At 62.4% G+C, this 56,101-nt stretch carries 52 protein-coding genes, 2 tRNA genes and 1 pseudogene (1 of these 55 only partly in view); 25 read left to right on the top strand and 30 right to left on the bottom strand.

Annotated features, from left to right (window positions below; all coding sequences use genetic code 11):
* The 3 genes from FJ972_RS19900 to FJ972_RS19890 all read right to left on the bottom strand — a co-directional run.
* A protein-coding gene (locus FJ972_RS19900) for an undecaprenyl-phosphate glucose phosphotransferase (protein ID WP_140493986.1) crosses the window boundary here: on the bottom strand, window positions 1-10 show its beginning. 1,526 nt of this gene lie to the left of the window's left edge; 10 of the gene's 1,536 nt are visible here — the first part of the coding sequence; its start codon is at window positions 8-10; its stop codon lies off the left edge, out of view.
* A gap of 93 nt (window positions 11-103) precedes the next feature.
* Window positions 104-1,234 carry a glycosyltransferase family 4 protein gene (locus FJ972_RS19895; protein WP_140521809.1) on the bottom strand — a complete coding sequence of 377 codons (1,131 nt, stop codon included), beginning with the start codon at window positions 1,232-1,234 and terminating at the stop codon, window positions 104-106.
* A 9-nt stretch (window positions 1,235-1,243) separates the two neighbouring features.
* Window positions 1,244-1,807 (bottom strand): polysaccharide biosynthesis/export family protein, encoded by a 564-nt coding sequence (locus FJ972_RS19890; protein WP_140493982.1) that lies wholly within the window; start codon window positions 1,805-1,807, stop codon window positions 1,244-1,246.
* A 253-nt stretch (window positions 1,808-2,060) separates the two neighbouring features.
* Between FJ972_RS19890 and FJ972_RS19885 the strand changes: the two genes are divergently transcribed.
* Window positions 2,061-4,310 carry a GumC family protein gene (locus FJ972_RS19885; protein ID WP_140521811.1) on the top strand — a complete coding sequence of 750 codons (2,250 nt, stop codon included), beginning with the start codon at window positions 2,061-2,063 and terminating at the stop codon, window positions 4,308-4,310.
* A 46-nt stretch (window positions 4,311-4,356) separates the two neighbouring features.
* On the opposite strand, the gene FJ972_RS19880 is transcribed toward FJ972_RS19885, so the two are convergent.
* Window positions 4,357-5,583 (bottom strand): GNAT family N-acetyltransferase, encoded by a 1,227-nt coding sequence (locus tag FJ972_RS19880; protein WP_140521813.1) that lies wholly within the window; start codon window positions 5,581-5,583, stop codon window positions 4,357-4,359.
* Between the two features lie 88 nt (window positions 5,584-5,671).
* Here FJ972_RS19880 and FJ972_RS19875 point away from each other — a divergent pair, with 88 nt between their 5' ends.
* A complete protein-coding gene (locus tag FJ972_RS19875; RefSeq protein WP_140521815.1) occupies window positions 5,672-6,730 on the top strand; it encodes a polysaccharide deacetylase family protein in 1,059 nt (352 codons plus the stop codon).
* A gap of 17 nt (window positions 6,731-6,747) precedes the next feature.
* Here the strand turns inward: FJ972_RS19875 and FJ972_RS19870 are convergent, their stop codons facing one another.
* Window positions 6,748-6,963 (bottom strand): DUF2842 domain-containing protein, encoded by a 216-nt coding sequence (locus FJ972_RS19870; RefSeq protein ID WP_140522178.1) that lies wholly within the window; start codon window positions 6,961-6,963, stop codon window positions 6,748-6,750.
* Between the two features lie 183 nt (window positions 6,964-7,146).
* Between FJ972_RS19870 and FJ972_RS19865 the strand changes: the two genes are divergently transcribed.
* On the top strand, window positions 7,147-8,235 hold the full coding sequence (locus tag FJ972_RS19865; protein ID WP_140521817.1) for a COX15/CtaA family protein: 1,089 nt from the start codon (window positions 7,147-7,149) through the stop codon (window positions 8,233-8,235).
* 82 nt (window positions 8,236-8,317) lie between these two features.
* Here the strand turns inward: FJ972_RS19865 and FJ972_RS19860 are convergent, their stop codons facing one another.
* Genes FJ972_RS19860 through speB form a run of 3 tightly spaced genes read right to left on the bottom strand, consistent with a single transcriptional unit; the run spans window position 8,318 to window position 11,121 of the window.
* A complete protein-coding gene (locus tag FJ972_RS19860) occupies window positions 8,318-9,160 on the bottom strand; it encodes an aminoglycoside phosphotransferase family protein (RefSeq protein ID WP_210239843.1) in 843 nt (280 codons plus the stop codon).
* Window positions 9,157-10,083 carry an N-acetyl-gamma-glutamyl-phosphate reductase gene (argC, locus tag FJ972_RS19855; protein ID WP_140493968.1) on the bottom strand — a complete coding sequence of 309 codons (927 nt, stop codon included), beginning with the start codon at window positions 10,081-10,083 and terminating at the stop codon, window positions 9,157-9,159. The genes FJ972_RS19860 and argC overlap by 4 nt, the downstream gene beginning before the upstream one ends.
* A gap of 30 nt (window positions 10,084-10,113) precedes the next feature.
* Window positions 10,114-11,121, bottom strand: a complete 1,008-nt coding sequence (gene speB, locus FJ972_RS19850; protein ID WP_140521821.1) for an agmatinase — start codon at window positions 11,119-11,121, stop codon at window positions 10,114-10,116.
* A 123-nt stretch (window positions 11,122-11,244) separates the two neighbouring features.
* Here speB and FJ972_RS19845 point away from each other — a divergent pair, with 123 nt between their 5' ends.
* The 3 genes from FJ972_RS19845 (at window position 11,245) to FJ972_RS19835 (ending at window position 15,076) form a co-directional block, all read left to right on the top strand.
* The gene (locus FJ972_RS19845) at window positions 11,245-12,453 is read left to right on the top strand and encodes an acyltransferase family protein (protein ID WP_140521823.1); all 1,209 of its coding nucleotides are present in this window, start codon (window positions 11,245-11,247) and stop codon (window positions 12,451-12,453) included.
* Between the two features lie 95 nt (window positions 12,454-12,548).
* Window positions 12,549-13,607, top strand: a complete 1,059-nt coding sequence (locus tag FJ972_RS19840; RefSeq protein WP_140521825.1) for a glycerophosphodiester phosphodiesterase family protein — start codon at window positions 12,549-12,551, stop codon at window positions 13,605-13,607.
* A gap of 80 nt (window positions 13,608-13,687) precedes the next feature.
* Window positions 13,688-15,076, top strand: a complete 1,389-nt coding sequence (locus tag FJ972_RS19835; protein ID WP_224646253.1) for an MFS transporter — start codon at window positions 13,688-13,690, stop codon at window positions 15,074-15,076.
* Window positions 15,077-15,137: 61 nt separating this feature from the next.
* Here FJ972_RS19835 and rpsI read toward each other — a convergent pair whose 3' ends face one another.
* The 4 genes and pseudogenes from rpsI to FJ972_RS19815 form a co-directional block, all read right to left on the bottom strand.
* Complete coding sequence (gene rpsI / locus FJ972_RS19830) at window positions 15,138-15,620, bottom strand: 30S ribosomal protein S9 (RefSeq protein ID WP_140493960.1); 483 nt, start codon at window positions 15,618-15,620, stop codon at window positions 15,138-15,140.
* A gap of 1 nt (window position 15,621) precedes the next feature.
* Entirely contained in the window at window positions 15,622-16,086 is a 465-nt protein-coding gene (gene rplM / locus FJ972_RS19825; RefSeq protein ID WP_010915638.1) for a 50S ribosomal protein L13, read from the bottom strand.
* Window positions 16,087-16,360: 274 nt separating this feature from the next.
* A complete protein-coding gene (locus FJ972_RS19820) occupies window positions 16,361-17,008 on the bottom strand; it encodes a LysE family translocator (protein WP_140521827.1) in 648 nt (215 codons plus the stop codon).
* 62 nt (window positions 17,009-17,070) lie between these two features.
* Window positions 17,071-17,516, bottom strand: a pseudogene (locus FJ972_RS19815) (PaaI family thioesterase).
* Between the two features lie 152 nt (window positions 17,517-17,668).
* Between FJ972_RS19815 and FJ972_RS19810 the strand changes: the two are divergent.
* The 6 genes from FJ972_RS19810 (at window position 17,669) to FJ972_RS19785 (ending at window position 22,096) form a co-directional block, all read left to right on the top strand.
* Window positions 17,669-18,490 carry an enoyl-CoA hydratase gene (locus FJ972_RS19810; protein WP_140521829.1) on the top strand — a complete coding sequence of 274 codons (822 nt, stop codon included), beginning with the start codon at window positions 17,669-17,671 and terminating at the stop codon, window positions 18,488-18,490.
* Window positions 18,491-18,501: 11 nt separating this feature from the next.
* Window positions 18,502-18,924, top strand: coding sequence for a VOC family protein (locus FJ972_RS19805; protein WP_140521831.1), 423 nt, complete (start codon window positions 18,502-18,504; stop codon window positions 18,922-18,924).
* Entirely contained in the window at window positions 18,924-19,706 is a 783-nt protein-coding gene (locus FJ972_RS19800; protein ID WP_140521833.1) for an AAA family ATPase, read from the top strand. Before FJ972_RS19805 ends, FJ972_RS19800 begins: the two co-directional genes overlap by 1 nt.
* A complete protein-coding gene (locus FJ972_RS19795) occupies window positions 19,703-20,224 on the top strand; it encodes a CoA-binding protein (protein ID WP_140521835.1) in 522 nt (173 codons plus the stop codon). Before FJ972_RS19800 ends, FJ972_RS19795 begins: the two co-directional genes overlap by 4 nt.
* Window positions 20,225-20,382: 158 nt before the next feature.
* Entirely contained in the window at window positions 20,383-21,663 is a 1,281-nt protein-coding gene (locus FJ972_RS19790; protein WP_140521837.1) for an O-acetylhomoserine aminocarboxypropyltransferase, read from the top strand.
* An 85-nt stretch (window positions 21,664-21,748) separates the two neighbouring features.
* Window positions 21,749-22,096: a cupin domain-containing protein gene (locus FJ972_RS19785; RefSeq protein WP_140515748.1), complete on the top strand. Its 348-nt coding sequence runs from the start codon at window positions 21,749-21,751 to the stop codon at window positions 22,094-22,096.
* Window positions 22,097-22,131: 35 nt separating this feature from the next.
* On the opposite strand, the gene FJ972_RS19780 is transcribed toward FJ972_RS19785, so the two are convergent.
* Window positions 22,132-23,382, bottom strand: coding sequence for a cytochrome P450 (locus tag FJ972_RS19780; RefSeq protein WP_140521839.1), 1,251 nt, complete (start codon window positions 23,380-23,382; stop codon window positions 22,132-22,134).
* A gap of 104 nt (window positions 23,383-23,486) precedes the next feature.
* Here FJ972_RS19780 and FJ972_RS19775 point away from each other — a divergent pair, with 104 nt between their 5' ends.
* Window positions 23,487-24,590: an NAD(P)/FAD-dependent oxidoreductase gene (locus FJ972_RS19775; RefSeq protein ID WP_140521841.1), complete on the top strand. Its 1,104-nt coding sequence runs from the start codon at window positions 23,487-23,489 to the stop codon at window positions 24,588-24,590.
* A 2-nt stretch (window positions 24,591-24,592) separates the two neighbouring features.
* Here the strand turns inward: FJ972_RS19775 and FJ972_RS19770 are convergent, their stop codons facing one another.
* Window positions 24,593-25,183 carry a hypothetical protein gene (locus tag FJ972_RS19770; RefSeq protein WP_140521843.1) on the bottom strand — a complete coding sequence of 197 codons (591 nt, stop codon included), beginning with the start codon at window positions 25,181-25,183 and terminating at the stop codon, window positions 24,593-24,595.
* A 337-nt stretch (window positions 25,184-25,520) separates the two neighbouring features.
* Here FJ972_RS19770 and clpP point away from each other — a divergent pair, with 337 nt between their 5' ends.
* From clpP to FJ972_RS19750, 4 genes are all read left to right on the top strand, one after another.
* Window positions 25,521-26,150, top strand: a complete 630-nt coding sequence (clpP, locus tag FJ972_RS19765; protein ID WP_027028064.1) for an ATP-dependent Clp endopeptidase proteolytic subunit ClpP — start codon at window positions 25,521-25,523, stop codon at window positions 26,148-26,150.
* Between the two features lie 295 nt (window positions 26,151-26,445).
* A complete protein-coding gene (gene clpX, locus FJ972_RS19760; RefSeq protein WP_140493939.1) occupies window positions 26,446-27,720 on the top strand; it encodes an ATP-dependent Clp protease ATP-binding subunit ClpX in 1,275 nt (424 codons plus the stop codon).
* 272 nt (window positions 27,721-27,992) lie between these two features.
* Window positions 27,993-30,404, top strand: a complete 2,412-nt coding sequence (gene lon / locus FJ972_RS19755) for an endopeptidase La (RefSeq protein ID WP_140493937.1) — start codon at window positions 27,993-27,995, stop codon at window positions 30,402-30,404.
* A gap of 196 nt (window positions 30,405-30,600) precedes the next feature.
* Window positions 30,601-30,873, top strand: a complete 273-nt coding sequence (locus tag FJ972_RS19750) for an HU family DNA-binding protein (protein ID WP_006201846.1) — start codon at window positions 30,601-30,603, stop codon at window positions 30,871-30,873.
* A gap of 90 nt (window positions 30,874-30,963) precedes the next feature.
* On the opposite strand, the gene FJ972_RS19745 is transcribed toward FJ972_RS19750, so the two are convergent.
* On the bottom strand, window positions 30,964-31,986 hold the full coding sequence (locus tag FJ972_RS19745) for an aldo/keto reductase (RefSeq protein WP_140521845.1): 1,023 nt from the start codon (window positions 31,984-31,986) through the stop codon (window positions 30,964-30,966).
* 208 nt (window positions 31,987-32,194) lie between these two features.
* On the opposite strand from FJ972_RS19745, the gene FJ972_RS19740 reads away from it, so the two are divergent.
* Together FJ972_RS19740 and FJ972_RS19735 are read left to right on the top strand one after the other, a co-directional pair.
* Window positions 32,195-32,740 carry an SIS domain-containing protein gene (locus FJ972_RS19740; protein ID WP_140522180.1) on the top strand — a complete coding sequence of 182 codons (546 nt, stop codon included), beginning with the start codon at window positions 32,195-32,197 and terminating at the stop codon, window positions 32,738-32,740.
* A gap of 4 nt (window positions 32,741-32,744) precedes the next feature.
* On the top strand, window positions 32,745-33,488 hold the full coding sequence (locus tag FJ972_RS19735; RefSeq protein WP_140521847.1) for a creatininase family protein: 744 nt from the start codon (window positions 32,745-32,747) through the stop codon (window positions 33,486-33,488).
* 45 nt (window positions 33,489-33,533) lie between these two features.
* Here FJ972_RS19735 and FJ972_RS19730 read toward each other — a convergent pair whose 3' ends face one another.
* From FJ972_RS19730 to FJ972_RS19720, 3 genes are all read right to left on the bottom strand, one after another.
* Window positions 33,534-34,451, bottom strand: a complete 918-nt coding sequence (locus FJ972_RS19730; RefSeq protein WP_140515758.1) for a carbohydrate ABC transporter permease — start codon at window positions 34,449-34,451, stop codon at window positions 33,534-33,536.
* Window positions 34,452-34,464: 13 nt separating this feature from the next.
* Complete coding sequence (locus FJ972_RS19725) at window positions 34,465-35,586, bottom strand: carbohydrate ABC transporter permease (RefSeq protein WP_140521848.1); 1,122 nt, start codon at window positions 35,584-35,586, stop codon at window positions 34,465-34,467.
* A gap of 87 nt (window positions 35,587-35,673) precedes the next feature.
* Window positions 35,674-37,338, bottom strand: coding sequence for an ABC transporter substrate-binding protein (locus FJ972_RS19720; protein WP_140493924.1), 1,665 nt, complete (start codon window positions 37,336-37,338; stop codon window positions 35,674-35,676).
* 289 nt (window positions 37,339-37,627) lie between these two features.
* On the opposite strand from FJ972_RS19720, the gene FJ972_RS19715 reads away from it, so the two are divergent.
* The 3 genes from FJ972_RS19715 to rbsK are packed head-to-tail and all read left to right on the top strand — an operon-like array spanning window position 37,628 to window position 40,091.
* On the top strand, window positions 37,628-38,677 hold the full coding sequence (locus FJ972_RS19715) for an ABC transporter ATP-binding protein (protein WP_140521850.1): 1,050 nt from the start codon (window positions 37,628-37,630) through the stop codon (window positions 38,675-38,677).
* Between the two features lie 27 nt (window positions 38,678-38,704).
* Window positions 38,705-39,157 carry an RbsD/FucU family protein gene (locus FJ972_RS19710; protein WP_140493920.1) on the top strand — a complete coding sequence of 151 codons (453 nt, stop codon included), beginning with the start codon at window positions 38,705-38,707 and terminating at the stop codon, window positions 39,155-39,157.
* A 4-nt stretch (window positions 39,158-39,161) separates the two neighbouring features.
* A complete protein-coding gene (gene rbsK, locus FJ972_RS19705; RefSeq protein ID WP_140493918.1) occupies window positions 39,162-40,091 on the top strand; it encodes a ribokinase in 930 nt (309 codons plus the stop codon).
* A gap of 25 nt (window positions 40,092-40,116) precedes the next feature.
* Here rbsK and FJ972_RS19700 read toward each other — a convergent pair.
* Window positions 40,117-40,192, bottom strand: a tRNA-Val gene (locus FJ972_RS19700).
* A 216-nt stretch (window positions 40,193-40,408) separates the two neighbouring features.
* Here FJ972_RS19700 and FJ972_RS19695 point away from each other — a divergent pair.
* Window positions 40,409-40,485 (top strand) — tRNA-Asp (locus tag FJ972_RS19695).
* A gap of 325 nt (window positions 40,486-40,810) precedes the next feature.
* Here FJ972_RS19695 and FJ972_RS19690 read toward each other — a convergent pair.
* The 9 genes from FJ972_RS19690 to FJ972_RS19650 form a co-directional block, all read right to left on the bottom strand.
* On the bottom strand, window positions 40,811-42,562 hold the full coding sequence (locus FJ972_RS19690; RefSeq protein WP_140522016.1) for a sulfatase-like hydrolase/transferase: 1,752 nt from the start codon (window positions 42,560-42,562) through the stop codon (window positions 40,811-40,813).
* A gap of 36 nt (window positions 42,563-42,598) precedes the next feature.
* Window positions 42,599-44,005: a 50S ribosomal protein L11 methyltransferase gene (locus FJ972_RS19685; protein WP_140522018.1), complete on the bottom strand. Its 1,407-nt coding sequence runs from the start codon at window positions 44,003-44,005 to the stop codon at window positions 42,599-42,601.
* Window positions 44,002-44,220, bottom strand: coding sequence for a hypothetical protein (locus FJ972_RS19680; RefSeq protein WP_404927179.1), 219 nt, complete (start codon window positions 44,218-44,220; stop codon window positions 44,002-44,004). Before FJ972_RS19680 ends, FJ972_RS19685 begins: the two co-directional genes overlap by 4 nt.
* A gap of 860 nt (window positions 44,221-45,080) precedes the next feature.
* On the bottom strand, window positions 45,081-45,284 hold the full coding sequence (locus FJ972_RS19675) for a CsbD family protein (protein WP_140493912.1): 204 nt from the start codon (window positions 45,282-45,284) through the stop codon (window positions 45,081-45,083).
* Window positions 45,285-45,441: 157 nt separating this feature from the next.
* The gene (locus FJ972_RS19670) at window positions 45,442-46,227 is read right to left on the bottom strand and encodes an SDR family NAD(P)-dependent oxidoreductase (RefSeq protein ID WP_140522020.1); all 786 of its coding nucleotides are present in this window, start codon (window positions 46,225-46,227) and stop codon (window positions 45,442-45,444) included.
* Window positions 46,224-47,219 carry an ABC transporter permease gene (locus FJ972_RS19665; protein ID WP_140493908.1) on the bottom strand — a complete coding sequence of 332 codons (996 nt, stop codon included), beginning with the start codon at window positions 47,217-47,219 and terminating at the stop codon, window positions 46,224-46,226. The genes FJ972_RS19670 and FJ972_RS19665 overlap by 4 nt, the downstream gene beginning before the upstream one ends.
* Window positions 47,220-47,324: 105 nt before the next feature.
* A complete protein-coding gene (locus FJ972_RS19660; RefSeq protein ID WP_140515774.1) occupies window positions 47,325-48,365 on the bottom strand; it encodes a sugar ABC transporter substrate-binding protein in 1,041 nt (346 codons plus the stop codon).
* A gap of 39 nt (window positions 48,366-48,404) precedes the next feature.
* Window positions 48,405-49,169 (bottom strand): ATP-binding cassette domain-containing protein, encoded by a 765-nt coding sequence (locus FJ972_RS19655; protein WP_140493903.1) that lies wholly within the window; start codon window positions 49,167-49,169, stop codon window positions 48,405-48,407.
* Window positions 49,169-50,332 (bottom strand): ROK family transcriptional regulator, encoded by a 1,164-nt coding sequence (locus FJ972_RS19650; RefSeq protein ID WP_140515776.1) that lies wholly within the window; start codon window positions 50,330-50,332, stop codon window positions 49,169-49,171. The genes FJ972_RS19655 and FJ972_RS19650 overlap by 1 nt, the downstream gene beginning before the upstream one ends.
* A 148-nt stretch (window positions 50,333-50,480) precedes the next feature.
* Here FJ972_RS19650 and FJ972_RS19645 point away from each other — a divergent pair, with 148 nt between their 5' ends.
* Complete coding sequence (locus tag FJ972_RS19645) at window positions 50,481-50,648, top strand: hypothetical protein (RefSeq protein WP_181168489.1); 168 nt, start codon at window positions 50,481-50,483, stop codon at window positions 50,646-50,648.
* Window positions 50,649-50,684: 36 nt separating this feature from the next.
* Here the strand turns inward: FJ972_RS19645 and FJ972_RS19640 are convergent, their stop codons facing one another.
* Window positions 50,685-51,989, bottom strand: a complete 1,305-nt coding sequence (locus FJ972_RS19640; RefSeq protein WP_140522022.1) for a M23 family metallopeptidase — start codon at window positions 51,987-51,989, stop codon at window positions 50,685-50,687.
* A 159-nt stretch (window positions 51,990-52,148) separates the two neighbouring features.
* Window positions 52,149-52,616 (bottom strand): peroxiredoxin, encoded by a 468-nt coding sequence (locus tag FJ972_RS19635; RefSeq protein ID WP_140493897.1) that lies wholly within the window; start codon window positions 52,614-52,616, stop codon window positions 52,149-52,151.
* Between the two features lie 95 nt (window positions 52,617-52,711).
* On the opposite strand from FJ972_RS19635, the gene FJ972_RS19630 reads away from it, so the two are divergent.
* The gene (locus FJ972_RS19630) at window positions 52,712-56,101 is read left to right on the top strand and encodes a DUF3971 domain-containing protein (RefSeq protein ID WP_140522024.1); all 3,390 of its coding nucleotides are present in this window, start codon (window positions 52,712-52,714) and stop codon (window positions 56,099-56,101) included.

The raw sequence follows: 56,101 nt of genomic DNA, 5'->3' as shown, positions 1-56,101 counted from the left end.
TCTCGTTCATGGGATTTCCGCAAGCTTCCCCCAGGCAATAGCAAAAGAGAGCTAAGAAACCCTTGAAACAACGCGTGGCTTTGGAAGGGCTTGGGCTTGTGGTTTATTTGGCCAGCGCCGCGAAATACGCTTTCTCGATCTCGGCGGCCATGACATCGGCTCCGAAGCGTGCCTCCAGATCGGCGCGATCGGGCATCAGTTTTCGATAGGCGGCGGGATCGGCCAGCGCTTCGGCCATCTTGTCGGAAAGCTGCAGCGGATCAGGCCTGATCAGGGCAGGGGAATCGGCACCGAAGATCTCCGGTATGCCGCCAACGGCCGTGGCGATCATCGGTTTTCCCGCAGCCAGCGTCTCCAGCACGACATAGGGCAATGCTTCGGCGCGCGAGGGAACGACGACCAGCGCGGCCAGCGCAAAGGCATCCCTGGCAGGCATCGGCGGCAGGAAACGCACGTTGCCGTCGAGCCCGAGCCGCTTCACTTGCGCGCGATAGCGAGGCAGGTTGTCGCCGTCGCCCACCATGACGGCGCCCAGCGGGCGTCCGAGCCGTGTCCCGGCAAGGGCCAGCGCGTCGATGAAGATGTCGGGTCCCTTGAGGTCACGCATCATGCCGATGTAGAGCAGGTCCACCATTCCGGGCTTCTCCGGAACAGGATCGAACTCGGCCGCGCGCAGGCCATTGTAGACCAGCGCGTTCGGAATGGGCGCCTCGCCGATCTTCCTGCGATAGGTGCGTCGCTCATAGTCCGAGACGAACAGCAGACAGTCGGTGAAGTGAGCCATGGATCGCTCGAGCGCGAAGAACAGCTTTCCCGTGAACGTGCTCTCGTCATAGTGGAGAGAACCGCCATGCGGCGAATAAAGGCGGGCTACGCGAGACCTTGATACCCGCAACAATGAGCCGAACAGACGGGCATAGGCGCCACCCTTGGCGCCGTGCCCGTGCAGCACGTCCGGCCGCAATTCCTTGATGATTCCGTAGGTGCGCCAGGCCGAGGCGAGATCCCCCAGTCCGACATGGCGCTGCATCGGCGTGCGATGGATGCCGAGCGCCAGCATGGCCTTCATCCGCTCGAACAGGCGCTCCTCGTATTCCCCGCCTGTGGTCGAATCGCACACGATGCCGACCGAATGGCCGGCGGCGACCTGAGCTTCCGCGAGGTCCCGCACATGCCGAAAGATCCCGCCGACAGGTGAACGAAAGCAATGGACGATCCTGAGTTTGTCCGCCACGTGTGTTCGTCAGAACAGACGTTCACGCACATAGACAGTATCTCCGGGCAGCAGCGGGTCTGACGTGACAACCCGGCCGGTCATCACCTTGCCGTTGATATCTCGGGTGATGTCGACGCTTTCCTGGTTGGCGCGCGGCGTGAAGCCGCCGGCAATGGCGACGGCTTTCTGAACGGTGAGGCCGGGCACATAGGAATACTGGCCGGCGGCGCCCACTTCGCCCATGACGAAGATAGGCCTGTAGCGGTCGATCTCGACGGAAACATCGGGATCGCGCAGATAGCCTTGGCGCAGTTTGTCGGCGATTTCCTTTTCCATCTGCTGGGCGGTGTGGCCGCGCGCCGGCACGGCACCGACCAGCGGGAAGGAGAGATATCCGGACTGGTCGACACTATAGGTGTTGGTCAGCCCGTCCTGCTCGAACACGGTGACGCGGACGCGGTCACCGGCGCCCAGGCGATAGGGTTGATCGAGCACCTCGTGGAAGGCGGCCGGCGTCGGCCGGTAGCTGGAGCAGCCAGCAAGCATCGACACGGCAAGCAGCGCGCGAAAGAGGGAAGCAGTGCTTTTCATGACAGGACACATACCTTCGACTGGCCGCTGCGGCGTCGCAGCAAACATCTGAGAGCGCGTCCGTTATCGTCCTGTTAGGGTTAATGGCCGGTAAAGGGCGCGATCGATACGGCATCGATCGGCAGGAGTTTTATAACTTTGACGGTTTTGCTTGGCGCCTGCCAGTAAGTCCTGACGGAAGCTTCCTGTGATCTTAACGGCTGAGTTACCATAGTTGTTTACGGTGCATGCGATCCGTATCGGAGTAGGATGCATGTCCGTTCAGTCCACGGCCGCAGACGTTGACGTCGATCTCAGGCAGCTCTTCGCCAGCCTGGCGAGGAACTGGCTGCGAATATTGGTCGTCTCCCTGGTGGTTACCGGGTTGGCGTTTGCGCTCGCTTCGCTGGCAACCAAGCACTACAAGGCCCAGACGCAGGTTCAGATCGATACGCGTGAATCCGTCTACACGCGCCCGGCCGGCAGCAATGACAGCGACAAGCCTATCCTCGATGAGCAAGGCGTCGCCACCCAGGTCCAGATCATTTCGTCCAACGAAATCCTCAAGCAGGTAGCGCAGAAGCTTGATCTGTCGCGATTGCACGAATTCGACGAAACTGTCGATATGTCGCCTCTCAACCGCCTGCTGATCCTGGTGGGGTTGAAGAACGATCCCATGGATATTCCGGTCGACGAACGCGTCCTGAAGAAGATGCGCGAGAAGCTCAACGTCTATGGCGTCGAAAAGACGCGCATCATCGCCATCGAGTTCTCCTCGGAAGATCCCAAGCTCGCGGCTGCTATCCCCGATGCCATTGCCGCCGCCTACATTGCCGGGCAGGGCGCGGCCAAGCTCGAATCCAACACCGCCGCGGCGGACTTCCTGGCTCCCGAGATCGCCGATCTGCAGAAGCAGGTCAGGGATGCCGAGGCCAAGGTCGCCGCCTATCGCGCCCAGTCGGACCTTCTGGTGGGCGGCAACAATTCTGTGCTCGCCACCCAACAACTGGCCGAACTGTCGACCGAATTGTCGCGGGTGCGGGCCAACCGCGCCGCCGCCGAGGGCACCGCCGACAGCGTGCGCAAGGCGCTGCAGAATGGCGGCTCGCTGGATTCGCTGCCCGAGGTGCTGTCATCCGATCTGATCCAGCGCTTGCGCGAACGGCAGGTCGAACTGCGCGCTAACATCGCCGACCTGTCGACGACGCTGCTCGACAATCATCCGCGCATTCGCGCGGCAAAATCACAGCTGGCCGATCTCGACGCGCAGATCCGCAGTGAAGCTCAAAAGGTGATGAAGGGGCTGGCTATGCAGGCCGATGCCGCCAAGTCACGCGAGAGCCAGCTCGTCGCCGACGTCAACACGCTGAAGGCGGCTTCCGCGGAGGCAGGCGAACAGCAGGTCGGTCTCGATGCGCTGCAGCGTGACGCTGCCGCCAAGCGCCAGCAGCTCGAACTTTACCTGACCAACTACCGCGAGGCGGCTTCGCGCCAGGATCGCAATTACGTGCCGGTCGACGCGCGTGTCATCTCGAAGGCCGTAGTGCCTTCCGAGGCCTACTTCCCCAAGATCGGGCCGATCGTCGGTGCTGCTTTTGCCGCCTCGCTTTTGCTCATGTCGGTGTTCACGCTGCTGCGCGAACTCTTTTCCGGCCGCGCCATGCGCCCGGCCAGCGGCGCTCGCTTCGAGCCGATCGACGAGGTGGCGATGCCGGTCGCGGCCAGGGAAACGACGATCATTCCAGAGTCCGGGCCTGAGCACCACGCTGAGAAAGCGGTGAAACCGGAGATGATGGTGGAACCGGATCTGCCCTCGCCGGCGGAATCTGTCATAGAGGTCGAACCCGCCGCCGGCGCACCGGTCGCCGAAACCGTCCCTGTTGCCGAGGCCGTCCCGGTCGCCAAAACCAGGCCGCGTTCGGTGCTGGGCGAGATCGACGTTGAAAAAGCGGCGGAAAAGCTGATCGCAAGCGGCGCCGCGCGCGCCATCTTCGTGTCGCCCGAAGGTGACGAGGCGGCCGCGTCCGCGATCCTGGTAGCGCGTGAGGTCTCCGACGCCGGCCTGCGCGTGCTGCTGCTCGACCTCACGGCTTCCGGCGCCGCCTCGCGACCGATGCTCGACAGCGGACTGTTCCCGGGCATCACCAATCTGCTCGCGTCGCAGGCGCAGTTCAGCGAAGTCATCCACCCCGACCTCTATTCCGACTGCCATGTCATTCCTGTCGGCACCGCCGATCCGGTTCGCGCCATGCGCGCCGCCGACCGGCTGCCGATCATCATGCAATCGCTGACCACCGCCTATGACCTGGTGGTGGTCGAATGCGGTCCCGCCGACGCCCAAGGCATCAGCCGTCTGGGTGGCGATGCGACCGAGGTGTTCCTCTCCATGCTGGAGCCGGATGATGAGGTGACGCAGGCCGCCGTCAAGCTTATCGAGAATGGCTATCCGGAGTTGACGCTGGTGACCCCGCTCGGCCACGAACCGCCGGGCACCCCGGTGCCGGGAAGGCGCTCGGCGGCTTGAGTCCGATGAGCGGCGCTTGTGGTCATCACGTTGGAAGGTCGGCGGGTTAGCTACCGTCCTCGGCGGGCGCCGGCGCCTGGCCAGCGGCCTTGCGACGCAGCAGCTTGGTCAGCTTCCAGATCGTCGGACTGTTCTTGACGACGGCTTTCAGCCTGGCGCTTTGCCGCAGCCCCAGCGCCAGTGCCCGGCCTTTCGACGTCAGCGGAACCAGCACCTCGAAGTGCTGCGTTTCGATATCGCACCATAAACGCTTGTACGGCTCGTCGCCGACCGAGAAATCATAGACGTCGAAACCCGCCTCGCAGGCTTCCTGGATATTGTCGAAGAACAGGAAGTCGCCGGGGCTGGTGTGGGCGAGGTCATCCTCGGCGATCGCGCCGAACTCGCAGATCAGCCGTTTGCCCGAGCGGCTCGATCCGGTCACGGCGCGAAGCTTGCCGGCGACCTCGAGCCCGTGCAGCACGAAGGAGGGCTTATCCTCGGCAAGCGCCTCGGTGAACAGAGCACGGAAGAACGCGCGCACTTGATTGTCGCCGAAGACGTTGGCGATGCCCATCCTGCGGAAGCGGGATTCCTTCATCTCGAAAAAGCCGTCGAGCAGCCGGCCGACCTCGTCCACGGTCCGCGCCTCGATGCGCCGATGGCTGCCGATGGCCTCGAACTTGCGCGTCTGCGAGCGGTGCTTCTTGCGTTTGCGCTTTCCGTTTGCCCGAGAGAGCAGTGCATCGAAACCGCCGACCAGGTCGACGGCGAGCGACAGGTTCGGGCTGTCGAAATAATCGAACGAGGCGAGTGGGTTGGCTACGCCATCGAGGTCGGGCAGCAGGCGTTCGAAGGCGACGAGATCGATGTCGGGGCGAGCCTCGGCTATGGCCGTCAGGGTCGAACGAATAGCCGCACTGTCCGCCCTGGCAAGCCATTGCGGGTCGGCGGCGACGAAATTGCCATTGGCGTGGCGGCCACCCATGAAGCGGGCAACACGGAATGGCCCATGGCCGACGACCTCCAGCGCCAGTGCGAAAACCGGTCTGCCTTCGCAATTCAGCATCGCCACGACCGGGTCCGGCTCGACCTGCGCGGCCCAGTTGCGGATCCAAACCGCGCTCTGCGCCGGCGCGAACACGGCGGAGCGGCAGAACGCGGCATAGGCCGCGAGCCCATCGGCGGAAGCGGTGGAAACCGACAGCCCAGCCGGCTCTATCGGCGGCACACTGGGCGGGGCTTCGATTGCCGCCAGGCGATTGCCGTCAAATGACGCGGCCGCGTCAACCATACCTCAATCCTTAGGGCGTATTGCTGCCGATTTGGGGGCGCTCAGGCGTATCCGTGCTTGGTTCAGCCTAGGCGCAAAAGGTGAAGGAATGATCGACGGCGGGGAGGCAATCCGAAAGCTGGCGCTCAACGTCGCCCGCTATACCGGCCTCGCACCGCTGGCCAAACCGCTGGTCGGCGGTATTGGCGCCATCCTCATGCTGCACCGCGTTACGGCAAAGCCCGAAAAGCCCGACAGCGTCAACCGTCATCTCAACATTGCGCCCGGCTTCCTCGACGCCATGATCGCCGGCCTGAAGGCGGATGGCTACGCCTTCGTCTCGATGGACGAGGCGGTGGAGCGTATCGCGGCGCGCGGCAAGGGCGGCCAGTTCGCCGCCATCACCGCCGACGACGCCTATCGCGACAACATGACCGAGGCCTTGCCGGTGCTGGAAAAGCACGGCGCGCCGATCACCATCTATGTGGCTCCGGGGCTTATCAACGGCACTGCGGATCTGTGGTGGGACGTGGTCGAGGATCTCGTCAACGCGGGCGATCGCCTGACCCTGACGACGTCCGAAGGGAAAACGACGATCGACTGCACCAGCCCGGCCAAAAAGCTCCAGGCCATCGCACGGCTGCACACCTATCTCACCAGCGAGGTTCGCGAGGAGGACCTGCGCGCCGTGCTGCGCGAACTGGCGCATGCGAACGGCGTCGACGCCGGCCGGCCGCGCGTCGACACGCTGATGACTTGGTCGGAGATCCGCGCGATCGCAGCGCATCCGCTCGTAACGATCGGTGCTCATACGATCAACCACAGCAATCTGAAGCGGCTTTCAGAAGCCGACGCGCGGCACGAAATCGTCGGGGTGAAGTCCATCCTGCGAGCCGAGCTGGGCGAGGAGCCGCGCCATTTCGCCTATCCCTACGGCTATGCCAGCGCCGTCGGCTGCCGCGAAGTGGGCTTTGTCCGCGATGCCGGCTACACCTCGGCCGTGACCACCCGTCATGGCGTGCTGCGCGCCGAACACGCCGGCTTCCTGCACGCATTGCCGCGCATCTCGGTCAACGGCCGTTATCAGAACCTCGCCCACATCCGCACCATGCTGTCTGGCGTGACGACGCCGCTCGCCAATGCCGGAAAGATGGTGGTCACCATCTGAGGCCGGCCGGCAACGGTTCAGCGCTTGGGCCGAGGCTCCAGCATCAGCCATTTGATGATGCCCATCGCCGGCAGCACCCAGAGCAGACCGCTTAGCAGGAAGAACAGGAAATGCGTCCACGGGCCCGCCTCGGACAGCCGGGCGACCGCGAAGATCGATGCGACCAGCGCATAGATGATGACAAGCGCCACCAGCAGGAACATTCCGATCAGCTTTTTCAGGCGCACGGGCATGGTTGGCCTCCAGGAGCCGGGGTAAAGTGCGGCCCAGCTCAATGTGTCGGCTTCGCCATAGGCCTTGACGCGAAGCTGTGCAACCCGACAGACGCGGCGCGACGGCGTGCCGCGCCGCCCGGTCTTGCATGCGGGAATGCGATGGTCCACCAATCCGCGACTTCAACCTGCCGGGATAAATCCATGGCCGCCATTACTGCCGCGCCTTACGAGGCGCGTGACCGCGATCTGCACAACCGCGCGCTGGTGCGCGGCTGGCTCTACGTCGTGCTTCTGGTGCTGTTCGCGCTGGTGCTGGTCGGCGGCGCCACAAGGCTCACCGAGTCCGGCCTGTCGATCACCGAGTGGCAGCCGATCCACGGCGTCATCCCGCCGCTCAACGACGCCGAATGGCAAGAGGAATTCCAGCGTTATCAGCAGATCCCGCAATATGCCGAGCTCAACAAGGGCATGAGCATCGAGGCATTCAAGTCGATCTTCTGGTGGGAGTGGGCGCATCGTCTCCTGGCGCGCAGCGTCGGCCTGGTCTTCGCCTTGCCGCTGCTGTTCTTCTGGGCGGCGCGCCGCATCGAGCGCGGACTGGGGCCGAAGCTGGTCGGCATCCTGCTTCTCGGCGGTCTGCAGGGCGCTATCGGCTGGTGGATGGTTGCCTCCGGTCTGGTCGACCGCGTCTCGGTCAGCCAGTACCGGCTCGCCACCCATTTGACGCTTGCCGCGCTGATCTTCACGGCGACCATGGTCGTCGCGCGCGGCTTGGCGCCGCATTCGGAACCTGCGGCCGATCGTTCGACCCAGAAACTGGCTGGTCTCGTAGTGCTTCTGGCGCTGATCCAGATCTATCTCGGCGGTCTGGTCGCCGGGCTCCACGCCGGCCTGAGCTACAACACCTGGCCGCTGATGGACGGAAAGATCATTCCCGGCGATCTGCTGATCCTGGAGCCGGCATGGCGCAATTTCTTCGAAAGCCCCAAGACGGTGCAGTTCGTGCACAGGATCGGCGCCTATACGGTGTTCGTCGTCGCCTTGTGGCACATGATCGCCGCGCGTCGCCGTCTGCCCGGTTCAACGCATGCTCGTCGCGCGACGCTGTTGTTTGCCCTGGTGCTGGTGCAGGCCTCCGTCGGCATCGGCACGCTGTTGATGCATGTGCCGCTGCACATGGCGCTGACCCACCAGGGATTCGCGTTGGTCCTGCTGGGGTTCGCCGCCGCGCATTGGCGCGGCACCAAGGGAGCATATCCCTTGCCCCACGAGATCGCCCTCGGACGCTGAGTCTCTCCGGTCACATCCAGAACGTTCGACTACGCCATCGTCTTGTCGCCGTCGAATTCCGCCTGACGCAAGGCGGCACGGATCAGAAGCCGAGCCGTACCGTTCGGATCGCTGCTGCGACCGACAGTTCGCGGTTCTCCTCGATCGCGTTGTCGTCCTCATGGTGCCAGGAAGCCGACAGGCAGCCATAGGCGATGGCGTGATCCAGTATTGCCGCCGGCGTCTGGCTCAGCGTTCGCGCAAAGACTTCAGCCATCCCGGCAATCCGTGGGGGATCGAGACAAAGGTCGTCGCGATCAAGAGGATTGTAGAACATGTTCGCGGCATCGAATCCCGGGTCGCCGAGAACGCCCTTCGGATCTACCGCCAGCCAGCCGCGTGCTCCGTGCATGATGTTGTCGTGATGGAGGTCGCCATGCAGCGGCCTGACATCATGCGGACCACCCAGCAGCCGGTCGGCGATTTCCGCCGCTTCGACATAAAGGCTGTTCCGGCCAACGACACGGTCGGCCTCCGCTTTCTTGAACAGGCTGGAAAATCGTTCCCGAAGCGGCTGCAGGTCGGGCGGAGCGGGGTGATCCGATGGCGAAAACAGCTTTGCCATCACCTCCGCCGCGATTTCCGTGGCGGCCAAATCTCCCTGCTCGGCAAGAACATGCGACAGCATGGTCTCCCCGGCATATTCGAGCAACATGGAATGCCCGTCGCGGCCCAGCAGCCGCACGGCGCCTTCGCCGCGCCGCCAGGCAAGGAAATGCTCGCCGCGCAACTCGTCTGCGACGTCATCGAATGGCTTCAGCGCCTTGACGATCGCCGGCGAGCCGTCCTCGCGCCGCACCTTCCAGATGCGGCTCGAAAAGGTCTCGGCGATGAGCTCGGGCGCGCTGATCTTCCAACGGTCCGGAAATGCCGGTGCCGCCATCAGAGGCCGAGCATCAGGTCCATGTTCTGTACGGCAGCCCCCGATGCCCCTTTGCCGAGATTGTCGTAAACGGCGAGCAGCAGGGCCTGCGCGCGCTTGTCATTGGCAAAGACGTAGAGCTTCATTCGGTTGGTGCCATTGTAGATTTCCGGATCGATCTCCGGAATGCGCTCCACATGCGCATAGGGCGCCACTTCGACCACGCCGCCCTTGATGGCGGCGAAATGGTCGGCGATGGCTGCATGGAGTTCCGCACCGGTCGGCACATGGTCGAGGCCACCGAGCTGCAGCGGCACCACCGTGATCATGCCTTGCGCGAAATTGCCCACCGCTGGCTGCATGATCGGATCGTGCGACAGTTTCGCATAGGCCCTGAGCTCCGGCACGTGCTTGTGCTGGAGGGTGAGCCCGTAGGGCAGGAATTCAGAGGCGTCCTCGCCCTTGGCGACATAGTCCTCGATCATCGGGCGGCCGCCGCCCGAATAACCCGAGATGCCGTTGACTGTGACCGGGAAATCCGCAGGCAGCAGGCCGGCGGCGACCAGCGGCCGCAGCGTCGCGATCGGTCCCTGCGGCCAGCAGCCGGGATTGGCGACGCGTTTCGCCGCCCCGATCTTCTTCGCCTGCTCCTTGTCCATCTCGGCAAAGCCATATTCCCAGCCTTGCGCTACGCGATGCGCGGTCGAAGCATCGATGACCCTGGTGGTCTCGTTGGAGATCAGCGACACGCTCTCCTTCGCCGCATCGTCCGGCAGGCACAGGATCGCAACGTCGGCGGCATTGAGGAATTCGGCTCGCGCCGCCGTTTCCTTGCGGCGCTCGGCGGGAATTGAAATGATCTCCAGGTCGCCGCGCTCGGCAAGCAGCGCCCGGATCTGGAGACCGGTGGTGCCGTGCTCGCCGTCGATGAAGATTTTCGGTTTCATTGGCTGATCAAATTCCCTGATATCGAAAAACTATATGCCGTTGCCTTGGTTCACCGCGGCGCCGTTGTGGCTGCCGTTGTTCAGCTCTTCGAGCCGTGCTTTCCGCTCGGCCAGCAGGCCAAGATACTGCATGGCGATCATCGAGCCGGCAATCGCCGTTATATCGGCGTGATCGTAGGCCGGCGCAACCTCCACGACATCGGCCCCGACAATATCGATCTGATTGAGCTGGCGCAGCGTCGACAGGATCTTTGCAGAGGACGGCCCGCCGGCGACCGGCGTGCCAGTGCCGGGTGCATAGGCAGGATCAAGGCAGTCGATATCAAAGGTGAGATAGGTCTTCTTGCCGCCCGTCCTGTCGACGATGGCGTAGGCGATGTCGGATGCACGCATCTCCTCGATCTCGTGACCGTAGAGGATCTTGATGCCGAACGTGTCGGGCGCGTGGGTGCGGATGCCGATCTGGATCGAGCGGTCGGGATCGATAATGCCTTCCTTGACCGCGCGGCCGACGAAGGATCCGTGGTCGATGCGTTTGCCGTCATCCTCCCAGGTATCCTGGTGCGCATCGAACTGCACCAGAGCGAGCGGGCCATGGATTGCGGCATGTGCCTTGAGCAGGGGCCAGGTGACGAAATGGTCGCCGCCCAGCGACAGCAGGAAAGCACCTGTCTTCAGGATCTTGGTCGCCTCGCGTTCGATCGTCCCCGGCGTCTTCTGGTGGTTGCCGGTATCAAGCAGACAATCGCCATAGTCGACCACCGCGAGGTGCTCGAACAGATCGCGCGAAAAGGGATATTGCGGATCGTTGTCGAGGATTGCCGAGGCGCGGCGGATCGCCTGCGGCCCGAAACGCGCGCCGGGCCGATTGGTGACGGCGGCATCGAAAGGGATGCCCCAAACCACAGCGTCCGCGCCTTTCACATCCTTCGTGTATCTGCGTCGCATGAACGACAGCGCGCCGGCATAGGTCGGCTCCAGCGAAGCGCCCGTCTTTGAGCGGGCTGTGAAGGCATGGTCGATGTTCTTGTTCGCCATTACGGATCCTTGGTTTTCATCGGGGTGCAACAACTACAGAACCGGCACGCAACATGCCAGTCACAGCTTGGGGAAACGAAACGGCGCGGGCGCGGTGCCGCCGCGAGACAGGATTGTATCATCATGGCGCAGACCGCGTTTCTTGATTCTCCCCATGGCGCGGCGTCGATCCAGTCCGGCACGGTGGCGGGTGAGCGGTTCCTGGTTCTCGATTCGTGGCGCGGCATCTGCGCCCTGCTGGTGGCGCTGTTCCACTTCCCGACCGCTTCGACGATCTCGCAAAGCGCCTTTGTCGGTTCGTCCTATCTGTTTGTCGACTTCTTCTTCGTTCTCTCCGGTTTCGTCATCGCCAGCTCCTATGGCTGGCGGCTGAACCAGCCGCGGGAGGTCGCACGCTTTGCGGTGGTGCGCTTCGGCCGCATCTATCCGCTGCATTTTCTCATGCTCGCCGCCTTTGCCGGATTCGAGCTGCTGCGGCTGATGCTGCCGCAGGTGCATGGCGCCGGTGCCGCTCCCTTCACCGGCGGCTTCAGCCTCCAGAGCCTGCTTGCCAACCTGCTGCTGCTCCAGGGGGTCGGCTTCGAGAACCAATTGACTTGGAATGCGCCAAGCTGGAGCATTTCGGCGGAGTTCTTCGCCTACCTGTTGTTCGCGGGAGTGGTCTTCACCGCCGGGGCACGCGCCTGGGTGTGGTTCGTCGCCGCCGCCATCACCGCGCCGCTGTTTCTGCTTGGCTTCTCGACCCACCATATGGATGTGTCCTTCGATTTCGGCTTCATACGCTGCCTGTACGGCTTCTCGCTCGGCGCCTTGCTTGCCTGGTTCCAGCATGATTCCATTGCAGGCGCGCGACAGGCGCTTGCCCGGACCGGCCCGTTGCTGAGCTGGACCCTTGCCGAAATCGTCATGGCGGCTGTCATTGTGCTTTTCGTCGCACTGGCGGGCGACAATGATGCCGGGATCGCAGCACCGCTGGTGTTTGCACTGGCATTGTTTCTCTTTGCTCATGAGGGGGGCTGGATCAGTGTCTTTCTGAGAACCCCACTCATTCTGACGCTCGGCGCGCTGTCCTACTCGATCTACATGGTCCACATCTTCGTCCAGGCGCGCATGATCAATGTCGCCGGCCTGGTCGAGCGCAAGCTCGGCCTCGGTCTTGTCGGCGACATCGTCTTGCGCGGAGAGCCGGCGACCGGCTTCGGCGCCGGCTGGGCGGGGGACGTTGCGATCCTCGTCATGCTTCTTGTCACGATAGGTGTCTCCTGGATCACCTGGCGTTGTGTCGAGATGCCTGCGATGGCCTGGTTCCGCCGACTGTCGAAACGCATCTGAGGCGACATATCGCGGCAACCGCTAGCCGGCTTCGTTCACCTAGATGTCACGGGCATCGCCTATTCCCGGTTTGATCCGGAATGGAGCGATTCTCGATGCGGACCTTCTGGCCGAGCCTTCTGCTTTCCGTCACGCTGGCGGCTTCCGCCAGCCAGTCAATGGCGGGCGAAACCCGCGCCAGGCAGATCCTCGACCGCTTCGAACATGCCAACCATTGGCGCGACCACGTCATGGTGGCCGCGCATCGCGCCGGCAGCATGCAGACCGGCAAGAGGCTGTATGCGGAAAATTCGCTCGCCGCCGTCGAAGGCTCGATCGCGATTGGCGCCGAGATCGTCGAGGTCGACATCCGGCGCTCGAAGGACGGCGAGTTTGTCGTCATGCATGACAGCTGGCTTGATCGCACCACGACCTGCAAGGGTGAGGTGGTTAAGTACACGCTGGCCGAACTGAAGAGCTGCCGGCTGGTGATCGAAGGCACGGGCGCCGTCACCGACGAGACAGTCTCGACGCTGCGCGAGATGCTGCTGGCGACCCGGGACAAGATCCTCATCAATCTCGACAACAAGCTCGAGGTTGGGGACCTGTCGGGTATGGTCGCGGTGGCGCGAGATCTCGGCATGGCCGACCAGGTCATCGTCAAGGAAAACCTGTGGAGCCAGACCAGGATCGCTACGGTGAAGGCTGCCATGGAAGCGGTCGGCAGCGGCTTCCAGTTCATGCCGATCATCGCCGACGACGCAGTGCATGACGCCGGTTTCGTCGCGACGGTCGACCATGCTTTTGCGCCGCGCGCGATCGAGTTGATCAACTGGCGCGCCGGCGCGGAGACGTTGACCGAGACTGGCGGAGCGCTGTTCAGCACGCGCATGCGCGCGGCCGCGGTGAGGGGCGACTGGCACATCTGGGCCGACACCTACGCCATCGTCAACAAGCCGGGCGGCTTCCTTGCCGGCGGCCGGGGCGATGAACTGGCGGTTCAGGCCAGCCTGCCGCGTGAAGCCTGGGGCTTCTGGGCCGATCGCGGCGCCACCATCATCCAGACCGATGAGCCGAAGGCGGCGATAGGCTGGCTGGCGGCAAATGGGTTTCGCGTGCCCTATGCGGGGACGGGCGAACGCGTCGAACCTGCCGCGACCGCCAGCATCAATTGATTTGCCGCGGCTGAAGTTCCGGCCTGGTGTCGCAGGCCGGCGCCTGCTGACGCAACGGTGTCAGGGAAAACCCGTTATCCATGGGCATGCCCGATACCATCGTTATCAAGCGCCCTGCCGCCTATGCCGCCACCGTTGCTGCGACCAGCCTCGGCTTCGTGGTCGTGCAGCTCGATGTCTCCATCGTCAACGTCGCGCTGAACAGGATCGGTACTGGGCTGTCGATGGGGGTCGGCGGCCTGCAATGGGTCGTCGACGCCTACACGCTTGCCTTCGCCTCGCTGCTGCTCGCCGGCGGCGCCCTCGGCGACAGGGTCGGCGCTCGCCGCGTTTTCGTTGGCGGCATGGCGCTGTTCAGCATTGCTTCGCTGGCTTGCGGCTTGGCTCAGAGTGCCTGGTTGCTAATTGCGGCGCGCGCTGCACAAGGCGCGGGTGCCGCCTTGCTGATGCCGTGTTCGCTGGCACTCCTCAATCGCGCCTACGCATCCGACAAGGCGCGCCGGGCACGCGCCGTTGGGCTGTGGACGGCGGCGGGCGGCATCGCGCTGTCGGCAGGGCCGGTGCTCGGCGGCTTCATGGTCGCGTCGCTTGGCTGGGCCAGCATCTTTCTGGTCAACCTGCCCATTGGCGCTCTCGCCATCTGGATGGCTTATCGGTTTCTGCAGGAAACGCCGCTCAAGGCCGAGCGGCCGCCGATCGACTGGGTGGGGCAGGGACTTGTCGTGCTGGCGCTGTTTTCGCTGACCGGCGCCTTTATCGAAACCGGTTCATCGGGCTGGACCTCAATGCCGGTCATCGGCGGACTGGTATTGGCGGCGGTGGCCGCAAGCCTGTTCCTGCTGGTCGAGAGCCGGACGAGGGCGCCGATGTTTCCGCTCGGTCTCTTTGCCAGCCGCGTGCCGGCTGTGACTAGCCTCGTGGGACTGGCCGTCAACCTGACGCTCTATGGCACGATCTTCATGCTCAGCCTGTATTTCCAGCAGGAAAGGCATTTTTCTCCCGAAATGACAGGGCTGGCCTTCCTGCCGTTCATGGCGGCAGTCACCCTGTCGAACATTGCCGCCGGGCGCATTGCCGCAAATCATGGCCCACGATCGCCCATGGCGATTGGCCTGTTCGTCGGGGCAGCCGGTTTCGGACTGATGGCGCTGATCCAGGCCGATACGTCCTACCTGTCGCTGCTGTGGCGCCTGCTGTTCCTGCCGGTCGGCATTGGTCTTGCCGTACCGGCCATGACCACCGCGCTGTTGTCTTCCGTGCCGGCGGAGATGTCGGGAACGGCATCGGGCGTGCTCAACACCGTGCGCCAGTCGGGTGGCGCGATCGGGGTGGCGCTGTTCGGATCCGCCTTGGCGCTGGGCACGATCGAGGGCATGCAACTGGCATTCCTGGCCTCGGCGCTCGCGGTGGCCGGCTCGGCACTTTGCGCGTTCCTGTTCATCCGCGACGCCGACCATTCCGCTCAATAGTAATGCGCAACGCAAAAAGGCCGCCCGGAGGCGGCCTTTCGGTTGTGAAGCTGCGATGCGCTTAGCGCTTCGAGAACTGGAACGAACGACGGGCCTTCGCCTTGCCGTACTTCTTGCGCTCGACGACGCGGCTGTCGCGGGTCAGGAAGCCGCCCTTTTTGAGCACGGCACGCAGCGCCGGCTCGTAATAGGTCAGCGCCTTGGAGATGCCGTGACGCACAGCGCCGGCCTGGCCCGAAAGGCCGCCGCCGATGACGGTGGCGACGATGTCGTACTGGCCCGAGCGGTTGGCGGCGATGATCGGCTGGTTGAGGATCATCTGTAGGACCGGACGCGCGAAATAGGTCGCGAATTCCTTGTCGTTGACGACGATCTTGCCCGAACCTGGCTTCACCCAAACACGCGCGATGGCGTTCTTGCGCTTGCCGGTAGCATAGGCGCGGCCCGACTTGTCGAGCTTCTGGACATGGACGGGTGCCGCGGCCTGCGTATTGGTGTTGCCGGTAGCGGCGCCCAGTTCTGCGAGCGAGGAAAGCTCAGCCATCTTATGCGACCTTCTTGTTCTTGGAATTCAGCTTGGCCACGTCGAGCACTTCTGGCTGCTGGGCGACATGCGGATGCTCGGCACCTGCATAGACGCGCAGGTTCTTCATCTGGCGACGGCCGAGCGGGCCACGCGGCACCATGCGCTCGACGGCCTTCTCGACGACACGCTCGGGGAAACGGCCTTCAAGCAGTTGGCGCGCGGTGCGCTCCTTGATGCCGCCGGGGTGCCCGGTGTGCCAGTAATAGACCTTGTCGGTGAACTTCTTGCCGGTGAACACCACCTTGTCGGCATTGATGACGATGACATTGTCGCCGTCGTCGACATGCGGGGTGAAGGTCGGCTTGTGCTTGCCGCGAAGATGATTGGCGATAACGGTGGCGAGACGGCCGACGACGAGACCTTCGGCGTCGATCAGGATCCACTTTTTCACCACATCCGCAGGCTTCTGCGAAAAGGTTGTCATGTTTTCTGCTTTCGGTTCGGACCTTCCCCAATCCACAAACGATAAGGAAGGCGTTTCTTGTTGCTTGGATTGGCGAAAAGCGCTTGCCCGCCGCCAATAACAAAACGGCGGCCTTTGCGGGCCGCTGCTTCGTGAGGGCTTATAGGGGAGAAGGGTAGCCCTCGTCAAGCATCATTGGGATTCAACGAAAACGAAAAACCGTTAAATTTCAAGGGCTAAACTATGTGGTATTATTTTACAACACGGCCTACCGCCAAAACGGCTGGTATTTCGCTCACCGCCGGCCACTCGTCACTGCAAGCAGGAGTCTGATGCCGACGGCGACCATAATGGCTCCGGCTAGCCTTCCCTGCCACACGACGAAGCTGCTTCGGCGCGACAGCCAGCCGCCGACCGCGCCGGAGGTCAGCGCGATGGCGCCGAGGACAACCATTCCCATCATCTTCATAGTCGTGCCGAGAATGACGAACTGCAACGCCGCTGGACCGGCCCAAGGGTGAACGAATTGCGGCAGCATCGCTAACATGAAGGCAAGCGTCGTCGGATTGGTGAGATTGCAGATCATGCCCTGCCGGAAAGCGGCAGCAGTGCCACCGGTGTTGGCAAAGGCAGAGGTACGACTTTCATCCTGCCGGCGCGCCAACAGGAATTTGACCCCGATGGCGATCAGATAGATGGCGCCGACGATTTGGAGAAAGCTGTAAAGAGGCGGCGAGGATGTGATCAGCGTGGCAAGTCCCATCGCAAGTAATGGAATTTGTACGACGCCGGCCGATACGCAGCCTGTCGCGGCCGCCAGCGCGTGGCGCCAGCCCTGTCCGACGCCGCGACTGATCACAAGCATCATATCGGGCCCGACGCCGGAAAGCTGGTAGGCAAGCACGGCGCCGAGAAAGGCAAGGTATGTGGCCAGATCGGGCATGCCGCAAAACGGACGTGTCGATCGGGAGTTCCGGCCAGGATGCCGGATCGGCCTTCTCCGTGTCAGCGTTTCGGCGGGATCGAATAGGTTCCGGTGGCGTGCGCCACTGTCTGCCCTCCGGGCCGGCGACGATGTCGATGTCGAAGACCATCAGGTTCTTTCCGAGCTTCAGGATGCGGCAATGGCCATCGATCGGTCCCGCTTCCGCCTTGCGGACGAAATTGATGTTGAGATTGGTGGTGACCGAGAGCGCATCCGGCCCGGCATGGCTGAGCACGCAGACATAGCCGCCAATGTCGGCCAGCGTGAACAAGGCGGGGCCGGACACCGTACCGCCGGGACGCAAATGCCGTTCGCCGGCATTAAGCCGCACGGTGCAGCCGCCGGGAAACACGTCGGTTGCCTCAAAGGCCGCGCCCTTTTCGTTGAGCTGCGGAAACACGGTCTCCATCAGCGCATTGACCTGGGCTGCTGTCAGCACCGGCTCGAGCTTGGTCTGGGCGGGCATTTCGGTCCTCATTCTGCGCCAAGCCTGTATGGGCGAAGCGGCGCGTTTCTGGCAACACCTTCATCCTACTGGCGCAAGCGATACGGTGTTGATGAAACCCCAGCCGATATTAGATACGCTGCCAGCGGAATGGAATCGCGGAGACCTTAGCCATGGCCGAAATCCTTGCCATCAAGCCTGTCGCAGTTGAAGGGCCGGTTGCGGCTAGCCGCGACGAGGGCGTGCTGCGCCTGACGCTTGCCAATCCCCCCGCGAACGCGCTTTCCCTGGCGGTGATGGCGGCGCTGACGGAGGAACTGGACCGTGCCAGGGCCGACAAGGCCGTTCGCGTCATAGTGCTGTCGGCGGCCGGAAAGGTATTCTGCGCCGGCCACGATCTCAAGGAGATGACAGCGCGCCGCGCCGACGCCGATCGCGGCAAGGCCTTCTTCGAAGAGACGTTTGCCGCCTGCGCTACGCTGATGCAGGCGATCGTGCGCCACCCCAAGCCGGTGATCGCCGAAGTGGATGGCCTTGCCACCGCCGCCGGCCTGCAGCTTGTCGCCAGTTGCGACCTCGCCATCGCCTCGCATGAGGCGACCTTCTGCACGCCGGGCGTCAACATCGGCCTGTTCTGCTCGACGCCGATGGTGGCGTTGTCTCGCAACGTCTCGCGCAAGCACGCCATGGAAATGCTCCTGACTGGCGAAACCATCGATGCCGCGACCGCCAAGGAGTTCGGCCTGGTCAACCGCGTCGTGCCGCGCGAGTACCTGAATCAGATTGTCAACAAATACGCCCAAACCATTGCTTCAAAATCATCTTCGGTGCTGAAGACCGGCAAGGAAGCGTTTTATGAGCAGGCCGAGATGGGGCTGGCGGATGCCTATGCCTATACCGGCCGGGTCATGGTCGAGAACATGCTGGCGCGTGACGCCCAGGAGGGCATCGGCGCCTTTATCGGCAAACGCAAGCCGGAATGGACCGACGAATAAGGACGAAAGTCATGGAGCCGCGCATCTCCATCATCACCATCGCCACCGACGATCTCGATCGTGCGGTGCGCTTCTACGAGACGATGGGCCTGAAGCGTCATGCCGGCATCACCGATGGCGTCGCCTTCTTCCAGATGGGTGGTGTTATACTCGGCCTGTTCCCGCGCGTCAGCGCCGAGGAGGATTCCGGCATCACCTTCGCCAAGGCGCCTTCCGCCGTCTATCTCGCCTACAACACCCGCTCCGATGCCGAAGTCGACGCGGTGCTTGCGATGGCTGAAGAGGCCGGCGGCCGCATCGTCAAGCCGGCAGGCCGTGCCTTCTGGGGCGGCTGGTACGGCTATTTCGCCGATGCCGACGGACATGTCTGGGAAGTGGCGCACAACCCGGCCTTTCCGATCGCGGAAGACGGTACGATCTCGCTGCCCGATTGATGGCTCACCGCAGGCAGTTGACGCGGCTCAAGGCGCCCTATCTCAAGCGCATTCTGCTCGATTCCGAGCGGGTGACCGATTGGGAAAAATACCCGTGGAACCTGCCGCTGTTTCGCGGTCACGCCTTCGAACTCGAATTCACCACACCAATTACCATCATCGTCGGTGAGAACGGCACCGGCAAATCGACATTGCTCGAGGCGATCGGCGCGCTCGCCGGTTACGACGAAGCCGGAGGCGGCAAGGGCTACCGGCCTGTCGACCATTCCGGCGCCATCGACAGGAGTGGTGCCGCGCTGGCAGATACCTTCCGTGGCCATTGGTTGCCAAAAGTCACCGCCGGCTGGTTCTTTCGCGCCGAATCCTTCTACTCGGTGGCTCGCTATCTTGACCAGGTGGCCCTGGAAGATCCGTTCAAGCCACCTCCGCCCGACTTTCTGTCCTGGTCGCATGGCGAAGGGTTCATCCGCTTCTTCGAGGAACGTTGCCGCAGGCAAGGCATCTACATCCTCGACGAGCCCGAAAGTGCGCTGTCTCCATCGCGCCAGATCGAACTTCTCAAGATGCTGCGGCGCATGGATCGGTCGGGCACTGCGCAAGTGATCATGGCGACGCATTCGCCGCTACTGATGGCCTGTCCAGGCGCGCGGCTGTTCCGCATCAGCCGGTTCGGGCTAGATTCGACCGATTTTCGTGATACGGACCACTTCCGCATGATGCGCGATTTCAGCAGTGATCCTGATGGCTTTCTCGCCGAGGCGTTGTATGAGGACGAGCCATGAATCACGATAGCTATGACAACGCCTACATCGCCGGCATCCTCAATTCGGTGAAGACCATCGCCATGGTCGGCGCGTCCGCCAACGACGTTCGTCCAAGCTATTTCGTGTTGAAATACCTGCTGGCCAAGGGGTTTGAGGTGTTCCCCATCAATCCGGGCCATGCTGGCAAGGAGATACTCGGCCGTACGGTCTATGGCAGCCTTGCCGAGATTGCCCAGCCCATCGACATGGTCGACATCTTTCGCGCCTCGGCGGCGGTGGCCGGCGTTGTCGACCAGGTGCTGAAGCTCGATCCCCTGCCGAAAGTGATCTGGATGCAACTCGGCGTGCGCCACGACGAAGCCGCCGCACGCGCCGAAGCCGCCGGCGTCAAGGTGGTGATGAACCGCTGCCCCAAGATCGAATATGGCAAGCTGTCCGGCGAGATCGGCTGGACCGGGGTCAATTCCGGTGTGCTGTCGTCGAAGAAGCCGCTGATGCGGTCGGGATTCCAGAGTTTCGGCGTGCGGCAAAAATAGACAAGGGGAAGGCGCAAAATTATTCCGGCAGGAGCCGTATTTTCCTGCTGCCTGGTCGAAGATGACACGCCGAAGGGTATTTTCTTCTTTGCATTCGTGGTCGAGCTTGGCCAAGAATGGCCGGCGAATTTCAGAAGTTTTTTTCGAGGGAGGTTTCAGTGACCCGCACGCCCGGTTTCAACACGCTCGCCGTCCATGCCGGTGCCAAGCCCGATCCGGCCACCGGCGCACGCGCCACGCCGATCTACCAGACGACCTCCTTTGTTTTCGACGACGCCGATCATGCCGCCTCGCTGTTCGGGCTGAAGGCCTTCGGCAACATCTACACCCGCATCATGAACCCGACGCAGGCGGTGCTCGAAGAACGCATAGCGGCGCTCGAGGGCGGCACGGCCGCCCTTGCGGTGGCGTCCGGCCACGCCGCCCAGGTAATCGTGTTCCACAATCTGTTGCAGCCGAGCGACAATTTCGTCGCCGCCAACAAGCTCTATGGCGGTTCGATCAACCAGTTCGGCCATGCCTTCAAGAACTTTGGCTGGGAGGTGCGCTGGGCCGAAGCGAACGATCCGTCAACCTTCGAGAGCCAGATCGATGACAAGACCAAGGCGATCTTCATCGAGAGTCTGGCCAATCCCGGCGGCACCTTCGTCGACATCGAGAAGATCGGCGACATCGCGCGCAAGCATGGCCTGCCGCTGATCGTCGACAACACCCTGGCCTCGCCCTACCTGATCCGGCCGATCGAGCACGGCGCCGACATTGTAGTCCATTCGCTGACCAAGTTCATTGGCGGTCACGGCAACTCGATCGGCGGCGCCATCGTTGATGGCGGCACGTTCGACTGGTCGAAATCAGGGAAGTACCCGATGCTGTCGGAACCGCGCCCCGAATATGGCGGCCTGGTGCTGCACGAAACCTTCGGCAATTTCGCCTTCGCCATCGCCGCGCGCGTGCTTGGCCTGCGCGATCTCGGCCCGGCGATTTCGCCGTTCAACGCCTTTCTCATTTTGACAGGCCTCGAAACCTTGCCGCTGCGCATGCAGCGCCATTGCGACAATGCGATCACCGTCGCGGGCTGGCTGTCCAACCATCCCAAGGTGGCCTGGGTCAACTATCCCGGCCTTCCCAGCGACAAGAACAACGCCCTGCAAAAGAAATACTCGCCGCAAGGCGCCGGCGCGGTCTTCACCTTCGGCCTCAAGGGCGGTTACGAGGCCGGCGTCAAATTCGTCGAAGCGTTGGAGTTGTTCTCGCACTTGGCCAATGTCGGCGACACCAAGTCCTTGGTCATCCATCCGGCGTCGACCACGCACCGACAGCTGTCCGACGAGCAGAAGGTCAAGGCGGGTGCGGGACCGGACACGGTGCGGCTGTCCATCGGCATCGAGGACGTCACCGACATCGTCGCCGATCTCGAACAGGCACTCGCCAAAGTTTGATCTAGCCTCCCCCTCGTAGGAGGGTCGGCGCAAAACGCCGGGGTAAGGCGAGCCGGCCCGAGGCCGGTTCTCATGGAGGCAAATCCTGTCCGAGCATTACCTGACGATATCGACGGATTCTGTCGACGCCGAAGAAGGCGCGCCGGCGCCCGATCGCCTGATCTCAGGCGATCCGAAATTCCGCACCTGGAACGTCGAGGAGCGCGAAGGCGGTCTTTATGCCGGTATCTGGGAATCGACTCCGGGCAAGTGGCGCATCGTCTACGACGAATGGGAATTCTGTCACATCCTTTCCGGCGTTTCGGTGATCGAAGAGGAGGGTGGCGAAGCGCGCACCGTCAGGGCCGGCGACAGCTTCGTGCTGCGACCTGGCTTCAAGGGAAGCTGGGAAGTGCTTGAAACCACCCGCAAGGAGTATGTGATCAGGCTGTGAGCTGCGCGCAGCTCACAGCTCAGGCCTGCGCTCCTTCAGAAGCCGACGGTGAGCGCTTCCAGCCCATGGAAATGATACGTGTCACGGAAGCTTGGGCTTTGGGCAAGACGGAGCTTTGGGTGCCGCTCGAACAAGGTTTTCAGCGACACCTGCAATTCGAGCCTGGCCAGGGGCGCGCCGATGCAGAAATGGATGCCGGCGCCGAACGACACGTTCTTCTGGTCGGCACGATCCGGCCGGAAGGCCCGCGGCTCGGCAAAGGCATGAGGGTCATGGTTGGCCATGCCAAGCAGCAGACCGATCGTCTGGCCGGGCTGCACGACGATCCCGGGAGCGATTTCGATCTCCTGGTAGGCGTAGCGGGTGAACATGTGCAACGGCGCGTCGAAGCGCAGGCATTCCTCGACAGCGGCCGCCGTTGCCTCGGCTGAGGTGAAGAAACGGCGCGGGTCGCCGCCTTGCGCCAAGATCGAGCGCACCGCATTGCCGGTCTGGTGCACGGTCGCTTCGTGGCCGGCATTGAGCAGCAGGATCGCCGAGGACACCATTTCGTCTTCCGACAATTTTTGGCCGCCCTCCTGCGCCGAGATCAGCAGCGACAGCAGGTCGTCGCCGGGATTTTTGCGCCGTTCGGCGATGGTGCCGCGCAGGAAATCGGCGAAATCCTGCGCCGCGCGATTGGCCGTCTCCTCGATCTCGCGAGTGCGGCCATGCACGTACATGGCGACCATTCGATGTGACCAGTCGAGCAGTTGCGGTCCCATTTCGACCGGCACGCCGAGCATCTCGGCGATGATGGTGATGGGCAGGGGAGAAGCGAAGGCGGGCAGCAGGTCGACTTGCTTGCCCGGCTCGAAACGATCGATCAGTTCGTTGGCGAGTGCCTCCACACGCGGCCGCAGCCGCTCGACCTGGCGCGAGACGAAGGCGCGGTTTACCAGTGTTCGAAGCCGCGTGTGCACCGGCGGCTCCAGTTCCAGCATGGAATTGGCTTCGATGCCGTCGAATGCCTTGAGATGTGTTCTATCCCGGCCGATGCCACGACTGTCGGGAATGCCCGCCGGGTTCTGGCGGCCGAAGCGGCGGTCGCGCAACAGCTTGTTGACATCATCGAAGCCGCCAAAGCACCAGAACCCGAATTCTTCCCAGAAAAAGACGTTCGATGCATCGTGCAGGAACGCATAGGCCACGTACGGATCCTGGAAGAAAGCCCACTCGTGCGGGTCAAGCCTCAGGTGACGGGTCGCTGGATCAAAGGCGAGGTAGGATGGCGTCGATTTGGTCATGCCAGACCAATAGCGCGGCTTGCCAGCCTGGTTCCAGACCGTATGTTGGCGCCCGCAATCCAATGCGTTGAGCCAGCCGCAACGGCTGCGGAAAGTCTGATTTGATGAATGTGATCGTTGTCGGCGCGGGCATCGCCGGTCTCTCCACCGCATGGGCGCTGGTCAAGGCCGGCCAGAGCGTTTCCATCGTCGAGCAGGGGCCGATCCCCAATCCGCTGGCGGCATCCGGCGACCATCACCGCATCATTCGCCGTGCCTACCGGGCCGGGACCGGCTACGGCCGGCTGATCAGCGAGGCCTATGAAGCCTGGGACGAGATGTGGGCCGACCTCGGGGAGAACCATCTCGATTCCAGGGGCTTTCTCTGCGTCTCGCGCGAGCCGGGCGACGAAGCCGAGGAATACCGGGACGGGCTGGAGGAGGGAAACTATCCGTTCGACCTGCTGGAACCTGATGCCGCGGTCGAACGCTGGCCTTTCCTGGAGCCGGGCTCGTTCCGCTACGCCTATTTTTCGCCGGAAGGCGGCGCGCTGCATTGCCGCAAGATCGCGTCCGGCCTGGCCAAGTGGCTGCGCGCCAACGGCGCCAACGTCTACGAGAACAGCAAGGTGACGGCGGTCGACCCCGAGGCAGGGCATATCGTGCTCGCGTCCGGCGAGACGATGCAGGCCGACCGCATCGTCGTCGCTGCGGGCGCCTGGGTGCTGAAACTGTTCCCCGAACTCGGCGGCGAACTGAAGACGTACCGAACCGCGCTCGCCTATGTCGAACCGCCGGCGGACCTCAAGGCCGTCTGGGAAGTTGCGCCCGTGGTCCTCGATGTAGGTGGCAAGACCGACGGCTACATGATTCCGCTGACCCGAGGTGCCGGCATGAAATTCGGTTCAGGCCTGCACAGGGTGCCGACCAGCGACGCCGACTGGAACCGGCAGCCGGTGCCGGGCGAGGGCGAGGCGATCCGCAACCTGTTTTCACCGCCGATCGCCCGCATCGAGGAGTATGAGGTGACCGAAGTGGTCACCTGCGCCTATACATTCACGGACGATGAGAAATTCCTGGCGCATGAGACGGGCAAATGCCTGATCGTCTCGGCCTGCTCGGGCCATGGCTACAAGTTCGGCGCGGCGGTCGGCCGGCGCGTGGCGGCGGCTGTCGATGATGGCGATATTGCCGGCCTGAAACGTTGGTTGCGAGCCGAAATCGCCTGAATTCAATCCTGGCAATGCCTGGGAATATGCACGCGCCGCCAGCCGGATGAGCCTTCGCGCACCAGCACGCGCCGCGCGACGGTCTGGTAGGCGGCGGGAATGTCGACGACGCGCCTTTGCTCCGGTCGCACCAGCACCTCCTCGGCGATCCTGTCATATTGCGCCGGGATGACGGTGCGCCTCGTGCGCTCCGGCCGGATCACCACCGTTTCGGCGACGCGTTCATAGCGCGCCCCGTGCCGGACCTTGCACAGCACCTTGCGGCCGTGGATGACGCGCCATTCCCAGGAATAGCCGCCATCGTCGACCTTGACTGTGTGGTAGACGGTGCGGGTGATTGCGGGCACCACCTCATAGGTCACCTGTGCCGGAACCGTCATCACCACGCGCTCGCGCGTGCCGTAGATCGGCGCTTCATAATCGACCTGCTGGCTGGGCGGACTGATCATCACGTCCTCATACACGGTATCATAGACATCAGGCGTGCGGACCGGCTCATAGCATTCGACGGCGCGGCCGCCCGCGGCCGTCTGCGAAATCGAGCCAAGCATGGTCAGCCCGGCCATGGCGAAGCATGCGGTTTTCCTGGACATGACATTCCCCCTGTTGAACCGTGGACACAAGTTCAACGTTGAATTGTAGGGGAAGCGGTCCGCGAGAAAAGCAGTTTCGGCGCATTTCGTTAAGTGATGCGTTAAGAAACTGCTACCTGTCTTCGGCCGCAGGTGCCGTCGCGAGCCTGCGGAAGCGCCCGCCGCTGCGAATCTCGCCTGGAAAGCTTGATTCGACTTACCCAGATGGCTAGGAGGGGGCGGCCTTGCACAAGGATGAGCCGGCATCCTATTTACACAATAACGATCCAGAACCGATTCTGCCCGAGTTGCCAGCATGTCCGGCGCCGGAATCCCACCGCGAGACAAGAGATAACGAATGAAGAACCCCGTCGAAACCTACATGAACCTCGTTCCGATGGTGGTCGAACAGACCAATCGCGGCGAGCGGGCCTACGACATTTTCTCGCGCCTCCTCAAGGAGCGCATCATTTTCATCACCGGTCCGGTCGAGGACGGCATGGCGACGCTGGTCTGCGCGCAGCTTCTGTTCCTGGAAGCCGAGAATCCGAAGAAGGAAATCAACCTCTACATCAATTCGCCCGGTGGCGTCGTCACCTCGGGCATGGCCATCTACGACACCATGCAATTCATCAAGCCGGCCGTGTCGACGCTGTGCATCGGCCAGGCGGCCTCCATGGGCTCGCTGCTCCTGACCGCCGGCCACAAGGACATGCGCTTCGCCACGCCGAACGCCCGCATCATGGTTCACCAGCCGTCCGGCGGCTTCCAGGGCCAGGCGTCCGACATCGAGCGTCATGCCCAGGACATCATCAAACTGAAGCGCCGCCTCAACGAGGTGTACGTCAAGCACACCGGCAAGAGCTACGACGAGATTGAAAAGACGCTCGACCGTGACCATTTCATGACCGCGGACGAGGCCAAGGACTTCGGCCTGATCGACAAGGTCATTTCGTCGCGCGAAGCGGCCGAAGGGGCGCTGGCATAACGGCATATTGGCAGTTGGATGGCGGCATCACGCGCTTTTGGCGCGTCTTGCGGCATTTCGGCCACAATTGGCTGTTCCCTCGACGATCGGGATTGCCTACGTTAAGGCTATGTTGATTTTCGACGGCTTAGCTTTGTGTGGGGTTGCTGCGAATCATTGCCACGTTTTCTGATTTGTGTTTCGTACGGAATACGTTGCGGGAGCCGGGATACTGGCGGCGGCGGATTCCCGCGATAAATAGAGTATGCGCCCTTTCAGCCAGACCATCGGCGGGCGGCCATGAAAGGACATGAAAATGAGCAAAGTCGGCAACAACAGCGGCGATTCCAAGAACACGCTTTATTGCTCGTTTTGCGGCAAAAGCCAGCATGAGGTGCGCAAGCTGATCGCCGGCCCGACGGTCTTCATCTGCGACGAATGCGTCGAGCTGTGCATGGACATCATCCGCGAGGAGAACAAGACCTCGATGGTGAAGTCGCGCGAGGGTGTGCCGACCCCGCAGGAGATCCTCAAGGTTCTCGACGACTACGTTATCGGCCAGCCGTACGCCAAGCGCGTGCTTTCGGTGGCCGTCCACAATCACTACAAGCGCCTCGCCCATGCCGGCAAGAACAACGATGTCGAACTGGCCAAGTCCAACATCCTGTTGATCGGCCCGACCGGTTGCGGCAAGACGCTGCTGGCGCAGACGCTGGCCCGCATCATCGACGTGCCCTTCACCATGGCCGATGCCACGACGCTGACCGAGGCCGGCTATGTCGGCGAGGACGTCGAGAACATCATCCTGAAGCTGTTGCAGTCGGCCGACTACAATGTCGAACGCGCCCAGCGCGGCATCGTCTACATCGACGAGATCGACAAGATCTCGCGCAAGTCCGATAACCCCTCCATCACCCGCGACGTGTCGGGCGAGGGCGTGCAGCAGGCGCTGTTGAAGATCATGGAAGGCACTGTCGCCTCGGTACCGCCACAGGGCGGCAGGAAACATCCACAACAGGAGTTCCTGCAGGTCGACACCGCCAACATCCTGTTTATCTGCGGCGGCGCCTTCGCCGGGTTGGACAAAATCATATCGGATCGTGGCCGCAAGACCTCGATCGGCTTCGGCGCCACCGTGGCATCGCCCGAGGATCGCCGCACCGGCGATGTCTTCCGCCTTGTGGAGCCAGAGGATCTCTTGAAGTTCGGCCTCATTCCCGAGTTTGTCGGCCGTCTGCCGGTCCTGGCGACGCTGGAAGACCTCGACGAGCCGGCGCTGATCCAGATCCTGACCGAACCGAAGAACGCACTGGTCAAGCAATACCAGCGGCTGTTCGAGATGGAGAATGTCGACCTGACCTTCCACGAGAACGCATTGTCTGCGATCGCCAAGCGCGCCATCGAGCGCAAGACCGGCGCGCGTGGCCTGCGCTCCATCATGGAAGCGATCCTGCTCGACACCATGTTCGAACTGCCGGCGCTCGAAGGCGTGCGCGAAGTGGTGATTTCGGAAGAAGTGGTGACCGGCAGCGCCCGGCCGCTCTACATCTATTCCGAACAGAAGGAAAAGAAGGGCAATGTCAGCGCCTGACATGCCACTTGAGCCCATATTTTTGTGGAACGGCGCCCTCGGGGCGCCGTTTTGCCATGAGGGGCGTGCGACCTTCGTGATGGAATGGAAAGCCGGCGATGTTAACTCTTGATCTTTGGCCCTCCTGCATCCACCTAACATGGGAAGGCCGAGGTGCCCGATTTCTGTGCTGTAAAACTCCCGTCACAACGGTGGTAGGCGGAACGATCCCCGGTCGTTAATATAAGATTCGCGGTTGGCCGATTGGCGGCCGCGACATGAAAGGTTGGACAATGGCCAAAATAACCAAGGCTCCCAGCGACGGCGTCTTCGCAGTCCTCCCACTGCGCGACATCGTGGTGTTCCCGCACATGATCGTTCCGCTCTTTGTCGGGCGTGAAAAGTCGATCAAGGCGCTGGAAGAGGTGATGGGTCAGGAAAAGCAGATCCTGCTCGCCACCCAGATGAATGCCGCCGATGACGATCCGGAGCCCGATGCCATCTTTGATATCGGCACGCTCGCCAACGTGCTGCAATTGCTGAAGCTGCCCGACGGCACCGTCAAGGTGCTGGTCGAAGGCGCCTCGCGCGCGAAAATCACCGCGTTCACCGACCGTCCCGACTTCCATGAGGCCCGCGCCACCGCGCTGGTCGAGCCGGAAGAGGAAGAGGTTGAGGTCGAGGCGCTGGCTCGTTCGGTCGTCACCGACTTCGAGAACTACGTAAAGCTCAACAAGAAGATCTCGCCCGAGGTGGTTGGTGCCGCCAGCCAGATCGACGACTATTCCAAGCTCGCCGACACGGTCGCTTCGCACCTCGCCATCAAGATCCCCGAAAAGCAGGAGATGCTGGCCACGCTCTCGGTCAAGGAGCGGCTGGAAAAGGCGATGGGCTTCATGGAAGCCGAGATATCCGTCCTGCAGGTGGAGAAGCGCATCCGCTCGCGCGTCAAGCGCCAGATGGAGAAGACGCAGCGCGAATACTACCTCAACGAGCAGATGAAGGCGATCCAGAAGGAGCTCGGCGAAGGCGAGGACGGCCGCGACGAGGCCGCCGAGATCGAGGCCCGCATCAAGAAGACCAAGCTCTCCAAGGAGGCCCGCGAAAAGGCGGAAGCCGAATTGAAGAAGCTGAGGACGATGTCGCCTATGTCGGCGGAATCCACCGTGGTGCGCAATTATCTCGACTGGATCCTGTCGATCCCGTGGGGCAAGAACTCCAAGGTCAAGCAGGACCTGGCGTTCGCGCAGAACGTGCTCGACACCGACCATTTCGGTCTCGACAAGGTCAAGGACCGTATCGTCGAGTATCTCGCCGTGCAAAGCCGCCAGAAGAAGCTCAAGGGGCCCATCCTGTGCCTCGTCGGCCCTCCCGGCGTCGGCAAGACCTCGCTCGGCAAGTCGATCGCCAAGGCGACCGGCCGCGAGTTCATCCGCATGGCGCTGGGCGGCGTGCGTGACGAGGCCGAGATCCGCGGTCACCGCCGCACCTATATCGGCTCGATGCCCGGCAAGGTCATCCAGTCGATGAAGAAGGCGAAGAAATCCAATCCGCTCTTCCTGCTCGACGAGATCGACAAGATGGGCCAGGATTTCCGCGGCGATCCGTCGTCGGCGCTACTCGAGGTGCTCGATCCCGAGCAGAACTCGACGTTCATGGATCACTACCTGGAGGTCGAGTACGACCTGTCGAGTGTGATGTTCGTGACGACGGCGAACACGCTGAACATCCCTGCGCCCTTGATGGACCGCATGGAAATCATCCGTATCGCCGGCTACACCGAGGACGAGAAGATCGAGATCGCCAAGCGGCATTTGCTGCCCAAGGTGGTGCGCGATCACGCGCTACAGCCGAAGGAGTTCTCCGTCAGTGAGGACGCGATCCGCGCCATCATCCAGACCTACACCCGTGAAGCGGGCGTCAGGAGCCTGGAGCGCGAGCTGATGAAGCTCGGACGCAAGGCGGTGACCGAGATCCTGAAGACGAAGAAGAAGACTGTGAACATCACGGCGGACAATCTCGCCGATTATCTCGGTGTTCCGCGCTTCCGCTTCGGTCAGGTCGAGGCAGACGACCAGGTCGGCGTCATCACCGGACTTGCCTGGACGGAAGTCGGCGGCGAGCTGCTGACGGTTGAAGGCGTCATGATGCCCGGCAAGGGCCGCATGACGGTGACCGGCAATCTGCGCGACGTGATGAAGGAATCGATTTCGGCGGCGGCCTCCTATGTCCGCTCGCGCGCTCTCGATTTCGGCATCGAGCCGCCGCTGTTCGACAAGCGCGACATCCACGTCCACGTGCCGGAGGGTGCCACGCCCAAGGACGGGCCGTCGGCCGGTGTGGCGATGGCGACCGCGATCGTCTCCGTGCTGACCGGCATTCCGGTCAGGGCCGATGTCGCCATGACCGGCGAGATCACGCTGCGCGGCAGGGTGCTGCCGATCGGCGGTCTGAAGGAGAAGTTGCTTGCCGCACTGCGCGGCGGCATCAAGAAGGTGCTGATCCCGGAAGACAACGCCAAGGATCTGGCGGATATTCCTGACAACGTGAAGAACGGTATGGAAATCATCCCGGTCTCGCGGGTCGGCGAGGCATTGCGCCACGCGCTGGTGCGTATGCCGGAGCCAATCGAATGGGTCGAACCGGTCAATCCTCCTGCCGCGACGGACACTGCGGATGACGCCGGAAAGTCGCTTGCGCATTAGTTCTTGCTAAAGTTGCAGCGCAAAAACAGAAAGCCGGGCCTCGCGCCCGGCTTTTTCATGTGAAAAACCCCGGAATTCCGGGCTTTTTTCCATCCTTTCCCGGCTTTTCGACTTGGTTGCGGGAGCGCTTCTTTCTAAAGTCCGTTTCCTGCCGGATGAGTCGAGAGTTCCGGTGTTCTCATGGAAGGGAATTTTTATGAACAAGAACGAACTGGTGTCCGCTGTCGCCGACGCCGCGAGCATTTCGAAGGGTGACGCGCAGTCGGCTGTCGATGCGGTATTCTCCGTCATCACCGGCGAACTGAAGAAGGGCGGCGATGTCCGGCTTGTCGGCTTTGGCAATTTCACCGTGTCAAAGCGCGCAGCCTCGACCGGCCGCAACCCTCAGACCGGCGCCGAAGTGAAGATCCCGGCGCGCACCGTGCCGAAGTTCTCGGCCGGCAAGGGTCTCAAGGACGCCGTCAATTAAGCGCCTTTTTTAAATTTCAAATATCAGAAAAGCCGGGCAAGCCCCGGCTTTTCTTTTGCGCTCGTACTGGGATAGGTTCGCGATTGCGAGCTACCCGGTCGGCGCGTCCGCCCGCATCAGGCCGTCCTTCTTCAGGTCGGCCCAGAGTGCCGCCGGCAGTTTCGCATCGAGCAGTGACCGATTGCTTTCGACCTCGCTTGGCCGCTGGCCACCGGGGATCACCGACACGACGGACGGATGCAGCAACGGAAACTGCAACGCTGCCTCGATCAGGCGCACGTCATGCCGCCGGCAGACCGCCTCGATGCGCGCCACCCGGTCGAGCACGTCCCGCGGCGCTTCGGTGTAGTTGTAGAAGGCACCCGGCTTCGGCCCCGTGGCCAGGATCCCGGAATTGTAGGGGCCGCCCAAAACGATGCCGATGCCGCGCTTCTGGCAGAGTGGCAGGAAGGATGTCAGCGCCTCCTGCTCGAGCAGCGTATAGCGGCCGGCAAGCAGGAACAGATCGAAATCACCGCGCTCGGCCAATGTCTGGGCAACCTGCCATTCGTTGATGCCGCCGCCGAAGGCCTTGATGACGCCCTGGTCGCGCAAGGCAAGCAGTCCGTAATAGCCGGAGCGCATAAACTCCTCTATGCGCTGGTCGGACGCTTCCTTGCTGCCATGGGTGAAGATGTCGACATCGTGCACGAACAGAATGTCGATGCGGTCGACGCCGAGCCGTTCCAGGGACGCTTCGAAGGAGCGCATCACGCCGTCATAGCTGTAGTCGTAGACCTCCTTGCGCGACGGCGTGTCGAAGAACTTGCCGATGCCGGTGCGCTCTTGCGGCGGACAGGCGCGCATGATGCGGCCGACCTTGCTCGACAGCACGTAGTCGTCGCGTTTCTTGCCGCGCAGGAAGGGGTTGAGCCGCGTCTCCGACAGGCCAAGCCCATAGAGCGGCGCGGTGTCGTAATAGCGGCAGCCGGTCGCCCATGCAGCCTCCAGCGTCGCATTGGCGTCCTCGTCGGAGACGGCGCGGTAGAGGTTGCCGAGCGGCGCCGTGCCGAAGCCGAGTTCGGTGAAGCTGATGCGGCCATTGCCGATGCGGTCGAAATGCCGTGTCTTCATATCCTGCCGTTTGCCTCATTGATTTGTCTGAAATGACACTATCACGCTCGTGGCACAGCAAAAGCGCGCAGGGGCGTTGGACACGGATTTTGGCGGTGATAGCATGAATAAAAACAAGCTGTTCGGGGAGAGACGTGACCGGGAATTTCCACTCTTCTTCGACCTCGGATCGTTGGACGGCACCGTCGTGAGCGATGGGGGCTCGCAGATGTTCAGGACCGCTCTGGACGAGCTCGGCACTGTGCTGGCGCGCGTCGACGACGGCCGGATCGATGCCGCCTGCGAGATGCTTGCAGGAGCACGGCAGATCGTCGTCTATGGCTGCGGCCGCGAGGCCTTGCAGGTCAAGGGCTTCGCCATGCGGCTCCATCATCTGGGCCTGCCGGTGTCGGTGGTCGGCGACATGACCACGCCGCCCGTGGCGCAGGGCGATGTCTTCCTGGTCACTTCCGGGCCTGGAGAAACCGCGACCGTGCTGACCCTGATGCAGGTGGCGCGCCAGGCCGGCGCGACGGTTCTGCTTCTGACCGCCCAGCCCGGCGGCAGTGCAGCGCGCTTGGCCGACTTCACGCTGCTCGTGCCGGCGCAGACCATGGCCGACGACCAGGGCCCGCAAAAAACATCGGTCCTGCCGATGGGATCGGTGTTCGAAGGCGCGCTGTTCCTGCTGTTCGAGGTCATGGTGCTGAAGCTCAGGGGGTTGACCGCGGCCTCGCCGGAGGCGATGCGGGCCCGTCACACCAACATGGAGTAGTGCGATGCGCTACGAGCTGATGCTGCCGCACCAGATCCGCAAGGCGATCGCCCAGAACTGGCCGGTCGCGCTGCCGCTCGGCGTGCTCGAATACCATGGCGAGCACATGGCGGTCGGCATGGACACGCTGGCGGTCGTCAAGACGCTGGAGCTGTTTGAGAAGGAGCGGGAGATCGTCATCCTGCCGCCCTTCTACTACGGCGCGGCGAGCTACGCCGTGGCGCCGCCGGAGGGCACAGGCTCGGTGCAGGTTGGCGGCAATCAGCTGGCGCCCTTCGCGGAGGAACTGTTCTACAGCCTTCTGCGCATCGGTTTTCGCAACATCCACGCCATTATCCACCACCAGACCGAGAATTTCGCCGCCGGCATGCCGACCGATCTCGCCTTCAAGGCCGCCGGACGTCAGGCGATCTTCCGTTTCCTTGAGAAGGAACGAGGTGAAGGCTGGTGGGGCTCCGAGGCGATGGCCGCCTACTATGCCGAGCATGCCGAGGGCAGCAATTTTTTCAACTGGGTGCAGGTGCATCCGCTGATGCCGGCCGAGATGAACGGCAAGTACCCGTTCGACCATGCTGGGATCGGCGAGACCTCGCTGATGCTGGCGCTATGCCCTGAGGCTGTCGATGCCGGCCATTTCGCCGACAATACGAGCTGGTATACGGCCAGCGCTCCGGATGCCTCGGCTGCGCTCGGAGCAGAGGGCGTTGCCATGATCATGGATCACCTGCGCACGATCCTGAGGGGCTAGCGCGGTTCTCCTTCTCCCTTGTGGAGAAGGTAAGGACGGCGCCGCCTATTTCACCGCTCCCGCGGTCATACCCATGATCAGGTAGCGCTCCAGCGCGATGCCGATGACGGCCAGGGGCGCGATTGCCGCCGTGGCAAGCGCTGCCATCGACCACCAGTTGATGCCTTGCGAACCGGTCTGGCTCGCCACCATGACCGGAATCGTCTTGGCGTCGGTCGAGGTCAAAAGGGCGGCGAAGAAATACTCGTTCCAGCACAGCACCATCGCCAGGATGAAAGCCGCGACCATGCCGGGCAGGGCAATCGGCATGACGATGCGAAAGAACGCGCCCCAGATCGACAACCCGTCGACGAGGGCCGCTTCCTCGAGCTCGACCGGGATGGAATTGAACTGGTCGCGCATGATCCAGATGACGATCGGCAGCACCATCAGCGTGTAGAGCAGGATCAGCCCGATGCGCGTGTCGAGCAGTCCGACTTCGCGGTAAAGCACCAGGAACGGCAGTGCGAGCACGACCGGCGGCAGGATGAGCTGCGACAGGAAGAAGAAGGAAATGTCCTCGTTCTTGAACCAGGCGAAGTGATAGCGGTAGCGCGTGAGGCCGTAGGCGGCGAGGCTGCCGATGACGATGGCGAGGCTCGACGCGCCGACCGAAGTGATGACCGAATTCATGAAGCGCTTGAAGAATTCGTCGCGGACGGTCGACGTCTGGAAGATCGAATCCGGCGACAGGCCAAGCGATCGCCAGCCCTTCCAGTCCGGCTGGAAGTCGACGAAGGGGATCAGATGCCCCTGGGTCACGTCTACCGCCGACTTGAACGAGGTCGTGATCGTCCAGTAGATCGGAAACAGGCAGATGAAGGCCCAGAACACCAGCGCGCCGTATATGAAGACGCGGCTGGTGATGAAGCTCGCCGGCGAGCGGATTTCGGAGACGGTATAGTCGGTGGTCTGAACGCTCATGATCCCGGCCGCTCTAATTCACATTGCGCACGAAGCGGTTGGCGACCTTCAACAGCCAGGTCACGAACACCACGATGATGACGAGATAGGCCATCGCCAGCATCGTGCCGTAGCCGACATTGGAACGGTCCCGGTACTCGCGATAGATAAAGCTCGACACGGAATCGGTGGCGCCGCCCGGACCACCCGAGGTGACCGTGATGATGATGTCTGCCAGTTTCAGCTTGAAGATGATGCGCAGCACGACCGCGGTCACCGACACCGGCAGCATCAGCGGGAAAGTGACCTGCCAGAAGGTCTGCCAGGCCGTGGCGCCGTCGACCCGCGCGGCCTCCAGCACCTCGCGCGACATCGCCTGCAGGCCGGCAAGCAGCATGATCATCATGAAGGGGATGAAGGTCCAGGCGTCGAGCATCATGATCGAGATGCGGGCGGTGATCGGGTTGGAGAAGAAGGCTGGATTGTCCCAACCGAGGTGGCGGGCCAGTGTCGCCGCCGGCCCGAACCGGTACTCCATCAGCGATTTGCCGATCATCCACGAGACCGCGACCGGTGACAGCATCAGCGGCATCAGGAAGACGACGCGGAAGAATTTGCGCGCCCGGATCTGCGCGTTGAGCAGCAGCGCCAGGCCGAAGGCGATGACATATTCGACCAGCACCGCCAGCACATAGAGCACCATGTTGAACAGCGCGTTGCGATAATAGGGATCGCCGAGCATCTGCCAGAAATTGTCGAGCCCGTTGAACTTGCGGCCCGAGAATGAACTCAGGTTCCAGTCGGTCAGCGCGATGTAGAAGCCGAACAGGGTCGGGAAGATCACCATGGCGATGGTGAACAGCAGCGCCGGCAGCAGGAACAGCGCACGCTGGCCGTCTTCGCCGCGCGTCAGCACCTGGCCGACGCCGAGCGCCACGCCCCACAGCACATAGGCGTAGACCACGGGCCGCCATGTCTCGAAGCCGATCGTGTCGACCTCGCTCTTGTAGAGGATTTGCACCAGGATCGTTGCCAGAAGGCCGAGCGTCGCGACGGCCATCAGGGCCCAACCAAGCCGTTTGCGGCCGGGCGGGATCAGATCGGTCGGCACGGAATTTGCCGGCCACGCATTCGTGGTCGAAGTCTGGTCAGCCACGCCTCTTGCCTCTTTTGCGCAAATGACCGGCCGAAGCCGGCCGAGATACGGCCCGGCGAACAGGTTCCGCCGGGCCATAACGCCTGCCTACAGACCGAGCGAGGCCTTGTAGAGCTTGATCTGGTTGTCACGGCCGATCTGGTCGGTCAGCTTCTCCCAGGCCGCGGCAATGGCGTCTGCGCCCTCCTGGGCCTTCATCTTGCCGGCGAAGGTGTTAGCCAGAATGTCCTCGGCGGCTGAATAGTATTGGAAGATGCCGGGAATGCGTGGCTCGATCGCCGCGTTCGGGTGGTTGTAGCTGTCCGATTCCGACTTGAGATAGGAGGTGATGAAGGCTTCGTCATAGCCCGCCGCCACCCACTCCGGAATGTCGAAATGTGAGTTGCGGTAGGGCTGGAAGCCGGACGGGTACATCGCCGTCCAGATCGACAGGTCCTTGCCGCCGAGATGGGCGGCGGCGGACCATGCCGCCTTCTTCTTCTTCTCGTCGCTATCGACGCGGGCCATGACGTATACGCCCCAGCCGAGATAGGCGCAGTTCGGCGCATAGTTCGGTCCGCTGGCGAGTTTGTCCCACTGCCCGGTCTTGGAGTTGTAGACATCGTCGGAGCCGGGCAGGATCGAGAAGCCGGTGACGTCGCCCACGACGGAGGAGTCGTTGGTCTTGACGTTCGAGCCGACATCGCCCCACCAGGTGACCATCGAGCCGGTGCCGGCCAGGAACTGCTGGAAGGCGGTGGTGTTTGGATCGGCGTTGATCTGGTCGGCAGGCTCCGAAGGCAGCGCGTCGATCACGTCCTGTATGGCGCGCACCCAGGCCGGATTGTTGATGCGCGGCTTCATCGTGTCGGCGTCGAACAGCCAGGCCTTGTCGTCGGGGTGCTTGGCGTACGCGGTGGCGCGGCTGCCGAGGAAATAGAAGCCGAATCCGCCCCAGGGTTTCGGCGCGTCGAGATAGCCGTAGACGTCCTGACCCTTGACCTGCTTGCCCTTGAGGAACTTGGTGACCGCCTGGACCTGCTGCCAGGTCTTCGGCACGCCCCATTCACCGCCGCCGCCGCCGTCCTTCCAGGCCTTGGCGAGGTCGGCATCGGAAAACACATCGGTGCGGTAATTGAAATTATGCGCGTCGCCGTCGACGGTCACGCGGTACTGCTTGCCGTTCCAGGTGCCGACAGGCGGCTTCAGATAGTTGACGAGGTCATCGAAATCGATCTGGGTCTTGACCCAGTCGGGCATCTCGGACGTGAGGCCCTTGCCGCAGACGTCGCCCTCGAACGGCGCGCCCATCTCGATGATGTCGAAGTCGACCGTGCCGGTGGCGATCGACTGCTGCAGGCGGGCATTGTAGTCGGCCTGCGCCAGATCGATCCAGTTGATCTTGGCGCCGGTATAGGTTTCCCAGGGCTTCAGGAAGCCGCGGAATAGCACATTGTGCAGGTTCTGGTTGTTGAGACCCATGAAGGTAAGCTCGACGCCGGCGAATTCGCCTTCCTTGACATTGGCCTTGGTCGCCTCGAGACAGAGCTCGCCGACCTTCTGGAAGTCGGCGTCGGTCGGCTGACCCTTGCCCACGCCGGGGATCTGCAGGATTTTCGAGCGCAGCTCACTGGCGGCGGAGGCCGGGCGCGTGAGGGCGCCGAGCCCGGCGCCGGATGCGGCAGCGATCGCGGCCATCGAGGCCGCGCCCTTCAATATGTCGCGTCGGGTTGCCCCCGCGCGGACCAGCGTTTCGTAGAGACCTGTTTTCATCGATGTTCCTCCCAGAATATCTGTTGTGAATGCGGCCAAATTTCTCAGGCGCTGGAGCGCCAAACGATTCTCCCGGTTCGGAAACGAACGATGCAGGACCCCACCTGCTCGATTGAAGTTCCGTTTTTTTGGTTCGGGCGACCGGTATTCGGACCAGCGCCCGTCACTATTCTCGCAACCAAACGCCGTGTCAACGAGACCGGGTTTTTGTCGGGAAGAGACCGGCTTGCCCTGGCAGGTCGCGTTGGTTAGCTTCTGCGCATACGGCAATGGAGCCGATGGGGGAGATATGGCTCAAGTCGCGATCAGCAAAGTGGCCAAGGCGTTTGGAACCGTCAAGGTTCTGCACGAAGTCAGCGTCGATATATCTGACGGCCAATTCGTGGTGCTGGTCGGTCCTTCGGGTTGCGGCAAGTCCACGCTGCTGAGAATGGTGGCGGGGCTGGAGACCGTCTCCGGCGGCACGATCGCCATCGGCGACCGTGTGGTCAACCACTTGCCGCCGGCCAAGCGCGACATCGCGATGGTGTTCCAGAACTATGCGCTCTATCCGCACAAGACAGTCGAGCAGAACATGGCCTTTGCGCTCAAGCTGCGCAAAACCGATCCAGCCGTGGTTGCCGAGCGGGTCAAGCGCGCCGCCGACATCCTCGACCTCAACCCTTATCTGAAACGCTATCCCCGGCAGCTTTCCGGCGGCCAGCGCCAGCGCGTCGCCATGGGCCGCGCCATCGTGCGCAACCCGCAGGTGTTCCTGTTTGACGAGCCGCTCTCAAATCTCGACGCCAAGCTGCGCGTGCAGATGCGCACCGAGATCAAGGAATTGCACCAGCGGCTGAAGACCACCACCATCTATGTCACGCATGATCAGATCGAAGCCATGACCATGGCCGACAAGATCGTGGTGATGCGGGACGGCCGCATTGAACAGGTCGGCGCACCGCTGGAACTGTTCGACCGGCCTGCCAACTTGTTTGTCGCCGGCTTCATTGGCTCTCCGTCGATGAACCTGCTCAAGGGCGTCGCGCGCAAGGGCGGTGTTGACATCGCCGGCGCTCTGTTCCCGGTCGCGCCCGGCAACGCCGTGGAGGAAGGGCGCGCCGTCGTCTATGGCGTGCGGCCGGAGCATCTCGAGATTCATGCCGATGGCGTGCCTGCCAAGATTTCGGTGGTCGAGCCGACTGGCTCGGAAACCCTGGTCTTCCTGCGTTTCGGGGACGGCGAGATGGTGGCGCTGTTCCGCGAACGCCACGACTTCAAGCCCGGCGATACGCTCAAGCTCAGGCCGCGGCTCGACCACATCCATCTGTTCGATGCCGAGACCGGCAAGCGTCTCTGATCTCAAACTCATTTCACGAGGAATATCATGCTCAAAGGGATCAATCCGCTCCTCAATGCCGACGTGCTCCAGGCATTGCGGGCGATGGGACACGGCGACGACCTGATTGTCGCCGACACCAACTTCCCCTCCGATTCGGTGGCGCGCCAGACGGCGCTCGGGCGGCTGCTGCGCATCGACGCGCCGGCGGCGCAAGTCGTGAAGGCGGTGCTGTCGCTCTACCCGCTGGATACGTTCGTCGACGATTCGGCCGCGCGCATGGAGATCGTCGGCAAGCCGGACGAGATCCCGCCCGTCCAGCAGGAAGTGCAAAAGGAGATCGACGCCGCCGAGGGCAAGCCATGGCCGATGCTGCCGGTCGAGCGCTACGCTTTCTACGAGCGCGCCAAGCAGGCTTACTGCGTCATCCAGACCGGCGAGCGCCGTTTCTACGGCTGTTTTGCCTTCCGCAAGGGCGTGGTCCCGCCGGATGCGGAGTAGCGGCATGCTGGCCGGCAAGCCGATCGTCATCCTCGGAGTCTTTGTCGCCGACACGGCCTATCGCGCCGCGCGGCAGCCGCGCATGGGCGAGACGATCCTCGGAACGTCCTTCACCCTCGGTCCCGGCGGCAAGGGTTCGAACCAGGCGGTTGCGGCCGGTAAGCTCGGCGCCGATGCAACCTTCCTCACGCGCCTCGGCGTCGATGCCTTCGCCGACATGGCCAAGCGCACCTGGAAGGACGCCGGCGTGAAGAATGCCGTGATCGACACGCCCGACAGCTATACGGGCGCTGCCTATATTTTCGTCGAGGAGGGCACCGGCAACAACGCCATCATCGTCAGCCCCGGCGCGGCGATGCTGATCTCGCCCGACGACATCGAGGCCAATGCCGCCCTGATTCGTGGTGCCGGCGTCTTCGTGACGCAACTCGAACAGCCCATCGAGGCGGCGCTGCGGGCGTTGGAGATCGCGCGCGGGGCAGGGGTGACGACCATCCTCAACCCGGCTCCGGCGGCCAGGCTCCCCGACCGCATCTATTCGCTCTGCGACTACCTCACGCCCAACGAGACCGAGACGGAGGAGTTGACCGGCATGAAGGTCGCCTCGGTCGATGACGCCCGCGCAGCCGCCGGCAAGCTGCTCGAAAAGGGCGCCGGCGCCGTCATCGTCACGTTGGGAGAGAAAGGCGCATTGCTGCACACGAGGGATCGGTCCGAACATGTCGCCGCCGTCAGCGCCGGCCCGGTGGTCGAGACCACGGGAGCCGGCGATGCCTTCAATGGCGGCCTGGCCGCCGCGCTGTCGCGTGGGATGGAGCCCCTGCAAGCCGTACGCTTTGCTTGCGCCGTTGCGGGCATTTCGGTGACGAGGCCAGGCACCGCGCCGTCCATGCCGGACTTGCACGAGGTCGAGGCGCTGCTGGCGAGGGGCTGAGGCGTTTGAATGAAAGGCGCCTGAATGGTGGGCGATGACGGGCTCGAACCGCCGACATCTTCGGTGTAAACGAAGCGCTCTACCAACTGAGCTAATCGCCCGCTCCGGGCCGGACCTTTAAGCGGTCGGGGCCAGCTTCGCAAGGCCAAATGAGCGTGGGACGCCGTCGTTGCGGGCCGTATTTGCGAACAACACGCCGGCTGTCAAAAAACCTTCTCCAGTTTGATGTTATGATGGTTTCGTGCGCTTGACACCCGGTGGCGAACCCCTTATCCAGCGCCCAACGACGAACACGGCTGACACGTGCTCGTCAATGCGCGGGTGTAGCTCAGTTGGTTAGAGTGCCGGCCTGTCACGCCGGAGGTCGCGGGTTCGAGCCCCGTCACTCGCGCCATTAGTTTCAAGGGGTTAGCTACCGCCCCTTGAAAAAGTTTCAACTCTCATTTTCCGGAGAGTTTCAACTTTTCGTATTCATTCCGTTCCTGGCCGAGCAGTTTCCTGCCCCTACGTCGGGCTGCGCAGACGGCTACCAGATTGACCGGCATGTACGTCTTCTGGAGCGCCTTGTTCTGGTCGATTGAATTGGCCATCTTGGCCGAGATCGCCTCGATCGAAGCGCCGCTGGCGCGGCGTTGGCCTCGACCGCACCGGAACGCCCAACGTCCATGAACCGGGCGGGCCGAGGGGGGACGCATCGCGATATTCAAGCGGTTCAACCGCTACGGCACCGGTATAGTCTCGGTTTGTGTGAAGACTGCATGTCCGGCCGTGAACACTACGGTATTGGCTAGCAGCGGAGAAATGCCCCCATCGTGCGGATAGACAAAGAATTTTTGCGGGCGCACGCGGATGCTTTCACAGGATCCTGTTAGGCAGGGCAACAAACTCAGACCATCGTGAGGTCGGTTAGGCTGGTGCCCGATCGCGTCCATTATTGTGGGATAGACGTCGATCAACTGCGATTCTCCGTCAGATACCGCAAAATCAGAGTCCGATTGAGAGGGCTTAATCATGAGGGTTGCCATCGACCTGCTTTCAAATGCTGCGGTGGTGCCTCCAAATGCGGTGATGCCGGAGTGATACGGCGGACTCATCTCTGAGCCACCGAGTCCATTCAAAAAGCCTGCCCACCCGGACCCGTGGTCAGATTGTATGACGATAATGGCGTCGTCATAGCGGTCCAGTCGCTTGAGCTCTTGCAAGAACTCCACAACAAGCTTCATGGCGCAACTGGCCTGAGACCTATAGGCAGCCTGGACCCCGACCGCCGCACGTTCGGGATCGACCATGCAATTTGCATCGAGCACGTAGGGGCCATGAGGAAGGATCGCTTGGAACAATGTGTATCTACCGCGTGCGGCAAACCGCTGTTCATTCGCGATCAGATATTTCATCCCCACAACAGCCTGAAATGGATGGACGCCTTGTTCTACGGTCTTCGGGATGTAGCTTTCCGCTTTGCGCTCAAATACTGCGCTAATCCGCTCGCCGGCCGAGTGTCCCCACCCCAAGGCCTCATTTGTCAAGAAATTTGGAAACAATTTTGCAAACAATAATCCAGAAAATTCGACAATTTGCGGGTGTTTGAGCGAGTATTGGTACTTGGTGATCTGCTCTGGCGTGAAAAATACATCTGCAACATTTGTCTGCAATATCTCCGGAAGCCCCACAACATCAACTGCGTAACCATCCGTCCGAAGATCTTTCAGCAATCCTTGATCGAAGGCCGCCCTCCAGGCGGGAAAGCTTCCATTCCGAAATATGGTGCCGGTCAGATAGCTCGCAACCGACGACAACGTATAAGGATAATTTGAAATATTCCGGCGCATAAACGTAAACCCGCGAAAAATGCTCCGGTCATTCATCTCTTCGATCGCGGCAAGTGCAAAATCTGACTGCATCTCATCGAGATGAAAGTGATATATATTTGGAAGGTCCGAGCGGCCATTTATAGACAAGCCGGATTTAGGAGAGTTTTCGGTTTCAGCCGGTGGCACCGGCAGGCCCGCAGCGACAGTGGCCAATCCGGCAATTAACGCGATCGACAGGATGGCAAAAACCCGAACCAGCGTGCCTAGAGTCGTAACTGCACCCACCGCCAACAGCGCGACCAAGATAGCAACTTCTACCGCAGTGATGGAGATGGGCTCCGGGCTTGTGAATGCTGCGCCATCTAAGCGACTCAGCTGAACGGGGGCAAAAACGTCGGCGAGTAATACGAAGGCCCCTAGAAGCAAATACGCCTTTTTTATGAAATCCCGAATTCCGAACAAGGTTAGAGCGCATACAAATATCAAGATAAATGCGCCGCCATAAAAGAAAATAGTGGGGAGCCAAATATCATACCCCAATTCCTTGGCGTTTTTCGCATAAAGCTCCAACGGAAAAAAAACGAAAAGGACTAATATTGGAAACAGTAAGGCAAGAAATGCCGTCGAAATTCTAACAATGCGATTGGCGTTAATACTCATTCGAAAATACCCGATAAAGTACCATCTCTTTTTATTTCATCGCCTATCGAATTGATAAAGTGTACGGCCGGTGGCCGACACTGTTTGTTTCTTCGCAATGCGGGAAACGGACGTAAGTGCGCATTCGAACGAAGAAGGGCTATAATCGGGGAAGATATCCTCTCGAAGAGCAAGCATCTGTCGAATTGTTGGATCATCCTTGGGGACGAACTCGATTATGCCGGTGGGAGCAACGTCAACAATCCATTTGACGGCCTGGTGCAAAGGCACGTTTCTGCCAATGGCAAGATGGTGCTCAAAAGCGAGAGCAAGAACCGCATCAGCTCTGAATCTCGACGAGAAACCCTTTCGTTCCTTCTGAGCCCATCCTTGATCAGGGCTGGGGTTCGCAGCATCCAGCCACAACGGAAGAAAGTTCATTTTAGCTGACGCGGCCCGCAAAAATCCGATGTCGACTGCGGTCTGATCGAAATCGAAGCCAACTACCGCTTTCGCGCCACCCTCCAAAGCGGCGACCGAAAAGTCGCCAGTATTGCAGCCCAGATCGATTGCGGTGGCGACTTGGCCGGATGCCGCGAAATCGTGGATCATTTGCCGCTTTGTCGAGGCCTCTTGACTGGAGTAGGTGTTCATACTCGCGTATGCGCCCCACACAGTCTTGCCGGTGTCGGCCGGCTCTAGACGTGCGATCCACCGGCGCAATTGGGATAAAATGCCGTGATACCCCGCCCGCGGTAGCTTTCTGCTTCGGCTAACCCTTTTGACAGCGTTGCTGGGATCATTCACGGAGCTCTGTTCAAGGCGACTTTGCAGCGTGACGTGGGTCAACATGTTCCACGAAAATCGCTCAGAAAATGTCAGCAAGCGAGCAAAATCGCGGGTGGAAATGCCCTCCAGCGCACCCCTGAACCATGAATTGTGGGCGATTCCCTTCACAGCTCGGAGAAGCAGCGGATTAAGAAACTGCTCGCAGAATTGTCTGTGACCCGTCCAATACTCCCCGTCCCGATATGGCCTAACAGAGAGGATATCGATGAAGATGGGCTTGGAGCCAACGAACTGCACATTGTAGGCGCTTGCGTCAGAAAGGACAAAATTCTCGGTCAATAGTTGTATTTGCAGGTCAAGATGATGCAGGGCTGCTGCCTTCAACGCACCGAAAGACCATTCGTAGGGATAGCTCACGAATGGTATCGCTCCGTGTTCCAACACGTAAGCTGGTTTTCCTACGACCTCGGGCCAATCTGCGGGGGCGACCTCACTGGTCCGGACTATTTTATCCAGCTCGGCGTAACGTAGCAGGATGCCCGCATCCCGGGCGGCCTCATAGCTCGCTTTGCCCTGGTCGGTCACTGTGCGGAAAACCCGGCCATCGGAAACAAAGACCGACCCGGAAGGATCTCGGAACGATCCATCCTCAAAAACTAGTCCTGAACCTTTCATTTCCGGTCTGTACGATTCTTACCGAAAATGCGCGCCAACAGCAGTTTGAGGCGATTGTAATAGATGGTTAACACGGTGGTGCCCGCCGCGACACCTGCAATCAAGCCCTGCAGCAGCATGCTCCCGGTGCCCGGGTCGAGATATGCGTGAGCCGACACCGTCAGACTCAATAAATATAGCATCCCAAGTGAAGCTGTCAGTCTCATCTTGTACAAAGGCCCATACTCCCCATCGGCTCTGCGCGCGGTTGCTGTTTAATGCGCCTTTAATGCGATCCAACGCGTTTGACCAGACATTTGTCACAAATCTTTCACACTTCGAGAAACTTGTGGTGACGGAAATGGCCGCGACAGCGTGTCGCTAGTGAGCCACTCCGTCGCCCGTGCGGCGCCAAACATCTCGGATTTTTGCGATCGGGTTTGGGATCGAACAGGTCTCCGCCAAAATGGCCAAGGAACGCCTTCGTCGCGGCGGGGTTGGCGAAGCAGTGAAGGCGATAGTCCTCATATTTGCCGCTCGACCATATCGCCGGCACGTGCCCGTTCGATGAATGATGCCGCCGGGGGGACACGATTGCGTTTGGCATCAGTGGGAGATCGGCTTCTCGGTTGCTGCCGCTAGGGCGTCGATTGCGTCGCTCCTTGACCTGTAACATCATAGCGTGGGGCTGCTTGAACAACGATGTACTTGGCGCCGTGCCGAGCCGAGGTGGCCGGCGCCCTTTTTTGGGGGCGGGTGGGGTAAACCCGACTTGCAGGACGCCGGCCAGGCGGGTTGGGGTCCGCCAGGAACTATAGTGCCAGAAAACCTTATGGTTCGATATTCCGCGATAACGGAACATCTGCGCCACATGGGCGAGTTCCAGCCGATCTCAAGGGCCTATGATCCGGCTGTTCATCCACCGGCGTTGGTGGCGCATATCGGCTTGCTGGCCGCAGATCTTGCAGGTGTAGACGTTGTGCCTTTTTGCGCGCCGGAGCGCCATTATGCCGATGACCGGGAAGGGCGGAGAGAGCCCGCCGACCGCTGGCATAACGGCTCTCGGCAAAGACGCCTCCCCTGGCAGCTCTGCTATCTACCAGCCCTGCCGACTATACCAGTCGTCGACGTCCCGGCGTACGCGATCCTTCTCGATGCCGTAGCGTTCCTGGATAATGCCCTCAAGCTGATCGCGTTTGCCGGCGATGCGGTCGAGATCATCATCAGTGAGCTTCCCCCACTGCTCCTTGACTTTACCCTTGACCTGCTTCCAGTTTCCTTCGACGCGGTTCCAATCCATTGTGGCTATCTCCTGAATCACACATGGAAGAACGGGTGTATCGCCATGAGGTTCCGGTGGGCCAAATCCCCGTCGATCACCGCCAGCGGGAACGCTGCGGTTGCGCTTGGCATCAGTGATGATGTGCGCTGGCTTTCTTGTTCCCCTCACGCGTTGTTCACGGCGGCGCCAGCCTGAAGTCGCTCCCCTCCGGCAGCAATTGCCCGCCATCGACGACAATCGTGGTGCCGGTGATGTAGCTGGCATCGTCGGAGGCCAGGAACAGGAAGGCATTGGCGACGTCGCGCGGGCTGCCCAGCCGGCCGAGCGGAATGGCGTCTTCCATGTTCTTGATGAAGGCAGCACCCCGGTGAAGCTCCATTCCCTCGGTGAGAATGTTGCCGGGTTCGACGCCGTTGACGGTTATGCCGTAGCCGGCGAATTCGAGCGCCGCCGAACGGATCAGCCCGTTTATGCCTGCCTTGGTCGCGGAATAGTGGCCGTGGCCGGGACTGGTGACGTGCGGTCCGGTGATCGAGGAGGTGAACAGCATGCGCCCGCGGCGCTGCGCCTTCATCGGCACCAGTGCGGCGCGAGCGGCATTGAAACTGCCGCGCAGATTGACCGCCATGACGCGATCCCAGTCGTCCGGGCTGGTGTTCTCCAGCAATTGCCAGGGATAAATGCCGGCGTTCTGGACGATGATGTCGAGGCGGCCATGGTGCGCGAGCGCCAGCGCGACGGCGGCCTCGACATCGGCCAAAAGCGAGATGTCCGTGCCGATGAAGGCGGCGTCAAGTTCACTGGCGGTCGCTCGCCCCACCTCGATCTCGGTGTCGGCAAGCACAAGCCTGGCGCCTTCTTCGGCGAAACGTTGGGCGATGCCCTTGCCGATGCCGCGCGCGGCGCCGACGATCAGCGCTACTTTGCCCGACAGTCTTCCGGTCTCTGGCCGTACGGTCATGCGAGCCTCTGGCGAATGGTTTGCTTGAAGGCGTCGAGCAGAACCGCCGCCAGCACCAGCAGGCCGTGAATGACCTGGGTGAAGTTGGCGGGCAGGCCCATCAGATTGATCGCCGTGTTGATTGCCGACAAAAGCAGCACGCCGGCATAGACGCCGGGTAAGGTGCCGACGCCGCCCTTCAGGCTGACGCCGCCGATGACGACGGCGGCAAAGGCGTTGAACAGCAGGCCGACGCCGAGATTGGCGGTGGCGCCCGATGTGCGGATGGCGAGCAGCCAGCCGGCAAGGCCGGCTATGGCGCCGGCAAGCACGAAGGCGATGATCAGGTTGCGGTTGACGCGAATGCCGGCGCGGAAGGTCGCTGTCTCGTTGCCGCCGATCATCACCAGATGCCTGCCGAAAGGCGTCTTGGCCATGATCAGCGAGAAGACGACGAAGCAGGCGATCGCGATCCAGGCGGTGAGCGGCAGGCCGATCAGCCGCTGGATGCCGAACCAGCGGATGGCAGGCGCCAGATCCTGCGCCGAGCGGCCGCCCGAAATGACCAGCACCAGGCCGCGCACCCAGATGTAGGAGGCCAGCGTGATGATGAAGGCGCTCATCTTGACCTTGACGACCAGGAATCCGTTGAAGGCGCCGATGACGCCGCCGACGGCAAGCGCCAGCAGCAGCGAGACCGGCACCATCAGCCAGTCCGGATGCAACTGCACGCCGATGCCGATGCCCGAAGAGCAGAACAGGATGCCGACCGCCATGGCGCTGAGCGCGGCCACCGATTCGACCGACAGGTCCATGTGCCCGGCGATGATGACCAGCGCCAGGCCGATCGACATCACGCCCAGCACGCTGGAGGCTTCGATGATGTTGGCGAAAATACCGAGCTGGAAATAGTTGGGAATGAAAAGGGAGAACACCACCAGCACGAAGACCAGCATGAACCAGACGAGATTATCGAGGACGAACTCGAGGATTTGACGGGTGCGGGGGCTCATGGGCTGATCCGGTTTGGGTTCGAATGCCGCGGCGGCTCTATGCCGGGCAATTCTGCCGGGCAGGGCGGCTCCGGGCGGGTGGCCCGGAGCCGTTCTGGGGAAGGTTTATTCGACGGGCTTAACGGTGTCCGTCGGCGGCTTCTGGTTGCCCCAGAAGGCTGGATTGTCGACGTTCTCCTTGGTGATCGCGGCACCCGGGATCTTGATGTTGGGGCCCCAGGCCTCCTTGGTCACCACTGATTTCAGCCCAAGCACGTCATAGTCGCCGGGCTTGATTTCCTGCTTGTTGACGACCTTGTCCATGAACATGGCGACGGCCGCGGCCTGCGCGTAGAGCGGCTGTTCGACTTCGACGTTGAGCCAGCCCTTGCGGATCAGGTCGAGGCCGACCGGCGCGCCGTTCGAACTCATCAGCATGACGTCGCCCGGCTTCTTGCCGGCGGCCTCGAGCGAGGCGACGGCGGCGACCGAAAGATGCGCGGCGTGGCTGAAGATCAGGTCGATGTCGGGGTTGGCAAGCATCTGGTCGGCGACGATGGTGCCGGCGTTGCTGGCCTCCCATTGCATGGCCGGCAGCGAGATAATCTTGACGTCCGGGAACGCCTTCATCTTCTCTTCAAAGCCTTTCTGGATGTCCAGCGTGTAGGGATCGCCGGGGTCGCCGAGCACCTGCAGGATCTTGCCCTTCACAGCGCCGTTCTTGGCCTTCAGCAGCGCTTCGGCCTGTTCGGCGGCGACGTGGCCGATCTCGACAGTGCCGGCTACCGAGGTGAAGTCGGACGGAGTGGAGGTGATCTGGCGATCGAATTCCACGACAGGTATGCCGGCCGCGCGCGCGGCCTCGATCGACGGCTTCAGCGCGTTGAAGTCGACGGCGGCCAGGATGATCGCCTTCGGTTTCAGCGCGATGACGTCGTTCATCTGCGATTGCTGGGCGTCGGTCTTGTTGTCGGCGTTCAGCGTCTTCATCTCGTAGCCGACCTGTTTCAGGAACAGTTCCAGCGCGCTCACCGAGCCGGTCTGGAACTCATCGAGCAAGGTCGGCACCATGTAGTAGACGGTACCCTTGGACTGGGCGAATGCCGGCGTGAGCGTGGCAACTGCCAGTGCCAGGATACCTAGGACAGAAAGAAGTATTCGTTTCATGTCGTTGGCTCCTCTAGTGCCGGACCCCTCTTTTGTCCCTCAGCCCGCCGGTCCGGCACCGGCAAGCGTCTCCCCGGTGATCATGTTGATCACCGCATCGGGACTTGTTTTGTTGCGTGCGACATCGCCGGCCACGACGCCTTGCCGGATCACCACGATCCGGTCTGCGACCTGGAAGGCCTGCTGCATGATGTGGGTGATGATGACGACGCCGATGCCCTGGTTCGCCACTTGGCGGATCATGTCGAGGCCGCGCCGCGTCTGTTCGACGCCAAGCGCTGCGAACGGCTCGTCGAGCAGCACAAGCTTGCCGCCCCAGTGCACGAAGCGGTTGAGCTCGATGGCTTGCCGCTGGCCGCCCGAGAGATGCTCGACATTGGTGCGCAATGACGGAATACGGGTGCCGGCGCTGGCAAGCGCCTTGCCGACCACGGCCTCCATCGCCCGCTCGTCGAGCACTGGAATGCCGAGCACCTTGCGCGTGATCTCACGGCCCATGAAGAAATTGGCCACCACGTCGACATTGGTGCACAGCGACAGGTCCTGATAGACGGTCTCGATGCCCGCCGCCTTGGCCTCGGCGGGGGATTTGGCAAGGAACTCCTTACCTTCGAACAGCATGCGGCCGGAGGTGGGCTCCAGGCCGCCGGCGATGATCTTGACCAGCGTCGACTTCCCGGCGCCGTTATCGCCCAGCAACGCGACCACCTCGCCCTTGCCGATCGAGAAGCTGATACCCTTCAGCGCCTGGATCGCGCCGTAGTTCTTGGTGACGTTGTCGAGCACCAGCAAGGGTTCGCTCATCAGGCAACCTCCCTGGCTGTCAGAATATCGCGGCCGCGTTCGCGCTCGGCGGTGAACATCTGGCCGAAGCGTGGCGACAACACGCCAGAGACGGCCAATGCGGCCGCGCCGCGCAGCACGGCTTGCTGGCCGCCGCCGGCGACGACGATGCGTGGCGTCTTGCGATCCTTGCGGGCCGAAACCGAATTGTGCAGAGGCGCAGCCGATCTCGCCAGGCGTTCGAGCAGGTCCGGGGCCGCCAGCCCGCCGAGCACGACCGTCTCGGGGTCGAAAAGGTTCTCGATGATGGCAATGGCGTTGCGGAAGATCGGGCCGACCTCGGCGACCCAATCGGCATCGCTGCCCTTCCAGCGCCCTCGCGCTTCGAGCGAGACATAACGTTCGAGGCAACCGCGATTGCCGCACGGGCAAAGCTCGCCATTGGGAACGACGGGAATATGGCCGATCTCGCCGGCATTGCCCCAGGCGCCGCGCAGCACGCTGCCGTCATGCATCATGGCGCTGCCAAGTCCGACGCCGAAATAGAGATAGTAATATTCGGAATGCTGGGCGCCGATGCCGTAGAGGCGCTCGCCCATGGCGGCCGCAGCCATGTCGCCGTCGAAAAAGGCCGGCAATCCCGTCGCCGCCGTCAGCCGCTCGCGCAGCGCCACGTCCTTCCAGCCGGCCATTGTGGTCGGCCCGATGAAGCTCATCGTGTCCACGCCGAACGGGCCGGGAAGCGCCATGCCGATGCCGATGACGCGGCCCGCGGCGCGCGTTCCGGTCAGGTCGCGGACCATGGCGCGGACCTGGTCGAACGCATGATCGGGCGTCGCGTTGGGGGCCTCGCGGTGCAAGCTGTCGATCACGTCACCGCTGAGATTGATCAGCGCCGCGTCGATCCCCAGCGGCGTCAGGTGGATGCCGACGGCATAGCCGCCCTCGGGATTGATGCGCAGCGTCGCCGGTGGCAGGCCACGGCCCTTCGGCTCCTCGCGTACGGACAGGACGTAACCCTGCTCCTCCAGTTCGCGAACGATGGTCGATACGGTTTGAACGGTGAGGCCGACGTGCCTGGCGATATCGCCTCTGGCGATGGGGCCGTACCGGCGGATCGATTCGAGCACGATGCGCCGGTTGTACGGCCGCCCGAACTCCTGATTGGTCCCTCGCAATGCCATGCCTTGCGTCCCCGGTTGAGGCAAGGTTGGCACCAAATATTTATTCAGTCAAATGGAATTCAAAAATGCGCCGCATTTGAGGGCGCGCCCGCTACGGCGGAAAAGCCGGCCGGTGTCCGGCTGATCACCGCGCCCTAGATAGCGGGACATGGATAAGATTTATGTCTTGCTGATTTTCGCCGCGGCCATTGCCATCATCTGCCTGGGCGGCAGATGGAACACATCTGATACCGACCACTATATGGGCTTCGACAATTTGCGGTCGCCTCGAAAGGGAAAAGCCCTGAACGGCGACAAGGATGCGAAAAAGCAATGAGGACGGCGCGGGATGGCGGCGGCCTGGGCCCGTGCGTTAGAGATACTGCGCGACCTTCTTGCCGACCGTGAGGAAACGCAAAGGATCGATCGCTTCGCCATTGTGGCGGACTTCGTAATGCAGATGCGGGCCGGTCGAGCGACCGCTGCTGCCGGTCTTGCCGATGACAGCGCCGGCATCCACTTTTTCGCCCACGGTCACGTTGATTTCGCTGAGATGTCCATAGCGCGTGGCAAATCCATTGCCGTGATCGATTTCGACCATGCGGCCATAGCCGCCATTCCAGCCCGCCTTGATGACCACGCCTGGCGCGGTGACCTTGGCCGCCATGCCGATCGGCGCCCTGAAGTCCATTCCCGAATGCAGGGCGGCCGTGCCGAGGATCGGGTCGGTGCGCACCCCGAACGGGCTGGTGACGGAATGACCGGGTGCGGGATTCGCGAGCGGCAGCCGGCGTGCTTCCTTCTTGAGCTGGTCGAGCGTGTCCAGCGCCTCGTCCAGTTCCTTGACCTTGCTGTCGAAAAACATCGAGCTGTCAAGCGGGATCAGCGGTCCGCCGACATCGCTTTCGTTCTTGCCGAAGTCGCTGTCGACCGGCAGCCCGGCCGCCTCGAGCGCCTGGGTTATGGCGTCGGCATTCTTGTAGGCGTTGTCAGCAAGTATGCTGATGCGCGTGAGCTGGTCATTCTCGATGGATTTCAACGACTTGTTGATCGAAATGAACAGCTTGTCGGCACGATCGGCGGCTGAATCGTTCGGCAGCGGATCGGAGCGGGTCGCCCACAGGGAGAACGGCCTGGTGTCGGCGGCGCCAGGGGCGGCGCCGAGGCTGGCCAGCGCGTAGCTTTGAGCAGGCTGGTGGATGCTGCCGGTCACTTCGGCGTGTTTGTCAGGCTTTGCCGGCACTGCCGGATCTTCGGCCGTCGCTGCGCCGACTTCATTTTCGGCGCGGTCGAGCAGCGGGCCGAGGCGGCCGTGGCGCTGGCTGAGTTGCGTCTGGCGCTCCAAAAGCTCGCTCACCTTGGTTTCCATCAATTGCTGGTCAAGCAACTGCCGGCTGGTGATGCGGTCGACCTGGGCGCGAAGCGCCGAGATGCGGTCTTCGTAAGCCTGCTGCATGCGCGCCTGGCGCGCGGTGGTGGCGCCGATCAGGTCGTCGCGCAGCACGAGATAGGAGGTGGCCAGCAGGTAACCGATGGCGATCGCCGCCAGCGCCGAACCGAGAAATACAACCAGCCAGGGCCGGATCGTGAAGTGCCTGATCTCGCTGCCGCGGGCGATGATGACTGTATGCGGTTCCTTGCGCCTGCCAAAGATCGCGGACTGACCGGTTGCGTTCACGGGACCAAGCTTTCGTTTACGACACCACGACAGCCCGACTACACATTATTAAGGTTAACAAAGCTTTGCCGAAGCAAGACGCCGGCAAGAATTGCCCGCAAAGCGAGCATGGGGTTGCTTCGCGTCGCTTTCTGAAAACAAGGGCGCGGAGGCGCCCCCTCAAATCGCCCGCACAGCTTCCAGCACCTCCTCGGCATGGCCCTTGACGCGGACCTTGCGCCAGATCCTGGCGATGCGCCCGTCGCGGCCGATCAGGAACGTCGCGCGCTCGACACCCATGTATTTGCGGCCATACATCGATTTTTCGACCCAAAGGTGGTAGGCCTCGATCACCTTGCGCTCCTCGTCGGAGGCAAGGTCGATGGTAAGATCGTATTTCGACTTGAACTTGTCGTGCTTCCTGGCGCTGTCGGGCGACAGGCCGATCACGACGGCGCCGGCCTTCTCGAACTCCGGCTTCAGCTGCGAAAAGCTGATCGCTTCGGCGGTGCAGCCGGTGGTGTCGTCCTGTGGGTAGAAGTAGAGGACGACAGGTCTGCCGGCAAAGCCGGCCAGGCTGAGCGAACCACCGCCGTCCCGCGGCAACTCGAATTGCGGCGCGGGATCGCCCACATTGAGGTCAGCCATATCCATGCCCTTGTTTGAGGTTACGCGCGAAGCCACACCGATATAGTGTCGAGCGGGGATTCGTCCACGAGCGAGTTCGTAGAACGGAAAATTGCGTGGATCAGGAGCAACCGCAGCACGAGAAGATCAGGTTCAGGCGGGATGAAATCACCGACCTGGGCGCCTTGCCATCGGCTTGCCGCGTTCCGCCGCTCGGCCAGGCGGCGATCGGCCGCGGCTTTCGTATCCTATCGCGGCTGTTTGCCGGCGCCGTTGCGCTGGTGCTGCTGGCGGGGGTGGCTGTCTATCTCATCGGTGTCTCCGGAATAGGGGCCGACCGGCTGCGCGTCGAGGCGGAGGCCGCCATCGAGAAGCTAGCGGGTGTCGATGTCGATGTTGCGGTCGGGCCGGCCCGCATCACCCTCGACAGTTCGAGCTTCGTCGCGCTCCAGGTGAGCGACGTCAGCCTGAAGGCCAGCGACGGTAAACCCATGGCCGATGCGGGCAGGGTGCGTTTCGGCATCCGCCTGCTGCCGCTGCTTCGAGGCGAGGTGCGGCTGACCAGCGCCAGGATTTCCGATGCGCGCATCGTTACCGCGGCGATGCCGTCGGGCGGCGACTGGACGGCCGAGCTGCGCAATCGGGACGGGCTGATCGATCCCGAAAAATTGTCCGATGCGCTCTTTGCCAACATCAATCACGCTCTCGATGCGGTGCGCGAGGAATCGCTGCACCGTATCGATCTTCACAATGTGGCATTCGTCTTGCCCGACACCGAGGCGGTCAGGTTGATCACCGTCGCCGACGCGGTCGTCCTGCAGTCGGGGACAGGCGGCATGGAGTTCTCCTCGCAGGCAAATGTCGACGGCAAGGCGGTGACCGTCGCCGCATCCGCCAGCCGCGATGCCGAGACCCGGCGCGTGATGTCGCTGGATGCCACCGTCGGCATCGCCGAAGACGGCGGCGAAAGCGGCGCAATGGCGTCCGGCGGCAAGTTGGGGGCGCTCAGCGTGACGCTCAAAGGGTCGCAGGGGGCCGACGACACCGCGTCGCGGCTGACGGCTGCCCTGTCGTCCAGGGGATCGGTGCTTGATCTCGGCACGCGTGGCCTGCTGTCGGCCGATGTCGATCTCGGCGCCACGCTCGTCCGCGGCAGCAACAAGATCCAGGTGGACAGGCTGTTGCTGAAGACCGGCCGCTCGACCTTCGATTTCGCCGGCTCGATCGGGCCCAGACCCGCGACCGGCGCCGCCGGAGAGGAGCCGGCCTACCGATACGATCTGACCAGTGACGGCTCGACACTGGCGCCTTCGGAATCGCCGGAGCCAGCGCTCACCTTCCTTGCCCGCATCGCCGGCGTCTACCAGACAAAAAGCCATAAATTGGTAGCCGATCAGATCGCAGTCCGGTCGGCCGCTTCCAGCGAGGTCCTTGGAACCGCGGCCGTGGAGTTCGTTGACGGCAAGGCTCCCGGCATCAATCTGGCGCTCAACGTGCACGACATGCCGGTCTCGCACGTCAAGCAGCTTTGGCCATGGTTTTCGGCGCGCAATGCACGGCTCTGGGTATTGGACAATCTGTTCGGCGGCCGCGTCGTCGATGCCAATCTTCAATTCCAGGTGGTGCCTGATCGCCTCGGCAATGGCGTGCCGCTTTCCGCCGACGAGGTGTTCGGCCGCTTCCAGATCGAAGGATCGCGTTTCGACACGGCTGGCCGCATTCCGCCGATACGCGATGCCGTCGGTGTCGTCGCCTTCCACGGCAATGACGTCGATATCTCCCTGTCCTCTGGCACCGTCTTCATGCCCAGCGGCCGCACCGTGGCGGCCAGCAACGGCACGCTGACCGTCAAGGCGGCCAACCGCCCGCCGGTCGTCGGCGCGCTCGACATCGACGTTGCCGGCGAAGCGTCCGCGGTCGCTGAACTTGCCTCCTACGAGCCGATCAATGCCATGCGCCATGTCGGCTTCCTGCCCGAAGACCTGTCCGGCAGCGTCACCGGCCATGTCAGGGCCGATATTCCGCTGCAATCCGGCGTCGACAGCTCGAAGCTCGATTGGCTGGTATCGCTCGACTACAGCGGGCTTTCCTTGGCCAAGCCGTTCGAAGGCCAGACCGTGACGGATGCCGATGGTTCCGTCACGGTCGACCCTGAAAAGGCTGTCATTTCCGCCAAGGCATCCCTGAACGGCATTCCGGCCGAACTCGACCTGATCGAGCCGCTGGAGGATGGCGGACCGGCACGCAGCCGCAAGGTGGCCCTGGTGCTCGACGACAAGATCCGCGCCGCCGCCATGCCGGGGCTGGCCCCGTTGCTGGGCGGAACAGTGAAGGTAGCGATCGACAAAAGCGGGGAGGGCAACCAGAACGTCTCGGCCGACCTGACCAATGCCAGGCTCGACATTCCCTGGGCCGGATGGAGCAAGGGGGCAGGGGTCCCCGCAAGTGCCACATTCGTCATGACCACGTCCGGCGACACCACGACGCTGTCCGACTTCGACCTCGACGGCAAGACATTCTCCGTCGACGGCAACATCGTGCTGGTCAACGGGGCCCTGTCCTCGGCAAAGTTCAGCAAAGTCGCCCTGAACCGGGGCGACGACGTGGCGGTGTCCGTCAAGCGATCGGGCAGGGGCTATGCAGTCAACGTCAGCGGCAATGCCCTGGATGCCCGCTCGCTGATCAAGCAGTTCACCTCCGACGTCGACACCGCGACCAAGACGACGGGCGCCGACGCGATTTCCGTCAGCGCCGACGTCGATCGGCTGACCGGTTTCCACGACGAGCAACTGTCCAACCTCAAGCTCGACTACAGCGCGGCCGGTTCGAAGGTGAACGGGCTGAAGGTCAGCGCCACTGCAAGTTCGGGAGCCGCCATAGCCATCAGCAACACGAGCAGCGCCGGCCGGCGCTCGCTTAACGTACAGTCGGCGGACGCCGGTGCGATACTGAGATTCCTCAACATCTACGAGCACATGGAAGGTGGGGCGATTGCCCTGGCCTTGTCAGGAGCGGGCGACGGGCCGATGAAGGGCAAGGTGGACACGACGAACTTCTTCGTCGTCAACGAACCGAAGCTCGCATCCATCGTCTCGACCACACCCGCAGGCGACAGCCGCAGCCTTAATCAGGCGGTCAAGGGCAAGCTCGACACCTCGCGGGTACAGTTCGAACGCGGCTACGCCGAGATCGAGAAGGGCAGCGGCTATCTCAGGCTGGCCAACGGCGTGCTGCGCGGTCCCCGCATCGGCACGACGTTCCAGGGCACGCTCTATGACCAGAACAACAATATGGACATGACCGGCACCTTCATGCCGGTATACGGCCTCAACCGCATCTTCGGTGAACTGCCCATCGTCGGCGCGCTTTTGGGCAATGGCCGCGACCGCGGCCTGATCGGCGTGACCTACCGGCTCAAGGGCAACGCCAACAAGCCGCTGCTCGACATCAACCCGCTCTCGGTGATCGCGCCGGGGATATTCAGGTCGATCTTCGAGTACCGGTGA

Origin of the sequence: Mesorhizobium sp. B2-1-1 (genome assembly GCF_006442975.2) — a bacterium.
Taxonomy (GTDB): domain Bacteria; phylum Pseudomonadota; class Alphaproteobacteria; order Rhizobiales; family Rhizobiaceae; genus Mesorhizobium.
Note: the sequence above shows the minus strand (reverse complement) of the source record. Positions and strands in the feature narration are given on the sequence as shown.

Excerpts from the sequence above, each read along its gene's own strand:
- FJ972_RS19880 (WP_140521813.1), bottom strand. The coding sequence starts at position 5,583 with ATGGTTGACGCGGCCGCGTCATTTGACGGCAATCGCCTGGCGGCAATC.
- FJ972_RS19715 (WP_140521850.1), top strand. The coding sequence starts at position 37,628 with ATGGCTCAAGTCGCGATCAGCAAAGTGGCCAAGGCGTTTGGAACCGTC.
- FJ972_RS19690 (WP_140522016.1), bottom strand. The coding sequence starts at position 42,562 with ATGAGTATTAACGCCAATCGCATTGTTAGAATTTCGACGGCATTTCTT.
- FJ972_RS19720 (WP_140493924.1), bottom strand. The coding sequence starts at position 37,338 with ATGAAAACAGGTCTCTACGAAACGCTGGTCCGCGCGGGGGCAACCCGA.
- FJ972_RS19890 (WP_140493982.1), bottom strand. The coding sequence starts at position 1,807 with ATGAAAAGCACTGCTTCCCTCTTTCGCGCGCTGCTTGCCGTGTCGATG.
- FJ972_RS19845 (WP_140521823.1), top strand. The coding sequence starts at position 11,245 with ATGGCGCAGACCGCGTTTCTTGATTCTCCCCATGGCGCGGCGTCGATC.
- FJ972_RS19740 (WP_140522180.1), top strand. The coding sequence starts at position 32,195 with ATGTTCAGGACCGCTCTGGACGAGCTCGGCACTGTGCTGGCGCGCGTC.
- FJ972_RS19870 (WP_140522178.1), bottom strand. The coding sequence starts at position 6,963 with ATGCCCGTGCGCCTGAAAAAGCTGATCGGAATGTTCCTGCTGGTGGCG.
- FJ972_RS19735 (WP_140521847.1), top strand. The coding sequence starts at position 32,745 with ATGCGCTACGAGCTGATGCTGCCGCACCAGATCCGCAAGGCGATCGCC.
- clpX (WP_140493939.1), top strand. The coding sequence starts at position 26,446 with ATGAGCAAAGTCGGCAACAACAGCGGCGATTCCAAGAACACGCTTTAT.
- FJ972_RS19645 (WP_181168489.1), top strand. The coding sequence starts at position 50,481 with ATGGATAAGATTTATGTCTTGCTGATTTTCGCCGCGGCCATTGCCATC.
- FJ972_RS19675 (WP_140493912.1), bottom strand. The coding sequence starts at position 45,284 with ATGGATTGGAACCGCGTCGAAGGAAACTGGAAGCAGGTCAAGGGTAAA.
- speB (WP_140521821.1), bottom strand. The coding sequence starts at position 11,121 with ATGGCGAACAAGAACATCGACCATGCCTTCACAGCCCGCTCAAAGACG.
- FJ972_RS19685 (WP_140522018.1), bottom strand. The coding sequence starts at position 44,005 with ATGAAAGGTTCAGGACTAGTTTTTGAGGATGGATCGTTCCGAGATCCT.
- FJ972_RS19885 (WP_140521811.1), top strand. The coding sequence starts at position 2,061 with ATGTCCGTTCAGTCCACGGCCGCAGACGTTGACGTCGATCTCAGGCAG.
- FJ972_RS19865 (WP_140521817.1), top strand. The coding sequence starts at position 7,147 with ATGGCCGCCATTACTGCCGCGCCTTACGAGGCGCGTGACCGCGATCTG.
- FJ972_RS19665 (WP_140493908.1), bottom strand. The coding sequence starts at position 47,219 with ATGAGCCCCCGCACCCGTCAAATCCTCGAGTTCGTCCTCGATAATCTC.
- FJ972_RS19730 (WP_140515758.1), bottom strand. The coding sequence starts at position 34,451 with ATGAGCGTTCAGACCACCGACTATACCGTCTCCGAAATCCGCTCGCCG.
- FJ972_RS19840 (WP_140521825.1), top strand. The coding sequence starts at position 12,549 with ATGCGGACCTTCTGGCCGAGCCTTCTGCTTTCCGTCACGCTGGCGGCT.
- clpP (WP_027028064.1), top strand. The coding sequence starts at position 25,521 with ATGAAGAACCCCGTCGAAACCTACATGAACCTCGTTCCGATGGTGGTC.
- FJ972_RS19745 (WP_140521845.1), bottom strand. The coding sequence starts at position 31,986 with ATGAAGACACGGCATTTCGACCGCATCGGCAATGGCCGCATCAGCTTC.
- FJ972_RS19800 (WP_140521833.1), top strand. The coding sequence starts at position 18,924 with ATGGCTCACCGCAGGCAGTTGACGCGGCTCAAGGCGCCCTATCTCAAG.
- FJ972_RS19835 (WP_224646253.1), top strand. The coding sequence starts at position 13,688 with ATGGGCATGCCCGATACCATCGTTATCAAGCGCCCTGCCGCCTATGCC.
- FJ972_RS19775 (WP_140521841.1), top strand. The coding sequence starts at position 23,487 with ATGAATGTGATCGTTGTCGGCGCGGGCATCGCCGGTCTCTCCACCGCA.
- FJ972_RS19750 (WP_006201846.1), top strand. The coding sequence starts at position 30,601 with ATGAACAAGAACGAACTGGTGTCCGCTGTCGCCGACGCCGCGAGCATT.
- FJ972_RS19805 (WP_140521831.1), top strand. The coding sequence starts at position 18,502 with ATGGAGCCGCGCATCTCCATCATCACCATCGCCACCGACGATCTCGAT.
- FJ972_RS19650 (WP_140515776.1), bottom strand. The coding sequence starts at position 50,332 with ATGGCATTGCGAGGGACCAATCAGGAGTTCGGGCGGCCGTACAACCGG.
- rplM (WP_010915638.1), bottom strand. The coding sequence starts at position 16,086 with ATGACAACCTTTTCGCAGAAGCCTGCGGATGTGGTGAAAAAGTGGATC.
- rbsK (WP_140493918.1), top strand. The coding sequence starts at position 39,162 with ATGCTGGCCGGCAAGCCGATCGTCATCCTCGGAGTCTTTGTCGCCGAC.
- FJ972_RS19655 (WP_140493903.1), bottom strand. The coding sequence starts at position 49,169 with ATGAGCGAACCCTTGCTGGTGCTCGACAACGTCACCAAGAACTACGGC.
- FJ972_RS19770 (WP_140521843.1), bottom strand. The coding sequence starts at position 25,183 with ATGTCCAGGAAAACCGCATGCTTCGCCATGGCCGGGCTGACCATGCTT.
- rpsI (WP_140493960.1), bottom strand. The coding sequence starts at position 15,620 with ATGGCTGAGCTTTCCTCGCTCGCAGAACTGGGCGCCGCTACCGGCAAC.
- FJ972_RS19780 (WP_140521839.1), bottom strand. The coding sequence starts at position 23,382 with ATGACCAAATCGACGCCATCCTACCTCGCCTTTGATCCAGCGACCCGT.
- FJ972_RS19635 (WP_140493897.1), bottom strand. The coding sequence starts at position 52,616 with ATGGCTGACCTCAATGTGGGCGATCCCGCGCCGCAATTCGAGTTGCCG.
- FJ972_RS19810 (WP_140521829.1), top strand. The coding sequence starts at position 17,669 with ATGGCCGAAATCCTTGCCATCAAGCCTGTCGCAGTTGAAGGGCCGGTT.
- lon (WP_140493937.1), top strand. The coding sequence starts at position 27,993 with ATGGCCAAAATAACCAAGGCTCCCAGCGACGGCGTCTTCGCAGTCCTC.
- FJ972_RS19710 (WP_140493920.1), top strand. The coding sequence starts at position 38,705 with ATGCTCAAAGGGATCAATCCGCTCCTCAATGCCGACGTGCTCCAGGCA.
- argC (WP_140493968.1), bottom strand. The coding sequence starts at position 10,083 with ATGAAACCGAAAATCTTCATCGACGGCGAGCACGGCACCACCGGTCTC.
- FJ972_RS19875 (WP_140521815.1), top strand. The coding sequence starts at position 5,672 with ATGATCGACGGCGGGGAGGCAATCCGAAAGCTGGCGCTCAACGTCGCC.
- FJ972_RS19670 (WP_140522020.1), bottom strand. The coding sequence starts at position 46,227 with ATGACCGTACGGCCAGAGACCGGAAGACTGTCGGGCAAAGTAGCGCTG.
- FJ972_RS19660 (WP_140515774.1), bottom strand. The coding sequence starts at position 48,365 with ATGAAACGAATACTTCTTTCTGTCCTAGGTATCCTGGCACTGGCAGTT.
- FJ972_RS19795 (WP_140521835.1), top strand. The coding sequence starts at position 19,703 with ATGAATCACGATAGCTATGACAACGCCTACATCGCCGGCATCCTCAAT.
- FJ972_RS19820 (WP_140521827.1), bottom strand. The coding sequence starts at position 17,008 with ATGCCCGATCTGGCCACATACCTTGCCTTTCTCGGCGCCGTGCTTGCC.